Annotated in this window: 48 protein-coding genes, 1 tRNA gene and 2 pseudogenes; 26 read left to right on the top strand and 25 right to left on the bottom strand. The window is 72.6% G+C overall.

The window, feature by feature from the left end; all coding sequences use genetic code 11:
* Positions 1-475: 475 nt before the first annotated feature.
* Complete coding sequence (locus ABZ990_RS04745; protein WP_361225240.1) at positions 476-1,483, bottom strand: helix-turn-helix transcriptional regulator; 1,008 nt, start codon at positions 1,481-1,483, stop codon at positions 476-478.
* Positions 1,484-1,683: 200 nt separating this feature from the next.
* Here ABZ990_RS04745 and ABZ990_RS04740 point away from each other — a divergent pair, with 200 nt between their 5' ends.
* From ABZ990_RS04740 to ABZ990_RS04730, 3 genes are all read left to right on the top strand, one after another.
* Positions 1,684-1,881, top strand: a complete 198-nt coding sequence (locus tag ABZ990_RS04740; RefSeq protein ID WP_361225237.1) for a hypothetical protein — start codon at positions 1,684-1,686, stop codon at positions 1,879-1,881.
* Positions 1,882-2,093: 212 nt separating this feature from the next.
* The gene (locus ABZ990_RS04735) at positions 2,094-2,609 is read left to right on the top strand and encodes a hypothetical protein (protein ID WP_361225234.1); all 516 of its coding nucleotides are present in this window, start codon (positions 2,094-2,096) and stop codon (positions 2,607-2,609) included.
* Positions 2,610-2,757: 148 nt separating this feature from the next.
* Positions 2,758-2,982 (top strand): hypothetical protein, encoded by a 225-nt coding sequence (locus ABZ990_RS04730; RefSeq protein ID WP_361225231.1) that lies wholly within the window; start codon positions 2,758-2,760, stop codon positions 2,980-2,982.
* 24 nt (positions 2,983-3,006) lie between these two features.
* Here ABZ990_RS04730 and ABZ990_RS04725 read toward each other — a convergent pair whose 3' ends face one another.
* Both ABZ990_RS04725 and ABZ990_RS04720 read right to left on the bottom strand, forming a co-directional pair.
* On the bottom strand, positions 3,007-3,393 hold the full coding sequence (locus ABZ990_RS04725) for a hypothetical protein (protein WP_361225230.1): 387 nt from the start codon (positions 3,391-3,393) through the stop codon (positions 3,007-3,009).
* A 264-nt stretch (positions 3,394-3,657) separates the two neighbouring features.
* Entirely contained in the window at positions 3,658-4,320 is a 663-nt protein-coding gene (locus tag ABZ990_RS04720; RefSeq protein WP_361225227.1) for a class I SAM-dependent methyltransferase, read from the bottom strand.
* A gap of 758 nt (positions 4,321-5,078) precedes the next feature.
* Between ABZ990_RS04720 and ABZ990_RS04715 the strand changes: the two genes are divergently transcribed.
* The 3 genes from ABZ990_RS04715 to ABZ990_RS04705 all read left to right on the top strand — a co-directional run bounded on the left by ABZ990_RS04715 (position 5,079) and on the right by ABZ990_RS04705 (position 9,160).
* On the top strand, positions 5,079-6,491 hold the full coding sequence (locus ABZ990_RS04715) for a family 2B encapsulin nanocompartment shell protein (RefSeq protein ID WP_361225224.1): 1,413 nt from the start codon (positions 5,079-5,081) through the stop codon (positions 6,489-6,491).
* Positions 6,492-7,015: 524 nt separating this feature from the next.
* Complete coding sequence (locus ABZ990_RS04710) at positions 7,016-8,257, top strand: family 2 encapsulin nanocompartment cargo protein terpene cyclase (RefSeq protein WP_361225741.1); 1,242 nt, start codon at positions 7,016-7,018, stop codon at positions 8,255-8,257.
* An 18-nt stretch (positions 8,258-8,275) separates the two neighbouring features.
* Positions 8,276-9,160 (top strand): geranyl diphosphate 2-C-methyltransferase, encoded by an 885-nt coding sequence (locus tag ABZ990_RS04705; RefSeq protein WP_361225221.1) that lies wholly within the window; start codon positions 8,276-8,278, stop codon positions 9,158-9,160.
* 141 nt (positions 9,161-9,301) lie between these two features.
* On the opposite strand, the gene ABZ990_RS04700 is transcribed toward ABZ990_RS04705, so the two are convergent.
* A complete protein-coding gene (locus ABZ990_RS04700; protein ID WP_361225218.1) occupies positions 9,302-9,682 on the bottom strand; it encodes a hypothetical protein in 381 nt (126 codons plus the stop codon).
* A gap of 15 nt (positions 9,683-9,697) precedes the next feature.
* Positions 9,698-12,301, bottom strand: coding sequence for an ATP-dependent Clp protease ATP-binding subunit (locus ABZ990_RS04695; RefSeq protein WP_361225215.1), 2,604 nt, complete (start codon positions 12,299-12,301; stop codon positions 9,698-9,700).
* 356 nt (positions 12,302-12,657) lie between these two features.
* Here ABZ990_RS04695 and ABZ990_RS04690 point away from each other — a divergent pair, with 356 nt between their 5' ends.
* Complete coding sequence (locus ABZ990_RS04690; protein WP_361225212.1) at positions 12,658-13,503, top strand: inositol monophosphatase family protein; 846 nt, start codon at positions 12,658-12,660, stop codon at positions 13,501-13,503.
* Positions 13,504-13,646: 143 nt separating this feature from the next.
* Here the strand turns inward: ABZ990_RS04690 and ABZ990_RS04685 are convergent.
* The 3 genes and pseudogenes from ABZ990_RS04685 to ABZ990_RS04675 all read right to left on the bottom strand — a co-directional run.
* A pseudogene (locus tag ABZ990_RS04685) lies at positions 13,647-14,165 on the bottom strand (SRPBCC domain-containing protein); the annotation flags it as partial.
* Positions 14,166-14,273: 108 nt separating this feature from the next.
* A pseudogene (locus tag ABZ990_RS04680) lies at positions 14,274-15,155 on the bottom strand (NAD(P)-dependent oxidoreductase); the annotation flags it as partial.
* Positions 15,156-15,377: 222 nt separating this feature from the next.
* The gene (locus tag ABZ990_RS04675; RefSeq protein WP_361225210.1) at positions 15,378-16,007 is read right to left on the bottom strand and encodes a carboxymuconolactone decarboxylase family protein; all 630 of its coding nucleotides are present in this window, start codon (positions 16,005-16,007) and stop codon (positions 15,378-15,380) included.
* A gap of 109 nt (positions 16,008-16,116) precedes the next feature.
* Here ABZ990_RS04675 and ABZ990_RS04670 point away from each other — a divergent pair, with 109 nt between their 5' ends.
* Together ABZ990_RS04670 and ABZ990_RS04665 are read left to right on the top strand one after the other, a co-directional pair.
* Complete coding sequence (locus ABZ990_RS04670; protein WP_361225738.1) at positions 16,117-16,800, top strand: HAD-IA family hydrolase; 684 nt, start codon at positions 16,117-16,119, stop codon at positions 16,798-16,800.
* A 181-nt stretch (positions 16,801-16,981) separates the two neighbouring features.
* Positions 16,982-17,413 carry a hypothetical protein gene (locus ABZ990_RS04665; RefSeq protein ID WP_361225207.1) on the top strand — a complete coding sequence of 144 codons (432 nt, stop codon included), beginning with the start codon at positions 16,982-16,984 and terminating at the stop codon, positions 17,411-17,413.
* Between the two features lie 9 nt (positions 17,414-17,422).
* Here the strand turns inward: ABZ990_RS04665 and ABZ990_RS04660 are convergent, their stop codons facing one another.
* The 4 genes from ABZ990_RS04660 to ABZ990_RS04645 all read right to left on the bottom strand — a co-directional run bounded on the left by ABZ990_RS04660 (position 17,423) and on the right by ABZ990_RS04645 (position 24,299).
* Positions 17,423-18,568, bottom strand: a complete 1,146-nt coding sequence (locus tag ABZ990_RS04660; protein WP_361225203.1) for a serine protease — start codon at positions 18,566-18,568, stop codon at positions 17,423-17,425.
* A 242-nt stretch (positions 18,569-18,810) separates the two neighbouring features.
* A complete protein-coding gene (locus tag ABZ990_RS04655) occupies positions 18,811-22,032 on the bottom strand; it encodes a LuxR C-terminal-related transcriptional regulator (RefSeq protein ID WP_361225200.1) in 3,222 nt (1,073 codons plus the stop codon).
* 250 nt (positions 22,033-22,282) lie between these two features.
* A complete protein-coding gene (locus ABZ990_RS04650; protein ID WP_361225735.1) occupies positions 22,283-23,398 on the bottom strand; it encodes a DinB family protein in 1,116 nt (371 codons plus the stop codon).
* A gap of 46 nt (positions 23,399-23,444) precedes the next feature.
* Complete coding sequence (locus ABZ990_RS04645) at positions 23,445-24,299, bottom strand: GNAT family N-acetyltransferase (protein WP_361225198.1); 855 nt, start codon at positions 24,297-24,299, stop codon at positions 23,445-23,447.
* Between the two features lie 409 nt (positions 24,300-24,708).
* Between ABZ990_RS04645 and ABZ990_RS04640 the strand changes: the two genes are divergently transcribed.
* Positions 24,709-25,851: a serine hydrolase domain-containing protein gene (locus ABZ990_RS04640; RefSeq protein ID WP_361225195.1), complete on the top strand. Its 1,143-nt coding sequence runs from the start codon at positions 24,709-24,711 to the stop codon at positions 25,849-25,851.
* A 78-nt stretch (positions 25,852-25,929) separates the two neighbouring features.
* Here the strand turns inward: ABZ990_RS04640 and ABZ990_RS04635 are convergent, their stop codons facing one another.
* Positions 25,930-27,123 carry a DMT family transporter gene (locus tag ABZ990_RS04635; protein WP_361225192.1) on the bottom strand — a complete coding sequence of 398 codons (1,194 nt, stop codon included), beginning with the start codon at positions 27,121-27,123 and terminating at the stop codon, positions 25,930-25,932.
* On the bottom strand, positions 27,123-28,013 hold the full coding sequence (locus ABZ990_RS04630; RefSeq protein ID WP_361225189.1) for a phosphatase PAP2 family protein: 891 nt from the start codon (positions 28,011-28,013) through the stop codon (positions 27,123-27,125). The genes ABZ990_RS04635 and ABZ990_RS04630 overlap by 1 nt, the downstream gene beginning before the upstream one ends.
* A 248-nt stretch (positions 28,014-28,261) precedes the next feature.
* On the opposite strand from ABZ990_RS04630, the gene ABZ990_RS04625 reads away from it, so the two are divergent.
* The 3 genes from ABZ990_RS04625 to ABZ990_RS04615 all read left to right on the top strand — a co-directional run bounded on the left by ABZ990_RS04625 (position 28,262) and on the right by ABZ990_RS04615 (position 30,996).
* Entirely contained in the window at positions 28,262-28,987 is a 726-nt protein-coding gene (locus ABZ990_RS04625; protein ID WP_361225186.1) for a TetR/AcrR family transcriptional regulator C-terminal ligand-binding domain-containing protein, read from the top strand.
* 49 nt (positions 28,988-29,036) lie between these two features.
* On the top strand, positions 29,037-29,408 hold the full coding sequence (locus tag ABZ990_RS04620) for a DUF488 family protein (RefSeq protein WP_361225183.1): 372 nt from the start codon (positions 29,037-29,039) through the stop codon (positions 29,406-29,408).
* Between the two features lie 247 nt (positions 29,409-29,655).
* Entirely contained in the window at positions 29,656-30,996 is a 1,341-nt protein-coding gene (locus ABZ990_RS04615) for a cytochrome P450 (RefSeq protein WP_361225180.1), read from the top strand.
* A 51-nt stretch (positions 30,997-31,047) separates the two neighbouring features.
* Here the strand turns inward: ABZ990_RS04615 and ABZ990_RS04610 are convergent, their stop codons facing one another.
* Positions 31,048-31,542: a DUF309 domain-containing protein gene (locus ABZ990_RS04610; RefSeq protein ID WP_361225177.1), complete on the bottom strand. Its 495-nt coding sequence runs from the start codon at positions 31,540-31,542 to the stop codon at positions 31,048-31,050.
* Positions 31,543-31,658: 116 nt separating this feature from the next.
* Here ABZ990_RS04610 and ABZ990_RS04605 point away from each other — a divergent pair.
* Positions 31,659-31,732, top strand: a tRNA-Pro gene (locus ABZ990_RS04605).
* 161 nt (positions 31,733-31,893) lie between these two features.
* Here the strand turns inward: ABZ990_RS04605 and ABZ990_RS04600 are convergent.
* The 3 genes from ABZ990_RS04600 to ABZ990_RS04590 form a co-directional block, all read right to left on the bottom strand.
* On the bottom strand, positions 31,894-32,073 hold the full coding sequence (locus ABZ990_RS04600) for an NUDIX domain-containing protein (RefSeq protein WP_361225732.1): 180 nt from the start codon (positions 32,071-32,073) through the stop codon (positions 31,894-31,896).
* A gap of 129 nt (positions 32,074-32,202) precedes the next feature.
* On the bottom strand, positions 32,203-33,156 hold the full coding sequence (locus ABZ990_RS04595) for a helix-turn-helix domain-containing protein (RefSeq protein WP_361225174.1): 954 nt from the start codon (positions 33,154-33,156) through the stop codon (positions 32,203-32,205).
* A gap of 272 nt (positions 33,157-33,428) precedes the next feature.
* Positions 33,429-33,722: a helix-turn-helix domain-containing protein gene (locus tag ABZ990_RS04590; protein WP_361225171.1), complete on the bottom strand. Its 294-nt coding sequence runs from the start codon at positions 33,720-33,722 to the stop codon at positions 33,429-33,431.
* Between the two features lie 325 nt (positions 33,723-34,047).
* Here ABZ990_RS04590 and ABZ990_RS04585 point away from each other — a divergent pair, with 325 nt between their 5' ends.
* Positions 34,048-36,795, top strand: a complete 2,748-nt coding sequence (locus ABZ990_RS04585) for an AAA family ATPase (RefSeq protein ID WP_361225169.1) — start codon at positions 34,048-34,050, stop codon at positions 36,793-36,795.
* A 195-nt stretch (positions 36,796-36,990) separates the two neighbouring features.
* Positions 36,991-37,242 (top strand): hypothetical protein, encoded by a 252-nt coding sequence (locus ABZ990_RS04580; protein WP_361225166.1) that lies wholly within the window; start codon positions 36,991-36,993, stop codon positions 37,240-37,242.
* Between the two features lie 90 nt (positions 37,243-37,332).
* Here the strand turns inward: ABZ990_RS04580 and ABZ990_RS04575 are convergent, their stop codons facing one another.
* Entirely contained in the window at positions 37,333-38,367 is a 1,035-nt protein-coding gene (locus tag ABZ990_RS04575; protein ID WP_361225165.1) for a tetratricopeptide repeat protein, read from the bottom strand.
* Between the two features lie 411 nt (positions 38,368-38,778).
* Here ABZ990_RS04575 and ABZ990_RS04570 point away from each other — a divergent pair, with 411 nt between their 5' ends.
* From ABZ990_RS04570 to ABZ990_RS04550, 5 genes are all read left to right on the top strand, one after another.
* Positions 38,779-39,387 carry a hypothetical protein gene (locus ABZ990_RS04570; RefSeq protein WP_361225163.1) on the top strand — a complete coding sequence of 203 codons (609 nt, stop codon included), beginning with the start codon at positions 38,779-38,781 and terminating at the stop codon, positions 39,385-39,387.
* A 752-nt stretch (positions 39,388-40,139) separates the two neighbouring features.
* Entirely contained in the window at positions 40,140-41,186 is a 1,047-nt protein-coding gene (locus tag ABZ990_RS04565; protein ID WP_361225160.1) for a substrate-binding domain-containing protein, read from the top strand.
* A gap of 46 nt (positions 41,187-41,232) precedes the next feature.
* The gene (locus tag ABZ990_RS04560; protein ID WP_361225157.1) at positions 41,233-42,960 is read left to right on the top strand and encodes a sugar ABC transporter ATP-binding protein; all 1,728 of its coding nucleotides are present in this window, start codon (positions 41,233-41,235) and stop codon (positions 42,958-42,960) included.
* Positions 42,957-44,012, top strand: a complete 1,056-nt coding sequence (locus ABZ990_RS04555) for an ABC transporter permease (protein WP_361225154.1) — start codon at positions 42,957-42,959, stop codon at positions 44,010-44,012. The genes ABZ990_RS04560 and ABZ990_RS04555 overlap by 4 nt, the downstream gene beginning before the upstream one ends.
* Before the next feature lie 227 nt (positions 44,013-44,239).
* Entirely contained in the window at positions 44,240-44,854 is a 615-nt protein-coding gene (locus ABZ990_RS04550) for a hypothetical protein (protein ID WP_361225151.1), read from the top strand.
* Between the two features lie 254 nt (positions 44,855-45,108).
* Here ABZ990_RS04550 and ABZ990_RS04545 read toward each other — a convergent pair whose 3' ends face one another.
* The 4 genes from ABZ990_RS04545 to ABZ990_RS04530 all read right to left on the bottom strand — a co-directional run bounded on the left by ABZ990_RS04545 (position 45,109) and on the right by ABZ990_RS04530 (position 49,604).
* A complete protein-coding gene (locus tag ABZ990_RS04545) occupies positions 45,109-45,978 on the bottom strand; it encodes a LysR family transcriptional regulator (protein ID WP_361225148.1) in 870 nt (289 codons plus the stop codon).
* Between the two features lie 279 nt (positions 45,979-46,257).
* On the bottom strand, positions 46,258-47,499 hold the full coding sequence (locus ABZ990_RS04540) for an MFS transporter (protein WP_361225145.1): 1,242 nt from the start codon (positions 47,497-47,499) through the stop codon (positions 46,258-46,260).
* Positions 47,500-47,820: 321 nt separating this feature from the next.
* On the bottom strand, positions 47,821-48,504 hold the full coding sequence (locus ABZ990_RS04535; RefSeq protein ID WP_361225142.1) for a CE1759 family FMN reductase: 684 nt from the start codon (positions 48,502-48,504) through the stop codon (positions 47,821-47,823).
* Positions 48,501-49,604 (bottom strand): LLM class flavin-dependent oxidoreductase, encoded by a 1,104-nt coding sequence (locus ABZ990_RS04530; protein ID WP_361225139.1) that lies wholly within the window; start codon positions 49,602-49,604, stop codon positions 48,501-48,503. Before ABZ990_RS04530 ends, ABZ990_RS04535 begins: the two co-directional genes overlap by 4 nt.
* 511 nt (positions 49,605-50,115) lie before the next feature.
* Here ABZ990_RS04530 and rpmF point away from each other — a divergent pair.
* The 5 genes from rpmF to ABZ990_RS04505 all read left to right on the top strand — a co-directional run bounded on the left by rpmF (position 50,116) and on the right by ABZ990_RS04505 (position 53,431).
* Positions 50,116-50,289: a 50S ribosomal protein L32 gene (gene rpmF, locus ABZ990_RS04525; RefSeq protein ID WP_361225729.1), complete on the top strand. Its 174-nt coding sequence runs from the start codon at positions 50,116-50,118 to the stop codon at positions 50,287-50,289.
* Between the two features lie 142 nt (positions 50,290-50,431).
* Positions 50,432-50,980 (top strand): ABATE domain-containing protein, encoded by a 549-nt coding sequence (locus ABZ990_RS04520; RefSeq protein ID WP_361225136.1) that lies wholly within the window; start codon positions 50,432-50,434, stop codon positions 50,978-50,980.
* 260 nt (positions 50,981-51,240) lie between these two features.
* The gene (msrA, locus tag ABZ990_RS04515) at positions 51,241-51,753 is read left to right on the top strand and encodes a peptide-methionine (S)-S-oxide reductase MsrA (protein WP_361225133.1); all 513 of its coding nucleotides are present in this window, start codon (positions 51,241-51,243) and stop codon (positions 51,751-51,753) included.
* Positions 51,754-51,788: 35 nt separating this feature from the next.
* On the top strand, positions 51,789-52,337 hold the full coding sequence (locus tag ABZ990_RS04510) for an SsgA family sporulation/cell division regulator (protein ID WP_361225130.1): 549 nt from the start codon (positions 51,789-51,791) through the stop codon (positions 52,335-52,337).
* A gap of 293 nt (positions 52,338-52,630) precedes the next feature.
* Positions 52,631-53,431: a GNAT family N-acetyltransferase gene (locus ABZ990_RS04505; RefSeq protein WP_361225127.1), complete on the top strand. Its 801-nt coding sequence runs from the start codon at positions 52,631-52,633 to the stop codon at positions 53,429-53,431.
* 87 nt (positions 53,432-53,518) lie between these two features.
* Here the strand turns inward: ABZ990_RS04505 and ABZ990_RS04500 are convergent, their stop codons facing one another.
* Complete coding sequence (locus ABZ990_RS04500) at positions 53,519-54,730, bottom strand: cytochrome P450 (RefSeq protein ID WP_361225126.1); 1,212 nt, start codon at positions 54,728-54,730, stop codon at positions 53,519-53,521.
* Between the two features lie 226 nt (positions 54,731-54,956).
* The gene (locus ABZ990_RS04495) at positions 54,957-55,568 is read right to left on the bottom strand and encodes a GPP34 family phosphoprotein (protein WP_361225123.1); all 612 of its coding nucleotides are present in this window, start codon (positions 55,566-55,568) and stop codon (positions 54,957-54,959) included.
* Between the last annotated feature and the right edge of the window lie 335 nt (positions 55,569-55,903).

Genomic DNA, 55,903 nt, shown 5'->3' with positions numbered 1-55,903 from the left:
CGTCGAACCGTAAGCGGGTAACCTTCGGTAAGTCCCTGTCGGCGAAGCCGATCTTCCAGCTTGTCCGAGAAATGCCCAGGAATGGGAAGGTCCGGTTCTGGCTTCTTCCCGCCCGGAAGAAAAGCGGAATCTGGACCAGCGCGCTCGGCGCATACGGGAATGCGCCGACCGGCCCGGCGGACGCTTCACGATCGCATCCTCCCCTTGGGTGCGACGGCCCCGGAGCGGAATCAAAGGGCCCGGAATGAGGGGACGTTCCTCCGGAAGGTCCCCGCTGTCCGCACTCTGGATCACGGCCGGAAAGCGCCGGTGCGCGACCGACTTCTCCGCCCCTGCCCGGAAGGCGGCTGACCAGGGGCGCCCGTTCTCCGTACCAGGGGAAAGGGTTACCGAGGCGTACGTCTTCGGAGGGCCCGGCGGCCGGGGGCGCGGCGGCCGGGGCGCGGCGATGCGCCGGCCCGGCCGTGAACGTCCCTCAGATCCAGCCCCGCTCCCGCGCGCGGAGCGCGGCCTGGAAGCGGTTGTCGGCGTCGAGCCTGGTCAGAAGACGGGCCACGTACTTGCGATAGGTCCGCAGTGCCATGTTGAGCTGCCGGGCTCCGGTCTCGTCCTTGTCGACGCGATACAGGGTCCGGAGGATCTGCCGCTCGATCTCGGTGAGCGAGGGCAGGGTTTCCTCGGGAAGGTCCTGCGAGGCCGCCCACATCCGCTCGAAGAGCGAGACCACGGTGCTCACCAGGCCGGGCTCGCGAGTCAGGAGCGCCCCGCGGGCCGTGTTGTGGGGGTCGATCGGAGTGAGGGCCACGGCCCGGTCGCAGATGATCATGCGCTCGATGGGGTGCGGGGAGATACGGATCTCCGCGCCCCGGGCCACGAGTTCCCGCAGATACGCGAGGGTCGTCTCGTCCTGCAGACAGGCCGACGCCATCAGCGTCCGCATCCGCACCCCACGGCGCAGGATCCGCAGGTCGATCGGTCGCGAGATCTCGATCGACTCCGGGGTCAGCACCCCGACCGGGTTGGTGGTCAGATTCTCCGTGCGCGCGAAGAAGGTCACCTCGTCGATGGCGCTGCGTACGGCCTCCAGGCCCTCGATCTGCCGGACCGCCGGATCGCCCTGGTCGGGTGAACCGGGGGACTCGCTCGCCGCACTCAGTTGCTCGACCACCCCGGTGTGCAGGGCGGTCTCCTGAAGGTCGTCCTGGAACTCGCCCACCTGGCGCTCGATCAGCCGCTCGACCGTCCGCTTCGGCGAGAGCGGCCGCAGCCCGCCGGCCGGGGTGCGCACCACGATGCCCAGCTCCAGTACCCGCGCGAGCACGTCCGGATCGTGACCGTCGACGTCCTCGCGGTCTCTCAGGAGTGCCCGGTAGAGCTGCTCCTCCGGCTCCGCGACACCCAGGAACCCCAGCGCGGGGGAAGCCTCGCCCGCCCTCATCGCCACCACCCCGTACCGGTAGGGCGGATCGCGCGCGGGGGACACGCGCCGCCCCGCCCCCGCGACGGGGGTGTGCAGGAAAGTGCACGGGACGGGGGTCGTTTGTTGCACGCCCGAGGCCCGCCACAGGCATCCCCCGGCGGGCAACATTCTTCCTGTGAGGGCGGCCCGCCGGACGGAAAGCGGCGGGACGGCCCGAACGGCACACTCCCGCCCCGCGTCATCGCCAGCCCAGGAGGAAACCCGTGAACCGCATCGCGGCCCGCATCGCGTCCGGCACCATCACCGCACTCCTGGTCCTCGGCGGTGCGGCGACCGCCCAGGCCGTCACCGCCGGCCCGGACCAGGCCGGGCAGCCGGCCACCACCGCGGCGCGGGCCGCGGCCGACGACCACCGGCCCACCTCGGTCGTCGTCGACCCGCTGACCAACGACTGGGGATGAGCGGACCGAGGTGACGAGGGCCAGTACGGCCCCCACCTCCCGGACCGACCGCCTCACCCGGACCGACCGCCTCACCCGGACCGACCGTCTCACCCGGACGGACCGTCTCACCCGGTCCGTACGTCCCGACAGGTCTCCCCACACGTCCTGATCCACCCCTTCACCCACCCACGCCGGGCCTCGCCATGCCCAACACCCCGTCAAAGGAGCACATGATGCCGAAGAACCTGAAGCGCGCCGCCCTCACCGTCGTCGGCGCCGTCACCGCCGCCGGCCTGCTGCTGCCCGCCACCGCCCAGGCCGCCACGGCCCCGGCCCCGGTCTCCGGCACGGCCGGGCCCGCCGGCCAGCAGGCCGGCGTGATGGCCGACTGGCACCTCGACATCTTCATCGACGCCATGGGCTACATCGGTCCGATCATCGGGAACGTCCTGAACGACATCCGGATGGAGAAGGACCGGCCCGCCTTCGTCCACCGTCAGCTGGACGACACCATGAACGCGTACCCGGGCTACAACGTGATGATCATCAACGACAAGCTCGACTACTCCTTGAACCTCCAGGGTGTGGTCGCCAACGCCCGCGTCACCCAGGGCAGCGCCACCTACCGGGTCCTCGCCTTCAAGTCGGGCACGATCGTCAACCGCGGCGACGGCGGCTGGAGCAACTGGGGATTCGGCGGCTGGTGGGACCGCGACGGCGGCACGGTGGTCTTCTACGCCGTCTGAGCCCGACCGCGTCATCCGGCCTCCTGTATCCGCATCCCCGCTCGGTCTCACGCCCCGCACGCAGACGGGCCGGTCTCCTTCCGGAAGCCGGCCCCTGCCGCGTCCACACCAGGGCTCCAGGGCCCGCGATCCACAGGAGGAACCGACCATGGAACACCGGATCCGGCTCGCCGGGCCGGCCGAGGCCGCCCCCGAGCTGGCCTGTCTCCGCGTCATCGCCCGTCTCCCGTCCCACTGGTCCGTCGAGATCCTGGAATGCGGAACCGGATACGCGATCCTCGGTCTGCGGACGCGTGTCCCGGCCGAGGAGGCCGTCGCGCGGATCGACGAGGCGATCGCCGTACTGCCTCTGCTCGGATGGCGACGGGACTGACGCGCGGGAGCACCGGCGGGAGAATCAGGTGAACTGGACGGTCACGGTCTGGTCGTTCCAGCTGCCGAGCTGGGGCTCCCAGCCGACGAGCAGCTTGTTCCCGTACCGGTCCCGCAGCTGCATCTGGCAGCCGGCCGCCATGCTCTGCACGGAAGAGATGCTGTAGAGCCACTTGTCGGGAAGCGGGAACTGGTACTCCGGCACATCGTTCTTGTCGCTGTTGCAGGATTCCCCGCGGAACTCGATGCGCGAGCCGGAGTAGTTGTTGTCCACATAGGCGATTCCGAGGGTCTTGGTTCCCTGCCCCATCGTGATCAGGTCATAGCCGGACGTGGAAGCCGCCTGAGCCGGCGCGGCCGCACCGAACGACACCAGGGCCGCGGTGAGAAAACCCAGAACCTTCTTGTTCATGTACGGAACCACCCTTTGTGATCAAGTTCGACTGATGGCGGAAACTATCCGGTCGACTTGATCAGGGGGCAGACCGCTCCCCGGGAATGGCTCATTCCTCCCCGCACCTTGATCGAATCTGGCCGGATGACGCCAGCGAGGTACCGGTTCGGAATGTTTTCGGCCGGATGCCCGGGACGGGAGAACCTCACAGGGCCCGGGATCGGCGGATTCCCGGGCCCTGAGGGCGATTCAGACTTGAGGGTCTGTCTTTCGAATCAGGCTCTACGCGGCGGCCTTGCGCGCGTAACAGAACAGGTGCTCCTCCGGGGCGGCGGCGGGGTCGTCCGGCTGGAAGACCGACAGCTCGTGATGGTGGATCTCCAGACCGCAGTCCTCCCGCAGCTGCCGCACGTACTCCTCGGCGGAGACGCTGGAGACCCGCGCCCGCCGGCCCATCCAGACGATCTCGGCCTCCGCCACGTCCGCCGGCACCGTGGCGCTCACCAGCCAGCCGCCGGGCGCCAGACAGTCGGCCATGCGCCGCAGCGCCTCGGCCGCCTCCGGGCGGCTCATCATCAGCAGCGGGAAGAACGCGCACACGGCGTCGAAACCGCCCGCGGGCGGCTCGTATCCGAGGATGTCGCGCTGCTCGAAGCGCGCCCCCGGAACCTGCTCGCGGGCCAGGGCGACCATCGTCGCGGACACGTCGATGCCGGTGACCTCGCAGCCGGCCCCGGCGAGCAGCTCGGCGACCGGACGGCCGGTCCCGCTGCCGACGTCGAGGACCCGCGCCCCCGGCTCAAGGCGGGCGGTGAGCCATTCGACCGCGGCCCGCTGGGCCGGCAGCCGTCCGAACGCCTTCTCGTAGTCCAGCCCGAGCCCGTCGAACAGCTCCGCCGCCGACAGCACGTCCTGCCCGGCGCCGTCGTTCCGTTCTTCCCGCATCCTTCTGGCTCCCCTCCGGTGGATCATGATCATGGGCGCCTTACCCGCCGAACGGGTGTTTCAGTCGGTGGCGTTGCGACCGGCTTCGCGACACGCGGTCTACCGACCGTGACGAGTCGAGGGTGACATCCAGAGGTGCTGTGTTGACGCCGCATGACGACGGATTGACGGCGGACGGTCCTTCGGGCGGTCGAGGTGCGCCCCGGCCGGAAATATCTTCTCCCCGCGCGGTCCACTCGATCGGCCGTCGGCGCGTGCCCCTTCCCGCGCGACTGCCGTACGCGTCTCTCACCTGAGAGTTCGTCAATTCGCTGGTTCGTGCGCGGGGTTGCCGGAGGCGCGTGGCCTGGGACCGCGCGCTGGCGCGTGGGGCGCCAGGTGGCGCGAATGTGGTTGTCCGCCTTTTTAAACCTCCACCCCCGCAAGATCACTGCATTGGGGTAATGCTCCCGCTCTCGTCCCACAAGCAGGGGTCGCCGACGGTTACTGTTCCTCGGGATCTGGGGCGGATTTCCCAGAATTTGTCCCTGTATTTCCGTGTTTCGCAGTGCCCGCAGTGCCCGCAGTGCCCGCAGTGCCCGCAGTGCCCGCAGTGCCCGCAGTGCCCAGCAGTTCCCCTGCGGTTCCCCCTCGCAGTCGCAGTCGCAGTCGCAGCTCTCGCGGTTCCCACGGCCGGCAGCCCCCTCGGCTCCCGTACGCCCGCGGTGCCGCACCCCCGTACGTCCGCACGTCCTCTTCCCCCAAGGAGCGCACGCCCCATGACCGTTGAGACCGGCCCGGACACCGCAATCGAGCCGTCCCGGCCGCAGTCCAGCCTCAGCACCGCGGCAGCCCGCAATCTCGCCACCACCACCAAGTCCGCCCCGCAGATGCAGGAGATCACCTCCCGGTGGCTGCTGCGCACGATTCCCTGGGTGGAGACCAAGGGTGGCACCTACCGGGTGAACCGCCGCCTCAGCTACACCGTCGGCGACGGCGTCATCGAGTTCGTCCAGGACGGGTCCACCGTCCACGTCATCCCCCGCGAACTCGGCGAACTCGCCCTGCTGCGCGGCTTCGAGGACGAGGAGGTGCTCAACGAGCTCGCCCGTCGCTGCGTCCAGCGCGACTTCCGCGCCGGCGAGGTCCTGGTCGAGCGCGGCACCGCCGCCGACCAGATCCACCTGATCGCCCACGGCCGCATCAACCAGACCTCCTCCGGCAAGTACGGCGACGAGGTCGCCGTCGCCGTCCTCGCCGACGGCGACCGCTTCGGCGAGAACGCCCTGCTGGACGCCGACGCCCAGTGGGACTACACCGCCACGGCGGAGACGCCCGGCACCCTGCTCACCCTCTCCCGGGCCGACCTCGCCGCCGTGCGCGACGCCTCGCCCAGCCTCCGGGCGCACATCGAGGAGTTCAGCTCGCTGCCCCAGCAGCGGCAGAACCGCCACGGCGAGGCCGAGATCGCCATGTCCGCCGGCCACGTCGGCGAGGCCGCGCTCCCCGGCGCCTTCGTGGACTACGAGCTCAAGCCGCGCGAGTACGAGCTGTCGGTCGCGCAGACCGTCCTCAAGGTCCACAGCCGGGTCGCCGACCTCTACAACGGTCCGATGAACCAGACCGAGGAGCAGGTCCGGCTGACCATCCAGGCGCTGCGCGAGCGCCAGGAGCACGAGCTGGTCAACAACCCCGAGTTCGGTCTGCTGGCCAACGCCGACTTCAAGCAGCGGATCCAGACCCACTCCGGTCCGCCCACCCCGGACGACCTCGACGAGCTGCTCTGCCGCCGCCGCGGCACGAAGTTCTTCTTCGCCCACCCCCGGGCGATCGCCGCGATCGGCCGCGAGTTCAACTCCCGCGGGCTCTACCCGGACCACGTCGACCTCGGCGGCCAGCTGGTCCCGGCCTGGCGCGGGGTCCCGATCCTGCCCTGCAACAAGATCCCGATCAGCCAGGAGCAGACCAGCTCGATCATCGCCATGCGTACCGGCGAGGACAACCAGGGCGTCATCGGTCTGCACCAGACCGGTCTCCCGGAGGAGCTGGAGCCGGGCCTGTCCGTGCGCTTCATGGGCATCAACGAGCAGGCGATCATCTCCTACCTCGTCACCGCCTACTACTCGGCCGCGATCCTCGTGCCCGACGCGCTCGGTGTCCTGGAGAACGTCCAGATCGCCCGCAGGAACTGAGCCGGCGGGCGCCAGGGCCCCGCAAGGCCCGACTCCCCGGGCCCCGCGGGACTCCGGGCCCCCCAGGGGCTTGTCCGGCGGATCCCGGCCGGGGCCGTGACGCCCGGCACGGCACCCGGCCGCGCCGCCGAACCGCCTGAACAGCTCCGCTGTCAGGACACTCCGGCGCCTCGCCGTCCGTCCCCTGGGCCCTGGCGGGCCCGGGGAGACCCCCCGCACCAGACGCCCCGGCCTGTCCGGCCCTGATCCACCGGACAGCCCTCGGCACCCCGGGCCCGTCCGGAACGGAACCGTCCGAACGCCGCACCGGCCCGGACCGACCGGACCGGGCCCCCACCCACCCCAGCAAGGAGCCACGGATGCCCGACCCCGGGCTTGCCCACGGGCAGTCGCGCCTGCCCGACCCGCCCGCCCCACCCTTCCTGCCCGGCCCGCCGACCGTTCTGTTCCCGGCGGCCGGGGCCGGTTCCGGACCGGCCCCCGGCGCGGCGCCCGAGGCCGGTCCCGTACCCGCGACCGCCTCGGTGCCCCAGGCCGGACCGGTGCCGCTCGCCGGGCCGGAACCGCAGGCCGGAGCCGCGCTGCGGGCCGGGGCCGTACCGGAGGCCGGGCCCGCCGACGCCCCGGCACCGGCCGGCCTCGACCTGACCCGGATCCTGCGCGGACCGAGCGGTCTGGGCACCGCGAGCCTGTTCCTCGCACGGCGCCCGGAGCCGCTCGCGCCGCCGGTGTCGGTGGTCACCGAGATCCCGGCGGCCCCGCCCTCCCTGCCCGTCGACCCGGCGGACGGGACCCCGATCCCGGGCCTCTACTACCACCCCATCGCCGAACCCGACCCCGCGCGGGTCGAGGAGGTCAGCAGCCGGATCAAGCACTGGGCGGTCGACGAGGTCCAGGCGTACCCCCCGGAGTGGGAGGACCAGTTCGACGGCTTCTCCGTCGGGCGCTACATGGTCGCCTGCCACCCGGACGCCCCGACCGTCGACCACCTCATGGCCGCCACCCGGCTCATGGTCGCGGAGAACGCGGTGGACGACTGCTACTGCGAGGACCACGGCGGCTCGCCCGTCGGCCTCGGCAGCCGGCTGCTCCTCGCGCACACCGCGCTCGACCCGCTGCACACCACGCAGGAGTACCAGCCGGCCTGGGCGGACTCGCTGTACTCCGACGCGCCCCGGCGGGCCTACCGCTCCGCCATGGAGTACTTCACGGCACTGGCCACGCCCTCCCAGGCGGACCGGTTCCGGCACGACATGGCCCGGCTGCACATGGGGTACCTCGCCGAGGCCGCGTGGTCCGAGACCGACCACGTACCCGAGGTGTGGGAGTACCTGGCGATGCGCCAGTTCAACAACTTCCGCCCCTGCCCCACCATCACCGACAGCGTCGGCGGTTACGAACTGCCCGCCGACCTGCACGCCCAGCCCGCCATGCAGCGGGTGATCGCCCTGGCCGGGAACGCGACGACCATCGTCAACGACCTCTACTCCTACACCAAGGAGCAGAACAGTCCCGGCAAACACCTCAACCTGCCGGTGGTCATCGCCGACCGCGAGGGCAGCTCCGAGAAGGACGCCTACCTCAAGGCCGTCGAGGTCCACAACGACCTCATGCGCTCCTTCGAGACCGCGGCCGCCGAACTGGCCGCCGCCTGCCCCGTACCCACCGTGGCGCGCTTCCTCAAGGGCGTCGCCGCCTGGGTCGACGGCAACCACTACTGGCACCAGACCAACACCTACCGCTACAGCCTTCCCGACTTCTGGTAAGAAACGGAACCTACATCTGTGACCAGCACCGAGTTCACCACCGCCGAGGGCACCTCCACGTTCGTCCCGTCGCCGACGACCCCGTACCAGGGGGACATCGCCCGCTACTGGAACAACGAGGCCAGGCCCGTGAACCTGCGCCTCGGCGATGTCGACGGGCTCTACCACCACCACTACGGCGTCGGTGAGATCGACCGGGCGGCCCTCGGGGACCCCTCGGACAGCGCTTACGAGAAGAAGCTGATCGCCGAGCTGCACCGGCTGGAGTCGGCGCAGGCCGACGTCCTGTTCGACAGCCTCGGCGCCATCGGGTCCGACGACCTCCTCGTGGACGCGGGCTGCGGCCGCGGCGGCTCCATGGTCATGGCCCACCAGCGCTTCGGCTGCCAGGTCGAGGGTGTCACCCTCTCCGCCAAGCAGGCCGACTTCGCCAACGGACGCGCCAAGGAACTCGGCATCGAGGGCCACGTCCAGGCCCGGGTCTGCAACATGCTCGACACCCCGTTCGAGACCGGCCAGGCCGCCGGCTCGTGGAACAACGAGTCCAGCATGTACGTCGACCTGCACGACCTGTTCGCCGAGCACTCCCGCATCCTCGAGGTCGGCGGCCGTTACGTCACGATCACCGGCTGCTGGAACCCGAAGTACGGCCAGCCCTCCAAGTGGGTCTCGCAGATCAACGCCCACTTCGAGTGCAACATCCACTCCCGCCGCGAGTACCTGCGGGCCATGGCCGACAACCGGCTGGTGCCGAACACGATCATCGACCTGACCCCCGACACCCTGCCGTACTGGGAGCTGCGCGCCACGTCCTCGCTGGTCACCGGCATCGAGGAGGCGTTCATCGAGTCCTACAAGGACGGCTCCTTCCAGTACGTGCTGATCGCCGCCGACCGCGTCTGACGGCGCTTCGGACCAGGCCCCGGGCACGCGAGGCCCGGGGTCCCGGTCTCGCCCGGCGCTTCGCCCGCCCCGTACCGGCACTTCCGGTACGGGGCGGGCGTACGTATGACGGGGTGGACACACGTGTGAGGGCGGGGCCCGTCACACCGCCTCCCGGCGCTCGTACAGCCCTTTCGGCAGCAGACCGCGCAGCGTCCGCGCGGTGGTGTCGGGGGTGGGGTCCGAGACGGCCACCCGGCTGAAGGGTGCGCCGGGGGCCAGCTCGATCCAGAGCACCGGACCGCCGGACCGCACGGCCGTGAAGTCCGTACCGGAGGGGCCGTGCCGGACCCCCACGCACCGGCCCGGCAGCCACCGCCCGGGCCCGGCCTCACCCCGCAGGACCCGCCACCAGTCGGGTTCGACGCCGACCCGGCGCAGCGCCGAGGCGGGCAGCCGGACCGTACGGCGGCGGGCCGCCGGGATCTCGCCCGGACCGAGCCGGACCACGATCTCCTCGCCCTCCACCACCATCCGTGCCATCGAACTCCCCTTGCCTCAGGCGGTCTTGGCCTCGCCCGCCGACGAGCCCTTCTCCGAGGAGTCCTTCTCCGCCGAGTCCTTCTTCGGCGAGCTCTTCTCCGCCGGGTCCGTCGCTCCCGCCGGCGTTCCGGCCGTCGCCTCCGTCTTGCGGATCGAGCAGTGCAGCGAGTCGTCGACGACGTCCGCGACGATCGTGTCCCCGGGCCCGGCGCTCCCGCCGAGCAGCAGGGAGGCGACACGGTTGTCCAGTTCGGTCTGGATCGTGCGACGCAGCGGACGGGCCCCGAACTCCGGCTGGTAGCCATGCGCGACCAGCAGTTTCTTCGCCGCCTCTGTGACTTCGAGGGTCATGCCCTGTGCGTGGACCCGGTGCTTGCTGCGGTCGAGGAGATGCTCGACGATCCGCGAGAGGTCCGCCTCGGTGAGGCTGTGGAAGACGATGATGTCGTCGATCCGGTTGAGGAACTCCGGCAGGAAGCGGCCCCGCAGATCGTCCATCAGCTCGTCCTTCAGCTCCGCCGCGTCCCCCTGATGGGCGAGGATCCGGTGCGCGCCGATGTTCGACGTCATGATGACGACACAGTGCCGGAAGTCGACCGTACGGCCCTGCCCGTCGGTCAGCCGTCCGTCGTCGAGGATCTGCAGCAGGGTGTTGAAGACATCCGGGTGCGCCTTCTCCACCTCGTCGAACAGGACGACGCTGTACGGATGGCGGCGCACCTTCTCGGTGAGCTGGCCGGCCTCCTCGTACCCGACGTATCCGGGCGGCGCGCCCACCAGCCGGGCGACGGTGTGCTTCTCCTGGAACTCGCTCATGTCGAACCGGATCATCCGGTCCTCGTCGCCGAAGAGCAGCTCCGCCAGCGTCTTGGCCAGCTCCGTCTTGCCGACACCGGTCGGGCCGAGGAAGAGGAACGAGCCGACCGGGCGGTTCGGGTCGCCCATGCCCGCGCGATTGCGCCGTACCGCCTCGGAGACCGCCGTGACCGCCTCGTCCTGGCCCACGATCCGCTCGTGCATCTCCTCCTCCAGCCGGAGCAGCCGCTCCTTCTCGCTGGTGGTGAGCTGGGAGACCGGGATGCCGGTACGGCGGGACACGATGTCGGCGATGTCGCCGGCCGTGACCGAGACGACGCCCTCGCGCCGCTCCTCGATGCCGGCCAGCTCGCCCTCGACCTCGGCGATCCGCTTCTTCAGCGCCGACGCCTTCTCGAACTCCTCGCCCGCGACCGCCTGGTCCTTCTCCCGGCGCAGCTTCGCCAGTTCGTCCTCGCGGCTGACGACCTCGGTGGAACGGCTCGCGCTGCGCAACCGGACCCGGGCACCGGCCTGGTCCATCAGATCGATCGCCTTGTCGGGCAGGAACCGGTCGCTGATGTACCGGTCGGACAGCTGGGCCGCCGCCGCGAGCGCCCCGTCGGCGAACCGGACCTGGTGGTGCGCCTCGTACGCGTCGCGCAGCCCCTCCAGGATCTGCACGGTCTCCTCGACCGTCGGCTCGGGGACCAGGACCGGCTGGAAGCGGCGTTCGAGCGCGGCGTCCTTCTCGACGTGCTTGCGGTACTCGTCGATGGTCGTCGCGCCCACGACATGCAGTTCGCCCCGGGCGAGAGCGGGCTTGAGCATGTTGCCGGCGTCCATCGAGCCCTCGCCGGTGGCGCCCGCCCCGACGACGGTGTGCAGCTCGTCGATGAAGAGGATGATCTCGCCGCCGGCCTCCTGGACGTCCTCGATGACCTTCTTGAGGCGTTCCTCGAACTGGCCCCGGTACTGCGCCCCGGCGACCATCCCGGACAGGTCGAGGGAGACCACCCGCTTGTCCTTCAGGGTGTCGGGCACCTCCCCGGCCACGATCCGCTGCGCCAGACCCTCGACGATCGCGGTCTTGCCGACGCCCGGCTCGCCGATGAGCACGGGGTTGTTCTTGGAGCGCCGGGAGAGGATCTCCACGGTCTGCTCGATCTCCTCGGACCGGCCGACCACCGGATCCAGCTTGCCCGCCCTCGCCTCCTCGGTGAGGTCGCGGCCGTACTCGTCCAGGGTGGTGGCCGGCTGCCGGGGCGCGGCGGGCGCGCTCTCGGGGCGCGCGGACTGCTCCGTGAGCCCGCGCAGCTTCTGTACGTCGAAGTCCTCGGCCCGCAGAAAACGGGTGGCGCCGGAGTCGGGGTCCGACAGGAGCGCGCCGAGGATGTGCTCCGGACCGATGTACGACACCCCGGCGGCCTGCGCGTAGGCGTGCGCGGCGGCCAGGGTGCGTTTGGCGGCCGGGGTGAGACCCGGTTCGGACGACGGCTCGCCGGACTCGCGGGGCAGCACCCCGGCGATCCGTCCGGCGAGCCGCTCCGGGTCCACCCCGGCCCGCTCCAGGATCCGCCGGGACGGCTCGACCTGGGTGGCCGCCCACAGCAGATGTTCGGTGTCCAGGTCCGTGGTGCCGTCCTCGACCGCCCGGCGGGTGGCGAGCCCGAGCAGCTCGCGCGACGACTCGGTGAGCAGCCGTCCGATGGGGACGCGCTGGACGGCCGGGGGCGAGGACGCCGGTGACATCCCGAAGAACCGGTTCAGCAGATCGCCGAACGGATCGGAGGGACCGAAAGGGGAACCGAACGCCATCGACATCTGAAGCTCCTGGTGGGGAGGTGGCCGCCCACCACGGACCGCCGGGTTCGAGCGGGGCTGGGGCACTCCCACTCAAACCCGGCGGTCCGCACCCCGCAAGCGGGGGTCATACGGGGTGATGACGCGGACCGCCACTCGGCCGGTCCGTGCCTGCGGGCGGAGCGCCGCGAGCGGGCCCGCGGGCCGTGCGCGGGAGTGGGCCCCCGCGCGGGGAGCCCCGGGCGGGGTGGCGTACCCGTCGTTTCAAGGGATGGCAGGATGAGGCGAGTTGGGGGTTGCTCAGACAGGAGTTCAGGACGTCGTCGGTGGGAGTGCCGGGCGTATGCCCCGGGCCGGGCCGGCGCTAGCGTGGCGGCATGACGCATACCTCCACCCCCGCCGGGGACCTTCGTGACGCCTTCGACGCCCGCGATCTCTTGCTCGCCGCCGACGCCGAGGTGGCCATCGCCGCCGCCCGCGCCGGCTCCGAGGTCGTACGCGACCTCTACGGCCGCCGTCTCGACCGGATCGACAAGGGCGGCGGGGACTTCGCCACCACCGCCGACCTCGCCGCCGAGCGGGCGATCCTGGACGTGCTCCGCGCCGCCCGTCCCGACGACGGTGTGCTCGGCGAGGAGGGTGGCGAACAGGGCGTCGCCGGGGCCGGACGGCAGTGGTACGTCGACCCGCTGTGCGGCACCCTCAACTACGCCCACGGCACCATGGTCGTCGCCGTCAACGTGGCCCTCGGCGGGGGAGCCGCCGCCGTGGCCGACCCCTTCGCCGGCGAGGTCTTCTGGACCGACGGCCAGGTGGCCCGGGTGCGCCGCGACGGCGCCGACACCCCGCTCGCGCCGTCCGCCGCCGGTCGCCTGGTGGACGTCAACCTGGACGCGCCCTTCCCGAACGCGCCCGGCTTCCGCGCCGTGGACCTGCTCGCCCACCCCGGCTTCGCCGCCGGATTCCGTCCCCGGGTCGTCTCCTCCTCGCTGGCCGTCGCCTGGGTCGCGGCGGGCAGGCGCGCCGCGTACGTCACGGACGGCGGCGATCTCGCCGACACGGTCCACTTCGCCGCCGGCATCGCGCTGTGCCGGGCCGCCGGATGTGTCGTCACCGGCCTCGACGGGCAGCCGCTCGGGGAGCCGGGACGGCCGGGCCGGGGGCTCGTGGCCGCTGCCGACCAGCGGACCCACGACGAGCTGATGGCGCTCATCCGGGTCTGACGGGCTGACGCGGCCCGGAAGAGCGGCCCGGGGAAGCGGTTCGGGGGAGCGGCTCGGGACGTCCGGCCGGGGTGGGTCGGGTCGGGGCGGCGCGGGGTGACGGGGCCTGGACGTCGGGTCGGCGCCGCCCGGCCCGCGGGGTCCTACCGGGCGGGTTCGCCGGTGTAGAACGCGATCGTCGCCGCCGTCGTCGACTCCACCGTCCGGGCATCTGCTCCCGCCGCCGCGTACGCGGCTCCCCATGCCTCGCCCGCGTGGGTGAGGAAGGCGCGCCCCTCCGCGGAGGTCTCCCACGCCGTCGCCTCGGCCCGGCCGAGCGTGGCGCCCGTGAGGTGCCGGGCCAGGGCGCGCAGGACCATGTCCCAGCCGACACCCGAGGCCCCCGGTCCGTAGCGGGCCCGGAACTCGGGGGAGGCGACGGTCAGATGCTCCAGTTCGAGCACCGTACGGGTGGGGCCGGCCGGGGTGAGCCGGACGGTGACCTCGCTCAGTCCCGGGTCGGGGCCGAACAGCCAGGACAGGCGCAGCCGTTCGGGGGCGACGCACTCCAGGATCTCGCCGGCCGTGTTGCCTTCGAGCCGGTAGTGCCCGCCGGGCGCGAGGGTGCCGGTGACCGGCAGGAACCAGCGGCCGAGCCGCCCGGGCGTGGTGAGCGCGTCCCACAGGTCGGCGGCACCGGTCTCGTACGTACGGCGCAGCAGTACCGTGTCGGCGCTGCCGTCCGGCACCTCGCGGGTGCCGACCTCACGGTGTACGCGCCCGAGTTCGGCGTCCGCGTCGTAACCGGCGAAGTACGCGGCGGCCATGTCCTCGTCGCCGTGCCCCTGGGCGACGGCCCGGCCGAAGCGCGCCGCGCCGGCCTCGGCGACGTCGAGCCGCACCCCGTACCGGCGGCCGGCCTCGACGATCAGCCGCGCGTCCTTGGCGGCGGTCGTCACGGCGAAGCTCGCGGGAGTCAGCCGGTCCTCCAGGACCAGCGCGGTCTTCGCCCGCAGATAGCCCATGTCGAGCCCGCCGCCGTCGATGGTTTCGAAGAAGGCGCCCGGATCCACACCGAGTGCCCGGGCCAGGTTCAGCACCTCGCCGGCCGCGTTGGTGACGGCGAGGACCCAGCTGTTGGTGACCAGCTTGAGCCGGGTCGAGGAGCCGCTCGCGCCGTCCTCGCCGGTCCACACCGTACGGGCGCCGACGGCCTCGAAGACGGGGCCGATCGTCTCCCGGCCGGCCTCGGGCCCGGCGGCGAGGACGGTCAACTCCCCGGCCTCGGCCGGGGCCTTGGTGCCGAGCACGGGGGCGTCGTAGAAGACCAGGCCGTGGGCCTGGGCGAAGTCGGCGAGTTCGGCGAGGCCGTCGAGTCCCGCGGTGGTCGACTGCATCCACACCGTTCCGGCGCGCAGACCGGGTGCCGCCTGGCGCATCGTGTCGAGGGCGGCCGGCCCGTCGTACAGCATCGTCAGGACGACATCGGCGTCCGTGACGGCCTCGGCCGGAGTGTCGGCGATGTGCGCCCCGTCCTTCGCCAGCGGCTCGGCGCGCTCTCGGGTCCGGTTCCAGGCCCGTACGGCGTGCCCGGCCCCGGCCAGGTTCCGGGCCATGGCGGCTCCCATGATCCCCGTGCCGAGGACGGCGACGGTGAGAGGGCGAGAAGGCATGGACGCTCCGATGGTCGGCGGGCCGTGCGGGTCCGCCCATCGAATCACGGGCGGGCCCGGGCGGCAGGGGATTCCTGGACCGGACGGCGTACGGGGCGGGGTGGGCGGGACCTTCGGGAGCCGGGGCCGGGCCGGACCGTCCCGCTTCTCGCGTACGGTCTCCCGTCTCCCGCCTCCCGTGCCCCGCTTCCTGTCTTCCTCGCCCTGCTTCCGCGTGCCGTTCTACGCCTCGTCGTCGTCCGCGGGCTGGATCCCGGCCAGCAGGTTGAACGCGCCCGTGAGCATGTTGAGGGTCACCACCGACACCACCTCGGCGATGATCCGGTCGCTCCAGCCGTGTTCCCGCAGCTCCGCCACGTCCTGGTCGCCCAGCGCGCTCGGCTCCACGAGGACCTTCAGGGCGACGGCGATCAGCGCGGCCTCGCGGGCGTCGGTGGAGGTGCCCTGGCGGGCCAGTTCGATGTCGCTGTCGTGCAGACCGGCGGCCCGGGCGGCGTCGACATGGGCCTGGCGGCAGGTCCCGCAGCCGATCCACTCCTGGACCGCGAGGGAGATCTTCTCGCTCAGGGCCCGGGGGATCTTCACCCGCTTCGTGGCGCGGGACAGGCTGAGATAGCCCTCCAGGACCGCGGGGGAGTGGGCCATCGTCGACACCATCTCGCCCGCCGATCCGTGCCGTTCGACGATGTCGGCGAGCAGTTCGCGGGCCTTCCCGGTGGCCTGCTCCGGCCGGAGTGCCGCCAGCCGCCGCGGCGGCGCGCCGCCGTCCGACACGCCCCGCTCCTCGCGCGCCGCGCCGTCCTGTGTCGTGGTCCCCTGCACCGTCGCCTCCTCGCCGTGGGCTTGCGCCACGTCTGCTTCGATATACCCGTGGGGGGTATAACGCGGAAAGGTTTCCCGTAGTTCCCGTCCCGGTGTCGTCGGTTTCGCGTTCTACGATCGGAGGGTGATCAAAGGCGTCATGTTCGACTTCTCCGGCACGCTGCTGCGTGTCGAGTCCATCGCGCACTGGCTGGACGCGGGGCTCGCCGCGACCGGCGCGCGGCTCTCCGGCGACGCGTTCGCCCATATCGTGGAGCGCCTCACCCACCACGGCGCGCTGCCCGGCGGCCCTGCGCCGCAGGAGGTGCCCGCCCGGCTGGAGCGGCTGTGGGAGGAGCGCGACCTGGACGCCGAACGGCACCGCGCCGCGTACACCGGGCTGATCCACGCCTCCGGGGTGACGGACCCGGAGCTGACCGACGCGCTCTACGAGCGCCACAAGACGCCCGAGGCATGGCACCCGTATCCCGACACCGCCCGCACCCTCGCCGAACTGAGCCGCGCCGGTGTCTCCGTCGCCGTCGTCAGCAACATCGCCTGGGACCTGCGACCGGTGTTCCGCTTCCACGGACTCGACCAGTGGATCGACGTGTTCGCCCTCTCCTTCGAGGTCGGCGTGCAGAAGCCGGACCCGGCCATCTTCCGCTACGCCTGCCGGGAACTCGGTCTCGACCCGGCCGAGACGCTGATGGTCGGCGACGACCGCAAGGCCGACGGCGGGGCCGTCGCGCTCGGCGCCCGTGTGCACTTCGTGGACCCGATTCCGGTCGACCGCCGCCCGCACGGCCTGCGCCCCGTCTTCGGCCTGCTGTCCGACGCCTGACGTCTGACGCCCGACGTCCGCTATCCGACCTCTGACCTCTGGCCTCTGGCCCCTGACGTCCGACACGGCATCGGCTGCCTCCCGCGCGGAAGACGTCGGCGGGATGTCGGTGATCCGTCGGTGCCACCCGGCACGGTGGAGCCCGTCACCCACTCCATCCCGCCGAGAGGACACCGTCACCATGCACCTGGACACCGAACAGGCCCTGGAACAGCGGTTGATCGCCCGTATGCGCACCTATCTGGAGGCCGGGCTCGTCCTCGACACCGAGCTCCTCGACGCCCTGTACGACTCCGAGTTCGAGAACGTGCGGGTCGACCAGGAGGGCCGTACAGCCGTATTGACGAAGCGTCATTTCATGGACAGATTCCGGATGTTGAAGCAGAGCGGGCAGAACATCGGCGACTCCGTGGACGACGTGACCTTCCCGTCCGCCGGGCTCTCGGGCGACCTGGGCTCCGTCGTGATGCGCCGGGTCAAGGACGGCGAGCCCGTGCTCTACCACTTCCTCTGGCGGCTCGACGCGTCCGGCGCGCCCACCACCCTGCTGCGCGAGTACACCTTCGAGCGGGACCTCTCGCGGCTCCTCGCGATGATGGCCGCCGCCCGATGAGGGCGCCGCTCACACCCAGTTGACCTCCGCGCGGGCGAGCAGCGGATCGTCCACCAGCTCCCACAGGGGCACGGCGACATTGCCGACCCGGTAGCGCCCGCCGGTGTGCAGCCCGAGCACCCGGTGGTCGGCGAGGTCGACGACCGGGGCGCCACCGTTGTCGCCGAGCGTCGAGCAGTCGTGCCACAACTCCAGGGAGCCCGGCGAGAAGCCGGTGGCCCGGCCCGGCTGGAGCCGCTTCAGGTCGTAGGCGTCCATGAAGATACGGCGCATCGTCTCCGGTTCGTCGCGGCGCCCGTCCCCGGCCGGATAGCCGATCACGTACACCGCCCGGCCGGGCAGGTCCGCCGGCGCGTCCGCCGCGATCGCGAGCGGTTCCGGGCGCGGCTCACCGGCGGGCGGGGCGAGCCGCAGCAGCGCGAGGTCGGCGTCCGGGTGCACCCCGATCACCCCGGTGATCTCGTACGGGAGTTGCTCGGCCGCCGCCACGGGGCCGGGCGCCGGATGCGCGGGCAGCTCCTCGCCGGGAGCGAGCCGCGCCGTCATCCCGGGCCGGAACGCCCAGCCCGCGCCGTCGGCACGGCAGAACTCCGCGGCCACGCGCCGGGTCGTCAGCACCACCTCCGGCCCCGCCAGGAAAGCCGTGCCGATCCAGTCCAGACTCGGATGCCCGTCGACCACCACCCGGCCGACCGCGGCGAGCGACGCGCCGATCTCCGCCCGTTCGCCGTCGAGCACCGCCCAGGTCTCCGGCGGCGAGACGAAGTCCCGTCCGCGCACCGGGATCGCGGGCCGGCCCTCCAGGAGGACGATCGCCGCCACACCCACGTACTCGTCCTCGTCGATCGCGTCAGCCCGTCCGGCCGCCAGCTTCTCCAAGCCACTCACCCCGGCCTCCAGCACCCGGGCCCGCTCCTCCCGGGCGAACCGGGCCACCTCCACCGCCGGCGCGATGCGGGGCGGCGGCTCCCCGTCCGCTCCGGTGGCCTCGCCGAAGCCCGCCACCTCCGGGAACTCCGGGGACTCCAGCTCCTCCTCCAGCCGGGCCCGCACCCGCGCGGCCACCGCGCCCGGATCGCCGAAGAGGTCCTCGGGGCGGGTCGCGACCGGCGAGCCGCCGAGCGTGCCACCGCGTGAGCCGGATCCGTACCGCATCGTGCGTCACCTCCGCGCGGGCCGGACGGGCCCGGCGGCCCACCGGGCCGCGCTGTGCCGCGGCCCGCTCCGGCCGGGGGCCTCGTCCCCGGTTGTCATCGTCCCGCCGGGCCGGAATGCCCGCAATCGCTGCCCGGGACGGGGCCGGGGCCGGAGTCGGGGTGCCCGGCGGTGTGACCAGGGGCCGGTCGGTGGGTCCGGTGGGCGGGTCCGGTGGGGTCCGTGGCGGCCGGGTACGGGACTCAGGGCCGCAGCGCCGTCGCGAGCTGGGCGCGCGAGCGGACGTCCAGCTTCTGGTAGATGCGGGTCAGCCGTGCCTCGACCGTCTTCACGCTCAGATACAGCTTGGCCGCCGCCTCCTGATTGCTCGCGCCCTGGCCCACCAGCCGCGCGAGCCGCAGTTCCGCCTCCGTGAGCGCGGACAGCGCGGGCAGGCTCTCCTCGTGGGCCGGAACCTCGGACGCCGTAACGCCGCCGTGCGGCTCCACGGCCAGCGCCGTCCACGGCGCCGCCCCGGCCCGCTCGAACACCGCCGCCGCCGACTGGAGCGCCGTCTGCGCCGCCGAACGCCGTCGCCGTCGCCGCTCCACCCGGGCGAGCGCCATCAGCGCCCGCCCCTGCTCCAGCGGCAGCTCCGCGTCCGCGAACCGGCTCGCCGTGCCCGCGAGCAGTTCCGCCGCCTCGTCCGTACGGCCCTCGGCGGCCAGACAGAGCGCGTACGCCCGGTCGCAGCCGAGCAGCACCCGGGCCCGGCCCAGCCGCTCGCCGACCGGCCGCACCTCCGCGAGCACCGCCCGGGCGGCGGCCACGTCGTCATGCGCGAGCAGCGACTCGGCGAGCTCCTCGTGCCAGCGCAGCATCGACGGGTCCACGGTGGACTGGGCACGCTCGTTCGCCTCGACCCGGCGCAGGGTCTCCAGAGCCGCGGTCACGTCCCCGTTGACGAGCTGGACGCGGCCGAGCGCGTACAGGCTGCGCGACAGGAAGACCCGGTCGCCCTCCTCCTCCGACGCCTGCACACTGCGCCGGGCGTAGCTGGCCGCGCGGGCGAAACTGCCGCCCGCCGTCTCGGCGAGCGCCAGCGCGTACCAGGCGGGCCCCGGGGACAGGCCCGCCTCCAGGGTCAGCGCGAGGGACTGCCCGGCGTGCGTCAGGGCGGCCGCGCACGGTCCGATCCGCGACTCGATCTCCGCGAGGGTGATGAGCAGTTCGATCGCGTCCTCGACCGGGCCGCGCCGCTGGACGAGGGGCAGCAGGGCGCCCAGTTGGGACCGGGCCTCCACCAGCCGCCCGTCGAACACCGCATGACGGATCGTCAGGATCTGTGCGGCGTTGTGGACTCCGGCCGGCCGCTCGGCCGCCTCCAGTTCGCGTGCCCGCGCCAGCACCGTCTCCGCGCCCGGCGAACCGAGCGCGCGCTCCATCCGGGCCTGGAGAGTCAGGGCCTCGGCGGTCGTACGGCTGTCGCCGATCGACCCCGCCAGTTCGGCCGCGGCCATCGCGGCCAGCCGGGAACGGGCCGGATCGCCGTCCGCCACCACGTACTTGACGGCAAGTCGAAGTTGTACGGCGGCCCGCAGCGCGGTGTCGCCCTCGGAGTCCTCCAGCGCGTGGACGTACATCTCGTCGAGCCCTGCCAGACCCTGGCCCGCCGTGTCGAGGACGGCGAGCCGGGCGCGCACCCGGTCGGCGGGCGACGCGTCCCGGGCGAGCAGGTCCGCCGCGGCACGCATCGCGAGATCGGCGCGGCCGGCCCGGGCGGCCTCCTCGGTGGCGTCGGCCAGCCGGCCGATCCGCTGCTTGGCGTCCATGCCCGGCGTCGACTCGGCGGCCAGCAGGGCGAGTTCGGCCGCCAGCGGACTGTTGCCGCGCCGCCGTGCGACGGTGGCCGCCTCCGCGAGTTCGGCCGCCAGTTCTTCCTGCGGCGCGTCGGTGGCCAGCGCCTGGTGGCGTATCGCCTCCACCGCGTCGTCGACGACCCCGGAAAGCGCCGCGTGTCCCGCGCTGCGCCGGGCCCAGGAGGCGTCGTGGACGAGGGTCGACGGCAGCAGTCCGGCCGTGAACGCGACCGTGCCGTCCTCGGCGAGCGAGACGAGCCCGGCCCGTTCGGCCGCCGCCAGGTCCGCCTCCGCGTCGGGCCGCCCGGCCCGTCGTATCAGCGTGGCGGTGGGCCGCAGCGCGAGCGCCGCCAGGAGCAGGGTCTCGCGCACCCCGTCCGGCGCGGCCCCGAGCAACTGCCGTGCCAGGTCCCGGGCCCGCCCCGACAGGGTCAGCGCCTCGGCGTGATGCACCGGGGTCCGGGCGTCGGCCAGCGAGCGGCCGACCGCGAGCGCGAGCCGCGGATTGCCGCCGCTGGCCTTGTGGACGCGGCCGGCCATCCGGGACGGCAGCCGGTGATGGATGAGGAGTTCGGCGATCTCGTCGGCCTGGAGCGGCGGGACCAGCAGCACGTCCGCCTCGGACGGCACCCACAGCCGGGTGTCGTGCGGATGGTCCGGGCCACCGGAGGGCCGTCCGGCGGCTCCGGGGGCGCCGGTGCCGTACGCCTCGGGGGTCTCGACGGCGATCACCCGCAGCGCGGGAGGCGCCAAGTGGAGGGCGAAGCGGAGCAGATCGGCACTGTCCGGATCGATGCTCTGGACGCCGTCGACGACGAGCAGCGCGGGGCCCCGCGCGGTCAGCGTCCGCAGGATCCCGGCGATGCCGAGGCGCAGCGCGATCGGGTCCCGGCCCCCGTCCTGGGGCGGGGCCTCACGGCACAGCACGGCGACGGCGGCCCGCTGCGGCCCGGGGAGCCCTTCGAGGATTCCCGAGGCGGTCACTCCGAGCGGGACGGCCGAGGAAGCGGAGGAGCGGAGCCGGCCGCGGGGCGTCACGGCACCGGCGGAAGTGGAAGCGGGAGCGGGAGCCGGGGCGGAACCCGGAACGGAGCGAGATCCGGAACCGGGAGGTGAGCCGTAAACGGAACCTGAAACGGAATCTGAAACGGAGCCCGGAGCGGAGCCCGCGCCGGACCCGGGGTCAAGCCCGGGCTCGGAGCCGTTCCCGGAAGGGGAGGCCGGGCCCGGTCCTGTCGCGGCATCCAGGGCCGCGGGCTCGAGGTGGGGCGGGCGCGAGCGGGGTGTCGGCACCCTCCGTGTCCCGCCCTGCGGGTCGGCGGTCACCACCCGCCGGCGTCCGCCGTTGGTGACCGGCGCCTGCCCGGCGAGGGTGGTGGCGACCGAGGCGACCAGGGCCGCCGCGGCCGCCCCGGATATCTCGCGGTCGGCCGGCAGCGTGGACAGCCAGAGCACGGTCTCGCCCCGCGCCTCCGCGCGGGCGGCCATGGCGAGGGCGACCTCGGTCTTGCCGACGCCGGCGGGACCGGTGAGCAGCGCCTGGCCCCGATGACGCAGGACGTGGTCCAAGCGGGCGAGGAGTTCCTCCCGGCCCACCGGCGCAGGCCGCAGCTGCGCTGTCGTCACGTGTCCACCACCCTCCGGCGCTCGGGCCCCTCCCATGAGCCCCGTTGCGCAGAGGATACGGAGCCCGGCGCCGCAGTCCAGGCCCCGTGTCCGGGATACGGACGAGGTGCCCATGGTGAAGGGCATGTGAATGGGCCACATCCGGCAGGCGCGCGTTTTCGTGGTGTAGTCCGCCGACCTCGCGCTGACCTGCGACGACGGGGCGAGGGGCGACGGTGTGTACGCAGGGGGGCACGGTGACCGGGGCACTTCACCGGTCACGTTCGGCGTATATACGCCAACGGGCCCGCGAGGCCGTGTCGCGCGGGCCCGGCCCGCGTGCGAGGGAGACGGCGGAAGAGGGCAGGGAGGCCGGAAGGCGACGAAAGGGACGGCCGGTTTTTGTGAGGGCGTCCCGGGCGGGTCTCCCGCGCGGATCTGTCGGGCGGATCCGCCGGGCGGGGCGAAGGAAAGGGGGGGAGAGGGAGCTGGGCGGCGGCGCGGGAACGAAGGGGGCGAAGTGGGGTCGCGTCCCGCCGTTCCCCGGGAGTGGGGTCCCTCGCGCCGCCACCGGCGCGACGGCCCGGGTCAAGGCCGCCCCCGGCAAACCCGCCGCCATTCCCCTGCGCCGGGCAGGAGGGTGGCGGGGGGTGGGATCTGCCGATGGGCCAGACAGTAGGGAACGCCGGGGTGTGCCCGATACGGGGAAAACCCTTGTCCCCCTCGGCGGGTGGCGGGGGAAGGGCGGGGGAGCCCCGGCCGAACACCGGGAAAGGGCCGGGCATCCGCCGGGAGACTGCCCGGAACCGCCCGGGGGAAATCCCGCCGCGAGCACCGTGATCCCGGCCCCTCCCACGCTTCCGGCCCCCTGTCGCGTTCCCGGCTCTTCCCGCACTCCGCCGGACACTGCCCCGCGCAGTAGGGCGATCTGCCCCAAGTGGGCGAAGGAATCCGCGAGAAGACCCCGCAACCGCTCCTCGACGGTGTGGGTGTTGCCCAGGGTCGGGCTGATGACGAGCCGTCCGAGGTCGTCGGCCGGTGCCGACGCGCAGTACCGCTCCGTCCGTTCGTGGACGGCGCGGTGGTACGAGAGGAGCAGGTGACCCCCCGGGCTGCGGAAGGCGGCGGCCTCGGCCGGTGAGTGACCGAAGCCGGTGTCCGACGGATCCGCCGGACGTCCGCACCGCGCCGCCCAGCCGTCCGCCACCCACAACTGGGGCGCGCCCATCAGCTCGGACACGTTCCGGTCCTGTCCACGGGCCACATGCCAGGCGAGCCACCCGGGACTGCTGAGGCCCGGGGCGGGACGTTCGTCCAGCGCGGCGTCCGCGAGCCCCTCCAGTGCGTCGGCGAGTTCACGCCGTACCCGCCCGAACAGCCCCGACACCAACCGCTGCCAGTCCCCGTCACCGCCCACCGCGCGGCTCCCTACCTCAGCCCAGTTCGAGAGTCGTCACGCCGTAGACCCGCTCCCACGCGACCGGACGGATCGGACCCGTGTACATGCGGGCCGTCTCGAACGTGGGCGTGAGCCCGCGCTCCTCGGCGATCCGGGCCGCCGCCGGGTTCACCTCCGGCATGTCGACGGCGATCCGGGACGCGCCGAAGGCCCGGGCCTCGGCGGCGAGCGCGTCGAGGAGCGCGGCGGCGTCGGCCGGGGTGTCGGCGAACAGCGGGCCGATCCGCGCCTCCCGCTCGGCGGGCCGGACGACGCCGTATCCGGTGGGGCGGCCGTCCACGACCCGGGCCAGTGCCCGGTGCCCCGGCGTGCCGAGCCAGGACGCGAGGAACCTCGGCCGGTCGGCCGGGTGGCAGGCGCTGTCGTACGCGGCGAGCGCGGCCGGATCGACCCGCTCGGCCGCCACCACCCCGGCCGCGGGCCGCTTCGGCCGCGGCACTTCCCCGACGTAGCGAGCGGACCGGTAGGCCAGGACGAACCCCGACCGACGGTAGTTGTCCTGCTGCGCCGGCACCCCGTCGAGCCCGACCGTCCGCCCGCCCGCGTGCGCGAGCGCGGCCCGCCAGATCGCCAGGCCGTGGCCGTGTCCGCGCAGGTCGGGACGGACGAGGTAGAACCCCAGGAAGGCGTAGTCGGCGTCGTAGTTGACGACGGAGATCGCCGACACCGGCTCTCCGCCGAGCCGTCCCAGGAAGAAGCCGCCGGGGTCCTGGGCGAAGAACGTGCGGGTGTCCGCGAGCCCCGGGTTCCAGCCCTCGGCCGCGGCCCAGTCGCGGACCGTCGACCAGTCCTGGAGGGAGGCGGGGGAGATGGTCGGAGTCTCGGCCATGGAGGTCCCTTCGGCGGCGCGGGAGAGCGGGGCGGGCGGAGGGAGAACGAGCGGACGGCCGCCCGGGGCACGCGGGAGCGGCCCGGGCAAGGCGCGGGTGGGAGCGGCGGGACACACGAGAGGGGCGGGGGTGGGCGCGGGGCCGGTGCCCACCGAGCGTAGTGCCGCCGGTCCGCCGGCCCGCCCGCCCTCGTCGGTTTCCGGCCGTACGCCCGGGGCGTGCGTGGGGCTGTGTGTCGGGTCGTACGGCCGGGGCGTACATCCGAGTCGTAGGTTCGGGTGTATGTCCGGCTCGTGTTCGTGCGGGGCGTGGAGGGTGACGTGAGGAGGCCGGGAACCCTGGCGGGCGCGGGGGAGTTGGAAGCGGTGGGGACCCGGGAAGCGGGCCCACGGGGGAGGGACACGGCCGATGGGGACGAGGACGGCGGGGCTGGACAACGCGGCACAACGGCGCGTCGAGGACATCCTGGCGGAGGTGACCGCCTCCGGCGCGGAGTGCGGGGTGCAGGTGGCCGCCTGGTTCGACGGCGAGCCGGTGGTGGACGCCTGGGCGGGGTCCGTCGACGCGGCCGGCGAGCGGCCGATGGGGCCGGACACGATCATTCCGGCCTGGTCGATGGGGAAGGGCGTGGCGGCGGCGCTGGTCGCCGTACTGGTGGACCGGGGAGCGCTGGCGTACGACACGCCCGTGGCGCGCCATTGGCCCGAATTCGGTGCGGCCGGCAAGGAAGGGATCACGCTGGGGCAGGTGCTCGGCCACGCCGCCGGGCTGCCCCATCTGCCACCGGACGTCACCGTGGAGCAGTTGCTCGACCTGCCGGCCATGACCGACTGGCTGGCCGCGCAGCCGCCGCGCTGGGAGCCGGGCAGCGCGTTCGGCTACCACGCCTGGACCTACGGCATCCTCGTGGCGGAGATCCTGCGCCGCGCCACCGGCCGAAGCTGCGACGAGCTGCTGCGCGAGGAGCTGGCCGAGCCGCTCGGGATCGGCGACGACCTGCTCTTCCACATCCCCGAGCACCTCGCGTCACGGGTGGCGGACTGCGACGACGGCGGCTGGGGGGCGCTGCTGGACCGGATGCCGCCCGGCGCGCCGTTCTTCGTCGCCGCTCCGCCCGGCGTCCTGCCCCTCGCGGAGCTGGCCAACCGCGCCGACTTCCGGAGCGCGGTGCTGCCGTCGAACGGGTACCTGACCGCCCGTGCGGCCGCCCGGATGTACGCGGCGCTGGCCTGCGGCGGCGAGCTCGACGGGGTGCGGCTGCTGTCCGGAGCCACGCTGAAGACCGCGGCCACCCCGCAGTTCAGCGGGGTGGACCGGACGATGGGCGGGCCGGGCGCGATGGGATACGGCTTCATGGTCGGCGACAGCCGTCCGTCGCCGGTGCGCCCGGCGGGCGCCTTCGGCCACAGCGGGTCGGGCGGCACCACGGGCTTCGCCGATCCGGCGAACCGGTTCTCCTTCGCGGTGGTCAAGAACCGGATGACCGTGCCGGGCCTGGACGCGCGACTGGCCGCCGGGATACGCGAGGCCCTGGGCATCGCGTCCGGCTGAGAAACGAACCGGCGGCCCGCGAGATGTCAGCGGACCGCCGGGTGGTGCCGGTGTCGCCCGGCCGGTGGGTGTTCCGGCTCAGCGGGCGGGCTCGGGCATGGGCACGGGGTTCGACGCGGTGCGGGGACGCGGTACGTCCCCGGGCTCCCGTCCGTCCCACGCATCCCGTACGGGAAGCGTTTCCACGGGAAGTATCTCCACGGGGAAAGGTCCGGGTGCGGTCGCAGGAGCATGGCCGCCGCTCGCTCCGGCCCCGGCCGGAACCGTCTCCGTGACCGGGTCTCCGGCCAGGTTCGGCTTCTCGCCTGTAGCCGGGGCCGGGGCCGGGGCCGGGGGCTGGAGCGGGACCGGCGCCAGGACCGTTTCCGCCCCGGATTTCACCCCGGATTCCGCCCCGGCTCCCGTCTCGGGTTCGAGGCCGGCTGTCAGCAGCAGGACGCCCCGGCCCGCCATCAGCGCGGCGAGCGCGGCGACGAGCCAGCCCCAGGAGCCCGCGCGGAACGTCTCGCCGAGGAGCGCCACGCCGATGACGGCGGCGGCGGTCGGGTTGGCGATGTTGACCACCGCGAGCGGGGCGGCAAGCCCGCCCTGGTAGGCGGCCTGCGCGAGCACCAGCCCGCCCGCCGCGAACGCGGCGATCAAAAGCGCGAGCACCGTCGTCTCCCACCACGCCGTCGGCCCGCCGGGCAGGTCCTGGGCGAACGCGACGGTGAGCGTCTGGGTGAGCGCCGAGCCGACGGCGCCCGCGACACCGGAGGCCATCGCGTGCCCGAGGCCCCGCCCCCGTGAGCCCGTACCCATCCGGGCCCGCGACCGGCCGGCGAGGACGGCGATGACCAGCAGCGTCACTCCCGTGACGATCAGCGTCTCGCGCATGTCCAGGATCTCGCCGGGCGCCACCGGGCCCGTCACGGCGATCAGCCCGACCAGGCCGGCCAGCGTCCAGGCCGCGCCGCGCCACTCCGTCCGGCCGACCCGGCGCCCCGCCCCGTACGCCCCGATCGGCAGCGCCACCACGAGGGTCAGCGCGCCGAGCGGCTGGACGAGGGTGAGCGGCCCGTACCGCAGGGCGGCGACATGGGCGAGCGCGCCGGCGGCGTTCAGGCCGACCGACCACCACCACTGCGGGCGGCCGAGCAGCCGCCGCAGCGACCCCTGCCCGGCCGGGTTGGCGGACGCGAGCCGCGACTGGGCGACGGCGGCGAACGCGTACCCGGCGGCGGAGACGAGCGAGAGGAGGACCGCGAGCAGGGTCCCGAGGGCCGTACTCATCACAGGGCCCCCGCCGTGGCCCCGGCGGTGGCGGGGGTCAGCGGAGCTCTGGGCCGGACGTCGTCCTCGCCCTCGTCCTCACCGAGCGTGCGGCCCGGCGCGGGCACCGCGTACAGCGCGATGCCGAGCAGCACCGTGGCGGCCAGCGCGTCGAACCAGTAGTGGTTGGCGGTCCCGACGATCACGAGCAGGGTGAGCAGAGGGTGCAGCAGCCAGAGCAGGCGCCAGCGCGAGCGGGTGGCGGCGATCAGCCCGATCGCGACCATCAGCGCCCAGCCGAAGTGGAGGGAGGGCATCGCCGCGAACTGGTTCGCCATCGTGTCGGTCTCGGGCGACGCGCCGTACACCGACGGTCCGTAGATCCGTCCGGTGTCGATCAGGCCGCTCGCGGCGAGCATCCGGGGCGGCGCCAGCGGCATCAGCAGATGCAGCGCGAGCGCGGCGGCGGTGACGAGGGCAAGGGTCCGGCGGGCCCAGACGTAATGGCCGGGGCGGCGCCAGTAGAGCCACACGAGGAAGGCGATCGTGGCCGGGAAGTGCACGGCCGCGTAGTACGTGTTGGCGGCCCGGACCAGCCCCTCGCCGTGCAGCAGGAGCTGCTGGATCGTTTCCTCGCCGGGCAGGTGGACCGCGCGCTCGGCGTTCCAGACGCGGTCGGCGTTGTGGAAGGCGCGGGTCTCGTGGCCGTTGGCGAAGAGCCTGCCGAGCTTGTAGACGAGGAACAGCACCGTGACGAGCAGCAGCTCGCGGACGAGCGGGGGCCGGCCGGCCGGTGGCCGGGCGAACAGTGATCTTTCCCGCTTCGAGTCTTCGGGCGGTGGTACGGGGGTAGCCGCCGCCCCCGGTGCGGCAGGACGTACTCCGCGTATCCCGCGTATCCCGGTAGCCATGGCACGGCCCCTTTTTCCACCAAAATCGACAACAAACGGAGGAACTCTAGAGGCCAATTCATCGAGACGCAACCGTCTCGATACGTTTGCGTCTCGATTGAGCGCGTCCTACTCTCGGATGGGCGCGAAGCAGTGCGCGGAGCAGTGCGCGGAGCAGTGCGCGGAGCGAGCCGCGGACGGCCGCCCGGGCAGAGGCGAGCGAGGCCGGACGGTACGGGATGATGTCCGGTGTGTCCGGGAGGAAATCGATGTCCACGAAGGCCGCCACCGCCGCAGCCCGGCGCAGCAAGCTCACCCCAGAGCGGGAGGCCGAGCTGTACGAGGCCGTCATCGGCATGCTGCGCGAAGGCGGCTACGACTCCGTCACCATGGAGGGCGTCGCCGCCCGCACCAAGTGCGGCAAGGCCACCCTCTACCGCCAGTGGGGCACCAAGCCGCGCCTGGTCACCGCCGCCCTCGACAAACGCCGGGTCACCGTCTTCACCGGGATCGACACCGGCTCCCTCGCCGGTGATCTGCGCGAGGCGGCCCGTGTCGCCTCCTGTCGCCGCGACCGCGACGCCGAACTGATGGAGGCCGTCAGCCAGGCGTACATCCAGCACCCCGATCTGCGCGCCGCGCTGCGCGAGACGGTCATCGAGCCCGAGGTCGCCGCGCTCGACGCGATGCTGGCACGGGGCGTCGAGCGGGGCGAGATCGCCGCCGACAACCCGGCGATCGGGTTCGTCGCCCCCAGCTTCCTGGGCATGCTGCGCGTCGAGCGCCTGTTCGAGGAGCGCTTCGAGGACGTGGACACGATGCCGGTGTTCGTGGACGCGGTGCTGCTTCCGGCGCTCGGCGTGAGTGGTGCCCCGGGCTCGGCTTCGGATCCGTCCCCCGGTCCGGGCGGGGGTACGGCCCCCGGCGCGGTCCCGGGTCCGGCCGCGCTCGACCGGAAGGCCGCGCCCCGGCCGGAGGACGCGCCCGAGGGGTGAGCCTCCGGCCCGAGGTGTGAGGCCCCCGCCGCTCCGGCACCCTGAGGGCATGGCTCACACCTCGCACCCCAGGGTCCGCGTGCGGCGGATCTACGACCCGCCCGGACCCGACGACGGGCTGCGGGTGCTCGTCGACCGCCTCTGGCCGCGCGGCCTCGCCAAGGCGGACGCGCACATCGACGTGTGGCCCAAGGATCTGACCCCGTCCACCGGGCTGCGCCGCTGGTACCACGGTCCGGAGGGGGAGTACGGCGAGTTCCGCCGCCGGTACGAGCGGGAACTCGCCGAACCGGACGCCGCCGAGGCCCTCTCGGACCTGCGCGCACGGGCGGCCGAAGGTCCGGTGACCCTGCTGACCGCCGCCAAGGACCCCGAACACAGCCACACCGAGGTCCTGCTCCACGCGCTGAACGCCGCCTGACCCGCACCGACCCGTTCCGCACCGTCCCGTTTCGCGCCGACCGGCCCGACCCCGCACCCGACCCGGCCGGAGCGGTGGACCGGTGCGCCCGGTCCCCGGCCTCGCAGGGGGCGCGACTCGGCCGTGAACGGCCCCTCGTACGTCCCTTTCACGCCACCCGTCCCCGCGCCCCTGGTCACCCGGCAGGGCGCCCCCGCACCATGGGGCGCGGCGCACCACACCCACCCCCTGCGTGCGGAGGAACCGCGTGGATCAGGACAAGGCCATGGGCCGGGCCGAGGGCACGGATCAGGACACGGAGCAGGACACGGGGCAGGACCCGGCGGCGGCCGGGGCCGGGCAGGACCACCAGGCGCGCCTCGACGCGTTCCAGCGCGATCCGTACCCCCTGTACGCCCGCGCCCGCCGTACCCCCGGCCTCACGTTCGTGCCGCTCCTCGACGCCTGGCTCGTCTCACGCGACGCCGACGTCCGCGAAGTCCTGCTCCGGTCCGAGGACTTCTCCTCCGTCCACGCCCTGCGCCCCGACATTCAGCCCGGTCCCGCCGCGCTCGCGGTCCTCGCCACCGGCTTCGCGCCCCGGCCCACCGTCGTCTCCAGCGACGGCTCCGCCCACCACCGCCACCGGGCGCCCTTGAACAGCGGCCTGTCCGCCGCCCGGATCGCCCTGCTCACCCCGTACGTCACCGAGCAGGCCCGCCTCCTCGCCCGCGACTTCGCCGACGCGATCGCCGCGCACGGCAGCGCCGATCTCATGGCCCGCTACGCCCGCCGGCTCCCCGCCGCCGTGATCGGCCGGCTCCTCGGCCTGGATGCGGCCGACGTACCGGCCGCCGTGCACGGCTCGTACAGTGCCGAACGCCTGCTCTTCCGGCCTCTCCCGGAGGACGAGCAGGTCGCCGCCGCCCACGAGGTCGTCGCGCTCCAGCGGCTGCTCGACCACTACGCCCGCGCCCGCCGTGCCCACCCCCGCGACGACCTGATCACGGCCCTCGTCGCCGCGTTCGCTCCCGAAGGAGCAGCGGGCCCGGGGGCGGACGATCTCACCGACGACCAGCGCTGCGAACTCGTCGCCACCCTCCAGAACCTGCTCATCGCCGGGCACCTCACCACCACGGCGCTCATCGGCACCACGGTGCTCCACCTGCTGTCCCACCGCGCGCAGTGGGACCTGCTGTGCGCGGACCCCGCGCTCGTCCCGGACGCCGTCGAGGAGGCCGCCCGTTACGACACCGCCGTCCAGGGCTTTCGCCGTACCACCACCCGGCCCGTCACCCTCGCGGGCACCGAACTGCCCGCCGGAGCGACCGTCTTCGTCGCGTACGGTTCCGCCAACCGGGACCCGGAACGCCACCCGGACCCCGATGTCCTCGACCTCAGCCGGCCCCGGCCGCACCCCCGCCACCTCGCCTTCGGCCACGGCCCGCACGGCTGCCCGGGGTCCCAGCTGGCCCGCGTCCAGCTACGGGCCACGCTCCAGGAGCTCATACGGCTGCTGCCCGGACTGCGACCGGCCGACGACCGCCCGGTATCGATGCTCCCCACCCTCATCCACCGCGCACCCGCGGAACTCTTCCTCACTGCCTGACGCCCAGTGTCTGACGCCCGGTGCCCGACGCTCGGGGCCCGGCTCTCAGGGTCAGGCCCGCAGCAGCCGAGGGGCCTCGGCCGCTGCGTCGGGCACCCCCGCACTACCGGCCTCCACCCGCCCGGCGAGCCCGCGCGCCCAGCCGGCCAGCCCCGTGCAGTCGATCCCGTACGCCTCGGCGGCCTCGGGGCCCCGCGCCGCGTACCCCTCGATCCGCCCGGCCCCGCGCCGCAGCAGTCGCGCCCCGCCCGCCGCGTTCCCGCGAGCCGCGTGCGTCAGCCCCACGGCCAGCTGCGCGAGCCCCTGCCACAGATCCCGCTCGGCCCCGGGCCCCGACTTCCACGCGTCCTCGAACACCTCGTGCGCGTGGAACGGCATCCCGGCGTCCAGCAGCCGCTGTGCCTCCCGCACCGTCTCCGCCGGCTCCCGCGCGACTCCCTCGGGCTGCCGCGCCACCCCCGCCGCCCCGTACGGCAGCGGCCGCCCCAGCCCGTCCCGCGGCCGCGCACTGCGGGCCCGGCCCTCCTGATCGCGATCCCTGTCCACCCCGTCATTGTCCCGCCCGGACCGCGGTGACGCGGGGTGTGCTGATCCACCCCGTGAAGTGAGGTAATGTTCTCTTGCACGCCGCCGCGGAACTCGAAGCCGGGGCGGACGGGCACCGGGACGTGGCGCAGCTTGGTAGCGCACTTGACTGGGGGTCAAGGGGTCGCAGGTTCAAATCCTGTCGTCCCGACTCGAAAGAGTCGTAGATCGAGGGGCCGTTTCAGAGCAATCTGGAACGGCCCCTCGATCGTTTTCGGGGACCACTTGGGGACCACCCCCGTCCTGACCGCGTCGGCGAGCGGCCGGCGGCGATCGGACGGACGTTGGGGTGCAGGTAGCGCTGGGTGGTGGTCAGGCACCAGCCGTCGAAGACGAATCCGGCGGGCGCCGGCGGCCAGGACGTTCCGGGCGACCTGAAGACGGCCGCCAGTAGGCGCGGAGTCCCGATGCCACTAGGCCGGTTTCCTCCTCGGTCTCGCGCATCGCGGTCTCCCATGGCCGCTCGCCTGCCTCTGTCGTTCCTTCGGGCAGTTGCCACGGATGATCGGTGTTGTAGACCGCGTGGAGCCGCCCTCAGCCCTCGCGGCCGGGCGAACGGTGTGACGGCTCCGGGGGAGCGATCGCCGAGGCCGGTTGCTTTCCGTGGCGTCCACGGGGCGTTCACGCCCCCTTGCCACCGACCTGCCACTCCCTCGGCGACATGCCGTAAGCGGCGCGGAAGGCACGGCTGAAGTGGCTGGAGTTGGCGAAACCCCACCGCCGGGCGATCCCCGCCACCCCCACCTCCCCGGCCATCGGCCGCAGGAGGTCCCGGCTGCAGCGTTCGAGCCGCTGTGTCCGGATCCACCCTGCCACCGTGGCACCCTCGAGTTGGAAGAGCTTGTGGAGGAAGCGGACCGACATGAAGTTCGCCTCCGCGATCGTGGACGGTGACAGGTCCGGGTCGCGGAGATTGCGCAGGATGTGGTCCTTGACCCGTTCCAGCGACGCCCCGGTTCGCGAACTCTGCGGCCGGGCGCGCATGCCCCGGTCGTCGATGAGCATCGCCAGCAGATCGAGTGCCGTGGCCGCGGCCCGGCGCCCGACGACTTCGTCCAGTGCCTCGGCCTCGTGCGCCATCCGTGCCAGGTAGGACGCCACGAGTGCGGTGCTGCCCTCGGTGCCGCTGAACGTCGTCGCGGTGAGTGCCCGCAGGTCCCTCTCGGGCACGTTCAGTTCCGCGCGGGGAAAGTGGAAGGACGTGAAGACGAACTCCTCCTCGACCTTCTTCCGGAAGACCCGGGAGGTGTCGGTCAGGGAGAACTCGCCGGGACGGATGAGCGTTTCCCTCCCATCCTGCTCTTTGAGCGCGGTGCCGCGCTGCTGCAGACTGACGATGAGCGAGGGCGAGTCGCTTTCGGCGATCAGGCGCCTGTCGCGGGTCACCACCTGTGGCCCCGCCTGGACCCTCGATATCCACACGGAACCCAGCCGGCGGCCGACGACGCTCCCGGGTGACGGGACCTCCTCCAGGAGGTTCACCGTCATGGGTACGAAGGCGTGGGACACCGTTTCGCGCCAGCTCTCCGCCCGGTCGGAGGCGGACAGCATCGCTGTGGAGAAAGACGCGGGCATCGGGTTCCTCTCGGGTCGATCAGCCCTCAGGGCCAGGGCCAGGGCCAGGGCGCAGGGCGCAGGGAAGGGAACAAGGGAAGGGACAGGGGAAGGGGAAGAGGCACGCCAACCGGGCGGGCGGATTCTGCCGAGGTTCACGCGGTTCACGCGGGTTACGCGGGTTACGAGGATGACGGGGAACACGACCTGAGGGAGAGGTACGCATCGGGCTCGGGACGTCGATGAGCCGCCTGGGCGGCGAGGCCCGTGACCCCGTGTCCCCTGGCGTCGTGTCAGCCGGACTGCTCGGTGCCGCCGTGCGTGTCACGCCACCGGCTCGGGGGAGTCCCGTATGCGGCATGAAAGAGCCGGCTGAAGTGGGCCGTTCCGGCGAAGCCTCCTCGCCGGGCCACACCGGAGATCGTGTGGTCGCCATCGCCATCGCCATCGCCACCGTCCTCGCGGGTGAGGTCCCCGGCGCTCTCCCGGAGCCGGCTGCCCTGGATCAGACGGCTGGCGCTGATCCCCTCCCCTCCGAAGAGCTTGTGGAGGGAACGGACGGAGATGCCGTGTGCTGCCGCGAGCATGCGCGGTCCGAGCCCCGGCTCCCTCCGCGAGCCGTGATCCCGCCCTCCGGGAATCCGGCCGCGTCGGTCACGGATGTACGGATGTCATGGGGCCTCTCCCTCCGGTCGTGTGCCCGAACCGGCCGACGTGCGGACCGTCGGCCTCGTTCCGCGTCCAGCATGGAACACCGGATGACTTACGTCGGCGGGAAGATGACTGCGAAGCGACTGCGGGTGATGTGCCGCCGGACACATGACTCTCGGCGCATCCCGACCGTGCGATTCGTGCTCGTAGAATTCCAACGATCCAGGTCAGAGCACTGGCACACACGCAAGGGAACGTCGGATGTCAGGCACCACACTGTTCGGCCGGGACGAGGAGCTGGCGGCCGTCGGCCGCCTGGTCGACGGACTGCCCGAGCACGGTGGCGCGCTGCTCGTCCAAGGAGCCCCCGGGAGCGGCAAGTCCTCCCTCCTGGACCACGCCGCCGCCCGGGCCCGCGGCTCCGGCTGCACCGTCCTGCGGGCCTCGGGCGTTCAGGCCGAGACCCACCTGCCGTTCGCGGGGCTGCACCAGCTGACCCACACCCTGACGGATCGCGTTCAGCGCCTCCCCCCTGCTCAGGCGAAGGCGCTGCTGGGCGCCTTCGGCATGGAGGAGCCATCACCCGGCGCGTCCGCGCTCCGGTCCTTCACGATCGCCCTGGCCGTCCTCGGCCTGCTCGGCGAGGTGGCCGCCGAAGCCCCCGTGCTGCTGGTCGTGGACGACGCCCAGTGGGTCGACGCACCGACGCTGGACGTTCTCGGTTTCATCGCCCGCCGCGTCGGTGCCGAGCCCCTCGGCCTGCTTCTCGCCGTCCGCGAGGGCCGTACGGAGTGGTCGGGTGCCCCCGACATCCACGAACTGCACCTCAAGCCCCTGACGCGGGCCTCGGCCGACGCCCTGCTGGACGCCCGCCACCCCGCTCTCGCCCCGGGGACACGCCGCCTGGTGGCGGAGCTGTCCGTCGGCAACCCCCTCGCGCTGACCGAACTCCCTCTCACCCTGGGCGCGGACGCGCCCCACGCGGAGTCCGTGGTGCCGCCGGCGCTCCCTCTCACCGCCCGGCTCCGGCGCGCCTTCTCTTTGCCGCCGGCCGGCCTTCCGGCCGACACACACCACGCGCTGCTGGTCGCGGCCACCGCCGACGACGGTGCGCTGACCGAGGTGCTCACCGCGGCTTCGGCCCTGACCGGCACCGAGCTGTCCGTACGGTCACTGGAGCCCGCCATGGCCACGGGGCTGGTGCGCGTCGACGGGTTCCGGATCGACTTCACGCACCCGCTGGTGCGCTCCGCCGTGCTGGCCTCGGCCCCGCTCGCGGACCGGCTCGCCGCTCATGGCGCGCTCGCCCGCACCCTTCAGGGGCAGTCCGACCGGCAGGCGTGGCACCGGGCGATGGCCGGCGGCCGTCCCGACGAAGCGGTGGCCCGGCAACTGGACCGGACGGCGCTCGGCGCGCGGGAGCGTGGTGCCGCCGCGGTGGCCCTGACCGCGCTGGAACGCGCCATCGCGCTGAGCGAGGACCCGGCGGGAAGCCGGGCCCGCCTCCTCACCGCCGCGGAACTGCGCTTCGAACTCGGCCAGACGGATCGGGTGTCAGCCCTGGTGCAACAGGCCGAATCGCTGGGCCTGGACGTGCTGGAGCGGGCCCGCGTGGTCCTGCTGCGTGACGGGCTCGAGTCGGAGTCGGACACGAGCATCTCCCGGCTCGACCTGCTGATCGACACGGCGGAGCAGGCCGCCGGGGCCGGCGATCCCGAACTCGCGCTGCGGCTGCTGCGCGCGGCCGCACGGCGCTGCTGGTGGGCGGACCCGGGCCGGGAACTGAGGGAGCGCGTCGTGACGGCCGCCGAGCGGCTGCCGGTCCCGGAACTCCACCCGGACCTGGTGTGTACGTTGGCCGGGGGCGCCCCGGTGGAGGCGTCCGCGACGGTGCTCGACCGGCTGCGGCGCCTCGAACGCGAGGGCGGGTACGACGTCCTGACCGCCGCCGCCCTGGGCAACGCGGCCATCATGCTGAACGCGTACGACCAGGTCACCGGATTCGCCCGCCACGCGGCGGAGGGCCTGCGCCGGCAAGGGCGTCTCGGCCTGCTGGCCCAGAGTCTGGTGTTCCTCGCCCTCGCCACCGTGCACACCGTCGACTGGGAGACCGGCCTCCCGGCCGCCGCCGAGGCGGCACGACTGGCCGAGGAGAACGCGCAACCGCGCTGGCTGACCGGAGCGCGGGTGGCGAAGGCGCAGTTCGCCGCTCTGCGTGGAGACCTGGACACCGCGCTGGTCGCGATCGGCGAGGCGGAGGGCCAGGGGCTGACCGTGGTCGACCCCTCCAAGCTCGCGTACATCCAGATCACGCGTGGTCTCATCGGCCTCGCCGCGGGCCACCACGCCGAGGCGTTCTCCTGCGTCTGGCGGGTCTTCGACCCGGCCGACCCCTCCTACCACCCGTTCATGCAGACCGTGGCCATCACGGAGCTGGCCGAGGCCGCCACCGGCGACGACCAGCGCGCCATGGCGAAGAGCGCGCTGCGGCAGCTCCTCACGTACGCCAAGGCGAGCGAGGTCCAGATGATCCGGGTGAATCTGGGATTCGCCCAGGCGCTGCTCGCCGACGACGAGCATGCCGAAGAGCGGTTCCGGGCGGCGTTCGATCTGGACATGTCCCGCGCGCCCTTCGTGCGTGCCCGGCTCATGCTCGCCCACGGCACCTGGCTCCGGCGCCGCCGCCGGGTGATGGAGGCCCGCACCCCGCTGCGGATCGCCCGGGATTCCTTCGCCGCCCTCGGGGTGGAGCCCTGGCGCGAACGCGCGTCCCAGGAACTCCGCTCGGCAGGGGAGAGCAGCAGGAGTCCAAGCCGCACCGAACGGGACCTGCTCACGCCCCAGGAGGCTCAGATCGCCCAGCTGGCGGCGCGGGGACTGTCCAACAAAGAGATAGGCCGACGGCTGCATCTGTCGCCCCGAACGATCGGCGCACACCTGTACCGCATCTTCCCGAAGCTCGGGATCACTTCGCGCAGCCAGCTGAGCGACAAACTCGGCATCGACTGAGCCCGTCGTCCCCTCCCCTCCGACCTTGGCCGGCGGTCCGGCTGCGGAGGCGGGGGGTGTGCACGGAGCGGGCATCGGGGACGGGCCGGTCACCCTGGCCCACCCGGGCAGGACGCCGGCGATCATCAGCGTCGACTGCGACTGCGACTGCGACCAGACGGGCGGACTGCCAGACCCACCCGGCATGGTGCGCCCGTGATCGACCACACGAACGGCTCGACCTCGGTCCAAGTCGTCGCCTGCCTCGACCGCATGGGCCGGTCCGCGCTGCCCGCCGCACCCCGGGTCCAGGCGGCACTCGCCAGGACCGACCGCCGCGGCGACGGAGGTTCCTGGGGAAGAGGAGCGGCCCGGGACGAAGAACTCCTGCGCACCGGCCGAGCCGTCCTGGCCCGCTTCCCCGACCTCACCGGCCCCGCTCCCGCCCCGCCCCCTCAGGGGCGGTGACGGCTCGGGCACTCGGGCACGGCTCGGGCGCTCGGGCACCGGAACAGACCGACCGCGGTGGGTCGCCCACCCAGGTGGGCGACCCGGCGCTCACGCGTCGGCGGGCTGTCCTCCGTCGGCCAGCACCCGAAGTTGCGCGAGGTCCTCCGGGTCGAGGCCGAGCGCCGTCGCCGGGGCGAGCAGCGCACCGATCTCCGCGGTCCGGTCCTGCTGGGCGAGGAAGTCCGCGTACGGCAGGAAGGCCTCCTCGTCCTCGTGCTCGATGGCGTCCCGGTAGCGCAGGTCGGCCTGCTCCTGCTGCCCGAGGTCCTCGTGCAGCAGCGCCAGGTTGAGGTACGCGTTCGTCTCCCCGTCCTGGTCGAGGGCGGCCTCGTAGTGGTGCACGGCCTCCTGAAGGGCACCGGCGTCGGCCAGGTGCAGGGCGTAGGCGAAATGCGCGCCGGGCAGCTCCTCGTCGAGGGCCTCCCGCAGGTGCAGTCCGGCCGCCTCGCTCTCGTCCGTGTCGTTCTCGGCCACGCCGAGCGGGACCAGGACGGAGCGGTGCCCGGCCTCCAGGGCCTGGCGCAGCCAGCCGATGGCCTCCGCGGGCTTGTCCTGGTCGAGCAGGAGCCGGCCGAGGTTGCCGGCCGCCATGGTGTCGCCCTGCTCCACCGCCTGGCGCAGCAGGTCCGCGGCCTCGTCCAGCCGCTCCCCGCCGTCGTGCAGGAAGGCGCCGTAGTCGTTGAGCGCGTCCGGGTGGTTCTCGGCCAGCGCGCGCCGGTAGTACTCCTCGGCGCGGTCGCGGTCCTCGATCTCGTCCGCCAGGATCCCCGCGATCCACAGGATCACGTCGCGGCCCTGCCGGTCCGCCTCCTGGAGGGCCGACACCGCCTCCTCGGGCCGTTCGAGCTGGACCAGCAGATCGGCCAGCGCCTCGTGGGCCCGGGCGTCGCCCGAGGCCGCGAGGGCGGAGAGGACCTCCAGTGCGGCGTCGGTGTCTCCCCAGTCCTCGATCAGATCCAGTATCCGGTCCGCGACCTCGTCGTCCGGGCCGGCCCAGGCTTCCACGTAGAGGGAGAGTGCGGCGGCGTGATGCCCCGCCTCCCACTGTCGCTCCGCCAGGGCCTCGGCGTTGTCCTCCGGCATGAAGGTGTCCTTTCCTGCTGCTGATGCAGTGCTGCTCGGTCTCGTGTCCGCGTTATTGCTTTTGTCGGACTATCCATCTGTTTCTGCTGCGCTCTTCGGGATACGTGACGAATGGATCGCCCCGCCTTCCCGTCGCCTTCCCGAAGGGGATATGGGCGATATCTGACGTAAGCTCTTCTTTGCTCCTCTGTGCTGCTCAACGCACCGTAATGTAACCGTCAGTTGATCCCCGACACCGTGGCGGGGGACACTGCCTGGCGGATGCGCGATCCCGACCGAGTGGCACTCGCTTCGGTGTCCTCCCGCGCAGGTCATCGAGGGTCATTTAGGCAAAGATTACTGGGCAGTTGACCTCGGTTTTTCGTGATAGCGTCCTCGTTCAGAGGGACAGTGCAACCTGAAAGGGAAATCGTGAACACGGAGAAGATCGCCGCTCGCCGCCTCTCGCTGGAAGAGGTGACGAAGCTCGGCGTGAACGACAGGATCTTCGTTTCCGCAGACATGGAAGAACTCAAGCTTCCCGACTGCTATGTCCCTGCTTTTCTGGCCAAGCCCGGTGAGGAATTCGAGGGCGGCTCGATCACGGCGAGGACCGTATTCCAGGAAGAGATCTCCTGCCTTCCCGACGACGAGAATGAAGCCGGAATCTATGTGGCCGACGAGGAAGGATCGGTGACCATCGAGGTCCTCCAGTCCGCCGGTGTCGTCCTGGACCTGGCGCTTTTCGTCCCCGGTGGGGACAAGGGGGCCCTCACGGCCCTTTACGCCGCGGTCCGGCAGGCGTTCGGTGCCGACGTTGTGCAGATCTGGCGTCAGGGCCTCAAGGAGGTTCCCGACGTGAAGGTCGACATCTTCGAGGAGCAGATTCCCCGGGGACGCAAGGCGACCGAAAGCCCCAAGCGCGATCGCCGTGCGATCGACACCTACCCCACTCGCGCGGACTTCATCGAGGTCTCCGCGGGATGGAAGCCGATCATCGAGGTTCACAAGCCGGTCGTCGACGACACCCCGACCATCTGAGACAGCGTCATTTCGCGTTCTCGGTCTGAGAAAACACCGAGAACGCATATGCCGGACCCGGTCGATCCCTGAACTGCCCGGGGAGCCGTCGGAATGCGACTCGCGAACGCCGGAGTGTCGTTCCACTCGATGATCTTGCGAGACAGCCCGTCTGTCCAAGGGGCGAAGCCGGACGAAGTCCGAAGTCATTCTGTGACGGACCTCAGGGCTTCTGTGCGGTCGAGTGTCGTCCCGGCCGCATGGACACGCAGGTCGAAGGCCGCCTTCTCGCCATGAGGAGGCGGCCTTTCGCGTACCCCTGGGTGCGGTGACCATACCCGCGAGTGATCGCACCGAGCGGGGGAGGCGCCTGCGGAGAACCCGCGTCGCGCGGTGCCGGGCCGGACGCGGGCTCGGAGGTACGAAGGTTCGCGAGCGGCCCCGGTCGCCGTACCTCCGTACCTCCGTACCTCCGTACCTCCGGGCATCGGGCCGGACCGGCGGGAGGCCGTGGTCCTGCAAGACCAGTGGCGTCGTACTTCGAACAGAATCTCCCACCCGGGTGCTCCGGCGGGCTGTCGCTCCCGATCCCCGGGAAGCGCTGCACGGTTCCCTCAACCACCCTTGTTATGCGGGTACATGACCCATTCGAGCGCGGGCTATTGACGGTTGCATGATCGCGGCGTTTCCTGTGATCGCAACGTTCGATCGCGCGTAATTCTGATTGGTTGTGTCGCACTCGCTGGTCACTTCCCGCCCCCAGGAGCCCTCGAATGCCTACCCTGCGCGCCCGCCTGGTCCCCGTCGCGGCGACGGTTCTCGCCACCGTCCTCGGCCTCTCCGCGTGTTCGAGCGGCCAGGCGCCGTCCGGCTCGTCCCACGACGTACGCGCGGTGGACGGCAAGATCTCCCTGACGTACCTGCAGAAGCAGGGCGACCAGGAGTACTTCATCGGCGAGGCCGCCGGCGCGAAGGCGAAGGCGGCCGAACTCGGGGTCGGCCTGAAGGTGGTCAACCTGGGCAACGACGCCAACAAGACCGTCAGCGAGGTCCAGTCCGCGATCGCGCAGAAGAGCAACGGACTCATCGTCGTCGTCCCCGACCCCGCGGTCGGCCCGCAGGTCGTCCAGGCCGCCCGGGACGCCAAGGTCGCCCTGCTCACCTCCGACGACCAGATCTGCACCACCGGCCCGGCCCCCGCGTCCTGCGCGAAGACCGATCTGGTGCCGAGGATCGGCTTCAGCGGCGAGCAGATGGGCGGCGAGGTCGGCAAGCGGGCCGCCGAGGAGTACACCAAGGCGGGCTGGAGCGCGGCCGACACCCGGACGATCTCCGCCTGGAAGCAGGACGTCACCGTCTGCGGCGACCGGGTCGCGGCCGCGAAGGTGGCGTTCACCGCGGGCGCCGGCGCCACCGTAAGGAACATCGACGTGGCCACCGACAACACCCCGACCGGAGCCCAGGACAAGGTCGCGGCCACGATCACCGCCAACCCGGGGGTCCGGCACTGGGTCGTCTGGGGCTGCAACGACGAGAACGTCCAGGGCGCCGTCACCGCCCTGCAGAACGCCGGTGTCGGCCCGGCCGACATCGTCGGCGTCGGTCTCGGCGCCTACCTCGCCTGCAAGGACTGGCAGTCCGGCAAGCCGTCCGGGATGAAGGCGGCCCTGTTCATCAACGGCAAGGACGTCGGCGCCCTCGCCGTCCAGACCATGTACGACCGCCTCAAGAACGGCAAGGACTTCCCCGCGGAGGCGTTCGCCCCGACCCGGATGGTCGACGCCGGCACCTGGCGGGCCGCCGGAGTCTCCTGCGGCTGACGCGCCCTCGTACCCGTCCCGCCCCTCCTCGCACCGGTGAGGCCCCATGACCCCCAGCCCAGCCGCCGGCCTGTCCGCCGAGAACGTCTCCCAGCGGTTCGGCGCCGTCCACGCGCTCCAGGACGTCACCCTGCACTTCCCTCCCGGCCAGGTCACCGCCCTGATGGGGGAGAACGGCGCCGGCAAGTCCACCCTCCTGCGCATCCTGACGGGCGACCACCGGCCGTCCCGGGGACAGGTCCTGCTGGACGGGACGCCGCTCACCCTCGCCTCGCCGCTCGACGCGCACCGGGCCGGGATCCGGATCATCCCGCAGGAACCGGAGATCATCCCGCACGTCTCGGTCGCCGAGAACGTGTACGCCGGCGCGCTGCCCCGCCGTGCCGGGCGCCGCCTCGACCGGGCCGAGCTGCGCCGCCGGATCACCGCCGATCTGGCACGGCTCGGCTTCGCCAAGGTCCTCGACCCCGACCTGCCCGGCTCCCGGCTGACCGCCGCCCAGCGCCAGCTGGTGGAGATCCTGCGGGCCTTCACCGGTGACACCCCGCCCCGGGCGATCGCCTTCGACGAGCCGACCTCCTCCCTCTCCGAGCACGAGACCGAGGCCCTGTTCGCCCTCATCGGGCGGCTGCGCGACCAGGGCGTCGCCGTCGTCTACGTCTCGCACCGGATGAAGGAGATCTTCCGCCTCGCCGACCGCATCGCCGTCCTGCGCGACGGCCGGGTGGCCGACGTCGTCGACGCCTCCGCCACCACCGAGGCGGAGGTCGTCCGGCTGATGGTCGGCCGCGATCTGGCCGGCCTGTTCACCCGGCAGGAAGTCGCCACCGACCGCGTGGTGCTCGACGTCCAGGACCTCACCACCGACGACGTCCGCGCCGTCACCTTCCAGGTCCGGGCCGGGGAGGTGGTCGCCCTCGCCGGACTCGTCGGCGCGGGCCGCTCCGAACTCGCGCTCGCCCTCGCCGGCGACACCCCGATCCGCTCCGGCACCGTCACCCTCGACGGCAGGCGTCTCGATCTGCGCGGCCCGCGCGACGCCCTCACCGCCGGCATCGGTCTGGCCCCGGAGGAACGCAAGGCCCAGGCCCTGTTCCTGCACCGGACCATCCGCGACAACACCGCGCTGGCCAGCTACCGCCGACTGCGCCGCCGGCGCTTCGTCAGCAAGGCCAAGGAGCGCGCCCTCGCGCAGGAGTTCGCCGACCGCCTGCGGGTGCGCGCGCCCTCCGTCGAGACCGAGGTCAGCGCCCTGTCCGGCGGCAACCAGCAGAAGGTCGTACTGGCCCGCTGGCTGGCCCGCCGGCCCGCGCTGCTGATCCTCGATGAGCCCACCCGCGGCATCGACATCGGCGCCAAGGCGGAGATCTACCAGATCATCGCCGACCTGGCCCGCGAAGGCGTGGCCGTCCTGGTGATCTCCTCCGAACTGCCCGAGGTCCTCGGCCTGGCCGACCGCGTCCTCGTGCTGCAGAACGGCCGTGTCACAGGCGAACTCGGCCGTACCGAGGCCACCGAGGAGGCGATCCTCGCCCTCGCCATGGCCGACGACCTCGCCGCCGCTCCTCAGGACGGCACCGGTGGGACCCGGGACGGCACCGGTACGGCCCAGGGCGGTACCGGCACGGTCCAGGGCGGCGCCGGTACGACTCAGGGTGCCGCCGCTCCTCAGGACGACGGCGCCGGTATGCCCCAGGGCAGCATCGGTACGCCCCAAGGCGACGCCGGCCCCGGCCCCGACACCCCGACCACCGCGACCGGAGCCGCCCGATGAGCGCCACCACCGCCCCGAGCACCCAGCGCCCGCCGAACGGGAACGGGGACGGCCTCGGCCCGCGCCCGCGCGGCCCGCGCACCCTCCTCGCCTCGATCGGCGGACAGAACATCGGCCTCATCGGCGCGCTCGTCGTCGTGATCGCCGTGTTCGGCTCCCTCGACCCCAACTTCCTCGGCTGGGACAACATCCGGGTGATCGGGGAGGCGGCCACCATCGCGGGGCTGCTCGCCGTGGTGCAGACCGTCGTCATCATCTGCGGCGGCCTCGACATCTCCGTCGGCTCCCAGGCCGGCCTCGCCTCCGTCGTCAGCGCGATGGTCTTCACCGCCACCGGCTCCAGTGCCCCGCTCGGCATCGGCGCCGCCCTGCTCACCGGCGCCGCCGTCGGCCTGGTCAACGGCCTCGTGATCATCCACGGCCGCGTCAACCCCACGATCGCCACGCTGGCCGGCCTCGCCGCGTACAAGGGACTCGCCCAACTCCTCTCCGACGGACGGGCGCAGGGCTACGTCCTCGGCGACCCCGTGTTCGTCTTCCTCAGCCGGGGGAGGATCGCCGGGCTGCCGACCATGGTCTGGATCCTGGCGGTGGTCGCGGCCGCGGTGCACGTCCTGCTCACGTACACCGACATCGGCCGCAACATCTACGCGCTCGGCGGCAACGACACCGCCGCCCGACTGGCCGGCATCAACCTCAACAAATACCTGATCTCGGCGTACGCGCTGACCGGCATGGTCGCCGCCCTCGCCGGTGTGCTGCTCACCGCGCGCACCGGATCCGGGCAGCCGGTCTCCGGCAGCGAGGGCCTGGAACTCCAGTCGATCACCGCGGCCGCGCTCGGCGGCTGCGCGCTCAAGGGTGGCAAGGGCACCATCGGCGGCACCTTGTTCGCGGTCGCCCTGCTCGGCGCCCTGCAGAACGGCCTCACCGTCCAGGGCATCAACACCTTCTGGCAGAACGTCGCCCAAGGACTGCTGCTGGTGGCCGCCGTCGTCATCCAGCAGCGCCGCAACCGAGGCCGAGGTCGCGCCGTCGGCCTGCCCGCGTAGGGCCCCGCCCGGCTTCGCCCCGGCCCGTTGCTCCAGCCGGCCGCCACGGCCGGGTTCCCGGTGGTACGCGGCCCCGTGAGCCATAGTGAGGAGGAGGGGGTCCGGGCCGGCGCTCACCGGCCGGCGTACGACGAGGACAAAGGCCAGGCCCCGTGAGCCGACACCATGCTCCCCCGCACCCCGGGACCGCACCGGGCGCGGCACCCCTCGGGGAGCCGCGCTGGCCGATGGCCACGGCCGTCGCGGTCGCCATGGTGCTGACCCTGCTGCTCCCCGACGACCTGCGGCTGGCGTCGGCCTGGGTCCTGCCGACCGTGGAGGGGCTGCTCCTGCTGACGCTCATCGCGGGCGACCCGGGCAGGATCGACCGGCGTTCCGGCGCGCTGCGCGCCGCGGCGATCGCCCTGGTCTGCGCCCTCTCGCTCGGCGCCGTCTGGTCGACCGTGAAACTGGTCGACGACATCGTGCACAACGGGAAGGAGACGGCGTCCGCGACGAGCCTGCTCCAGAGCGGAGGCACCGTCTGGGCCGGCACCGTCCTCGCCTTCTCCCTGCTGTACTTCGAGCTCGACGGCGGCGGCGCGGCGGCGCGTCTGCACCGGACGCCCGCCCATCCGGCCCTCGCCTTCCCCCAGCACCTCAGCCCCGGGCTCGCCCCCGCGGGCTGGCGGCCCCGATACGTCGACTACTTCTACCTCGGGCTGACCAACGCCACTGCCTTCAGCCCCACGGACGTGATGCCGCTGGCCCCCTGGGCCAAGATCACCATGGCGGTCCAGTCGCTGGTCTCCCTGCTCATCCTGGGTCTGGTGATCGCCCGGGCCGTCAACGTCCTGACCTGAGCGTCACGGGCGCGAGGCCGCTGACGGCCGGCCGACGGGGACCCACGCACCGACCGGCGGGCCGGCGGAACCTCTTCCGGGCCGGCCCGTGATCCCGTTCAAGGGCAGCCGAGTCGCGCGGGTGGGGCTTCGGGGAAGGGAGCGGATGGCGGAGGATCCGGCACCCGGAGGCGCGTCGCGAGCAGCCGGGCGGGTGGTGCCCGGAGGCGCCCGGAGAGTGTCCGGGGGAGTCCGCCGGGGCACCCGTGCCGCGTTCAGACGATGTGGCGCAGCAGCGCGGCGACCGCCGGGGGCGCTTCCCCGGGCGGCCGTACCACCATGACCTTCCAGCTCGGTGCGTGCCGGTCGAAGCGGTACTGCGGGAGATCGGGAAAACGGTCCGCGATCGACCGGGGCATGACGCAGACACCCAGGTCGTTACGGACCAGTTCGGCCGCCGCGACGATGTCGTTCACCTCGAACGTCGTACCGCGATCGACCCCGGCGGCCCGGAAGGATCGGTCGACCGCGTGGCGGATCGCCCAGCCGGGGGTGAAGTCCACCAGGGGCAGCGCGGCGACGTCGGCGAGTCGCACCTCGCCGTCGACAGTCGTCCCGGCGAGCACCCGTCGGGGCGACGTCACCAGCACCATGTCCTCGCGGGACAGCAACCGGGTGGTCAGACCGCGCTGTTGCTGACGGTCGAGGGCCACCACGGCCAGGTCGACCGTGCCCTCGCGCAGGGCCTGCCGGATGTCGGCGACGGCGGCCTGGCGTAAGTGGACGACCACACCCGGATGTTCCGCGCGCAGGGCGGCCAGGGCGTGGTGGAGGCCGGCCCAGACTCCCTGCATGATGCCGACGGTGACCCGCCCGCGCAGGTGGCCGCGGGCGGAGTCGACCGCCTCCCGGGCCAGTTCGGCGGCCCGCAGCGTCGCCCGCGCGGCGGGCACGAACGCCTCGCCCGCCGGGGTCAGCGCGACGCGGTGCGTCGTACGGTCGAACAGCGGGGTGCCCAGCTCGCGTTCGAGGGCGCGGACCGTACCGGACACGGAGGACTGGACCACGTGCAGTCGCCGTGCCGCCGCCGTGAAGCCGCCCGCGTCCGCCACGGCGACCACGACCTCCATCTGCCGTAGATCCATAGTCACTTCCGGTAGAGCCGCATGCCGTCCGGGTGGGGGAGAGCGCGGTGGGGGCGGGTTTCGGTCATCGTCGTCATCGTAGGCGGACGGTCGTGAACAGCCTTGGATCGTGTGTGCGTAGACGTGTGCGGTTGGTGGGAGAACAAGCGGGCGTACGGTGAACAGCCCGGCACCGGCGAGGAGATGAGCCGCCCGCCACGCGCGGCCTCTTACGGAGCGGGTCGAGGGGGGCGTACGACCGTACACACCCGGACGTACGCCCCCCGCACCGGCCGGGGGTCACGCGGCTGCCGTACCGGCCTCCGCCTCCGCCCCCGGCCGACGCTCGGTGAGCCAGTAGAGGAAGGCGAGCAGCGGGAGGGCGGACCCGAACGCGGTGAGGGCGGACCAGCCCCACGCGTGGTAGACGACGGAGCCGAGCTGGGATCCGGCGGCCCCGCCCGCGAAGAACATGGCGATGAAGGCGCTGTTGAGGCGGGCCCGGGCGGCGGGGTCGAGCTGGTAGACCGTGTGCTGGCCGAGGATCAGCGTCGCCTGGACCGCCATGTCGACGAGGATGGCGGCGACGGCGAGCAGGACGACGCTGTGCCCGCCGAACCCGGCGAGCGCGAACGACATGGCGGCGACCACGAAGGCGATCCCGGTCAGAGGGCGGACGAGCCCTCGGTCGGCCCAGTGCCCGGCGAACGGGGCGATGGCGGCCCCGGCCGCGCCGACGAGGGCGAACACCCCGACCCCGACCGCCGAGTAGCGGAAGACGGGACCGGTGAGGACGAAGGAGACCGTGGTCCAGAAGGCGCTGAACGCGCCGAACATCGCCGCCTGGTAGAGGCCGCGGCGCAGCAGCGCCGGGTGGGTGTGCACCAGCCGCGCGGTGGAGCGCAGCACGTGGTGGTACGGGATGGTGGTGGTCGGCGCGTGCCGCGGCAGGGCCGCGCGCAGGGCCACGGCGAGTACGGCCATCAGGACGGCGGAACCGAGGAACACGGTGCGCCAGCCGGCGAGGTCGGAGACCAGGCTGCTCAGTGTGCGGGAGAGCAGGATGCCGGTGAGCAGACCGCTCATCACCCGGCCGACTATGCGGCCTCGGGCGTGGTCGGGAGCGAGGCTCGCGGCGAACGGCACCAGGATCTGGGCGACGACCGAGGTGGCCCCGCTGACGAGCGAGGCGATCAGCAGCATGGGGAAGCTGGTGGCGAGTCCCGCCACGAGGAGGGCGAGCGTGGTGACCGTCAGCAGGGCGGTGACCAGATTGCGCTTCTCCAGCCGGTCGCCGAGCGGGACCAGGAACAGCATGCCGATCACATAGCCCACCTGGGTGAGGGTGATCAGGGCCCCGGTGGTGGCGGTGCCGGTGTGGAAGACGCCGCTCAGCGTGGAGAGCAGTGGCTGGGCGTAGTACAGGTTGGCGACCGTCATGCCGGAGGCGACGGCCAGCAGGGCGATCAGCCAGCCGGGTACGCCGTGCGGGGCCTCGGCGGCGGACCGGTGCGGGGTCTGGAGATCGGACGAGGTGGACATGGGCACCTTCTCGGGAAGGGGTGGGCCGGGGTTCCGGCCGGGGTGGGCGTAAGGCGGGTGACCGGCGGCTTCCTCGCCGCCGTCACCCAGGACAAGTGCCGGTCCGCCCTCGGTGCTTCCTTGTCGGAGACGATGCTTCGGGATGTCAGTCATCTCGATCGGAGATGGGCGGGAGCGAGGTCCGGGCGAGGGGACGGGTGAAGGGGCGCGAGGGGAAGGGCGCGGGGGGAGAAGAACCGGCGGCGCCGCCCCCGGCGAGGCCGGGGGCGGCACTGGAGGTGTGGTGAGGGCACGCCGGGGGGCGTCGCCCGGGGCCGGCCCTCAGTCGAAGCGCAGGTCGGACAGCTGCCGTTCGAGCGCGGTGACGTCGTCGTCCTCGGGCGTCACGTCGGCCGGGCGGGCGGCCATGAGGGCGGTCAGTTCGCCGGCCGCCCGCCGGATGCGCGCCGGCAGACCCTCCGTATGGTCGTCACCGGCCGAGCCCCAGTCCTCGGACGCCGCGTAGACGGCGGTGGGAACGACGGTGGCGCGCAGATAGGCGAAGAGCGGACGCAGGGCGTGCTCCAGGACCAGGGAGTGGCGGGCCGTGCCGCCGGTCGCCGCGATGAGGACCGGTTTCCCGGTGAGCGCGGCGGGGTCGATCAGGTCGAAGAAGGACTTGAACAGCCCGCTGTAGGAGGCGGTGAAGACCGGCGTCACGGCGATCAGGCCGTGGGCACCCGTCACCGCGTCGAGGGCGGAGGCCAGCGGAGGCGACGGGAAACCGGTCACCAGGTTGTGGGCGATGGCACCGGCCAGTTCCCGCAGCTCGACGACCTCGACCTCGACCTCGACCTGGATCTCGGTCTCGGCCCCGATTCCAGCCTCGGTTCCGGCCCCGAATTCGGCCTGCGCGTCGTGGCTTCGAGCGGTGAACTCCTCGCGCACCGCCTCGGTGAGACGGTCGGCGAGCAGACGGGTGGAGGACGGGGTGCTCAGCCCCGCGGACACGGCGACGAGCCTCATGCGGCGGAACCTTCCCGGCCGTCCTGGCCTTCCCCGGCGGACCGGAGCGACTGATGGGTGGGCGCGTCCGGTACGTTCGCCGGGCGGCCGATCGCGAACTCCTCGCGGAGCACCGGGACGACCTCCTCGCCGAGGATGTCGAGCTGCTCCAGGACCGTCTTCAGCGGCAGTCCGGCGTGGTCCATGAGGAACAGCTGGCGCTGGTAGTCGCCGACGTAGTCACGGAAGGACAGGGTCCGTTCGATGACCTCCTGCGGCGAGCCCACCGTGAGGGGCGTCTGCTCGGTGAAGTCCTCCAGCGACGGACCGTGCCCGTAGACGGGCGCGTTGTCGAAGTAGGGGCGGAACTCCCGTACCGCGTCCTGGGAGTTCTTGCGCATGAACACCTGGCCACCGAGGCCGACGATGGCCTGCTCGGGAGTGCCGTGGCCGTGGTGGGCGAAGCGGCGGCGATAGAGCTGGACCATCCGCCGGGTGTGCTCGGCGGGCCAGAAGATGTTGTTGTGGAAGAAGCCGTCACCGTAGAAGGCGGCCTGCTCGGCGATCTCGGGCGAGCGGATCGAGCCGTGCCACACGAACGGCGGTACGCCGTCCAGCGGGCGGGGCGTCGACGTGAACCCCTGAAGAGGCGTACGGAACTTCCCCTCCCAGTCCACCACGTCCTCGCGCCACAGCCGGCGCAGCAACGCGTAGTTCTCCTTGGCCAGTTCGATGCCCTGCCGGATGTCCTGGCCGAACCACGGGTACACCGGGCCGGTGTTGCCGCGGCCCATCATCAGGTCGACGCGGCCGTCGGCCACGTGCTGGAGCATCGCGTAGTCCTCGGCGATCTTCACCGGGTCGTTGGTGGTGATCAGAGTGGTGGCGGTGGAGAGGATCAGCTTCTCGGTCCGGGCGGCGACGTAACCGAGCATCGTCGTGGGCGACGAGGGCACGAAGGGCGGGTTGTGGTGCTCGCCCATCGCGAAGACGTCGAGCCCGACCTCCTCCGCCTTCTGCGCGATGGCGAGGATCGCCTTGATGCGCTCGCCCTCCGACGGGGTACGTCCGTTGGTCGGATCGGGAGTGACGTCCCCGACCGAGAAAATTCCGAACTGCATGAGGCCTCTTCGTTCAGGCGACTGTGTGGATGCCGGAAAGGTAGGCATCGGCCGGAGGGCCGTCGTGTCCGTGCGCGCAGAGCCGGTTGCCCCCGGGCGCCTTTCTCCGACGTCCGCGACTCTCGCGGCGGCTCCGAGGCCCGCTGTGCCCGGCTCGCGATAAATGCTTTGCGGTCCCCGCCCGGCGGTTGTTAGCGTCCGCGGCGTGCTGATCGAAGTCGACAGAGCCTAGCCTGAGCCCACCGTCCATCGGTGCCGGTCCAGGCGTCTCCGAGTCTTTTCACCGAACGCCCCAGGATTCCGGCGTGGCGGGCGCGTGTGCTTTCCGCCCCCTGCCCAAGAGCTCCGACTCTCGCGGCCTGTCCTCCGACGATCGCGCCCACCACCGCCGCGACAGGATTCCCCTGTCCGCCTGAACGCGCCGTGGTGGATGGCTACTTGCCCCTGCGTCCGTCGGGCCGGGCCTGTCCTCGTGGCCGGAGCGATGTCCAACGGAAACGGAATCATCGCCATGATGCACAAGAAGTCCCGCGCGCGGACGCGCCACCGCCGAGCCCACTGGAAGGCGGCCGTCCCGACTCTGGTGACCTGCGCCAACGAGGCATGTGGTCTGCGGACCCCGCCACATGCCGCCTGCCGCCACTGCGGCATGTACCGAGGCCGCCAGGTGTTGCCGCCGGCCTGACGGCCTGACGCTTCCGAGTGCGCATCGTGACGCCGGGGCCCGTCGTCGCCCGCTTCCCGGCGGCGGCGACGGGACCCGGCCGTATGTGCCGGCATATGTCCGACGCCTTGCTTCCCTCACCATCACCGGTCAATATGGTGACGTGAATCACGCCTTTCCCTGTGGGACGCTCTGTCTGGATTTCGTCGGTACGTTGCGGGCGCGTCGTAACGAAGCACCGTTGGAGAAGCTGGCGACGCCCGGTCTGGTGGACGACTGGTTCGTGGAGTCGGGGATGCTCGATCTGGCTCCGGGGGCGAGCGAGTCGGATGTGACGCTGGCGGTGCAGTTGCGTGAGTCCGTGTACGAGCTGGTCGCGGCGCGGTTGGACGGGCGGGTGCTGCCGGTGGAGGCGGTGGACGAGGTGAATCTGCATGCGGCGGGTCTGCCGGTGACGTTGCGGCTGGGGCCGGATGGTGTGATGCGTTCGGGTTCGGTGGCGCAGGGGCTGGCGGAGCTGGCCCGTGAGACGGTGCGGCTGGTGGGCGGTGACGAGGCGGCGCTGTTGCGGGAGTGTGCGCGGCCGGAGTGCACGCAGGTGTATCTGGATCGTTCGCGGGGGCATCGCCGGGAGTGGTGTGCGATGCGGACCTGTGGCAATCGGGTCAAGGCGGCGAACTATCGGGCGCGGCAGAGCGCGGCCCAGGCCTGACCGTAACCGGCCGATCGCATTCAACCCGCCGTTCTTCGGCGGCACTTCGGCCTGCCCTCTCCTTCTCTCTCCTGCTTCTGTGGCGTCCCCGGTGTGACACCCGCACGACATGCGTCACCAGTTTGACAGGTGACGCATGTCGTGCCAGCCTGAGGCCGTGCCACCGCACCCCCCCGGAGGTGGCACACATCAGGCCGCCGTCCGGCCTCGCGAGGCCGGACGGCGGTGAAACGGCAGGGGGACGAGGAGGGTGACGGGCGATGACCGGCAGCGAGAAGAAGGCCGTACTGGCGGGCGGCTGCTTCTGGGGCATGCAGGAACTCATCCGCGAACAGCCGGGAGTCCTGGCCACGCGGGTGGGATACAGCGGTGGTGAGACGACCCACCCGACGTATCGCCATCACCAGGGGCACGCCGAGGCCGTCGAGATCGTCTTCGACGCGACGGTGACCGACTACCGGACGCTTCTGGAGTTCTTCTTCCAGATCCACGACCCGAGCACGCGCGACCGCCAGGGCAACGACATCGGCGACAGCTATCGCTCGGCCGTGTTCTACCTGGACGACGAACAGCGACGCGTCGCCGAGGACACCATCGCCGACGTGGACGCGTCGGGTCTGTGGCCCGGCCCGGTGGTCACCGAGGTCACCCCGGCCGGCCCGTTCTGGGAGGCGGAGCCCGAGCACCAGGACTACCTGCGGCGCTACCCGGATGGCTACACCTGCCACTTCCCGCGCCCGGGCTGGCGACTGCCCCGGCGGGGCGAGTCCTGAACCGGGCCGGGTGACGGAGACCGGGGGAGGAACCGATGCCGAAGCGCCGGGGCGACGAGCCCGTGCCACGTGAACGCGAACAACCCGGAACGCGGGCGGACCGGACGGGCCGGGCGGACGGGGCGCACCGGGCCGGCCGGACGGGCGGGGCGGAGGAAGGGAAGTCGCCGACTCTTCGGCTCGGCATCCGCCGGGTCCTCGGCGGCGTGCCCGCCCAGCCCGTCCTGGCGGAGTTCCGGTTCGATCCGGCGTCGCCGATGGTGGTGTCGGCGACGTTCGCACCGGACCACGGGCAGGCCGTGACCTGGCGGATCGGCCGCGAACTGCTGTACCGGGGGCTGTACGGGGAGAGCGGCGAGGGTGCCGTACGGGTCTGGCCTGTACGGGGCGGGGCGATCCAGGCGGTGTGGCTGCTGCTGACCTCACCGCGGAGCAGCGCCGTGTTCGAGATGTCCGCCCCGGAGATCGAGGCGTGGCTGGACGCCACGTATCGGCTCGTTCCGGAGGAGGCGGAGTCGGACACCCTGGACTGGGACGCCTTTCTCGGCGGTCTGCTCGACGCCCCCGAACGGCCGGGCGACTGACCGCACCGGCCCCGGAGGCCCAGCGCCCACCGCCCGGCAGCCCGCAGTCTCATCGCCCCCGCTCGCCCCCCTGCTTGCCCCCTGCTCGGTCTCCGGCCAGGCGGGCGGGCGTCCTCCCGTTCGGATCGGTCGCGGCGCGTACCGGGCGGAGTCGCACGACTCGCCGAGGCGAAGGGAGTGCACCGCGAGGACGGTGTGAACCGTGTGGTGCCGGGTACCGGTGGACAACGTGGCTCATCGCAGGGCCTCGCGCGCTTCTCGACGCGCTCCCCTCGACGAAGTGAGGAATTCCCGTGGCGGTTCTCGCGGATGCGGTCGAATCGATGGAACAACTGTCCGTGGGATGGCGGACCTTGGTGCTCGACCGCGACGCCGACGCGGACGTCCGTGACCTTCCCGGGGTCGCCGTCCGCTGGGCCGACTCCCGGTTCGCCTTCTGGAACTGCGTGACCCTGACCGACCCGGACACCGGCGCCGCACAGCTGGAACAGCGCCTGAGCCAGGCGGCGGAGATCATGCGCACGAAGAAACACCCCGGATTCCTCTGGGTCTTCGAGGACCTGATCGCCGACGGGGCACGCGGAAGCCTGACCGCCGCGGCCGAACAGGCGGGCCTCGCACACGCCTTCCCCGGCACCGGCATGGCCGGCGACCTGCTGCCCCTGCCGGAACCCGGCCACCCGGACCTGACGTTCGTCCGGGTGTCGACCGACGAGCAGCTCCAGGCGTACGCGGACATCAACTCCCGCGCGTACGGCTTCCCGCTGGAGGACGGCCGGGACGGCCTGGTCGGCTCCGCGCTGTGGAAGAACGGGGTGTACGCCTATCTGGGCCTGCGCGACGGCGTCCCGGTGACCTGCGCCGCGACGGTGGAGGCACAGGGCCGGCTCTTCGTGGTGCTCGTCGCCACGGACCCGGCATGGGAGCGCCACGGCTACGGCGAGGCGGTGACCCGTAAGGCGCTGTACGAGGGAGGCCGGGCGACCGGGCTGACCCGCGCGACCCTGCACGCGACCGAGGCCGGCGCGCCCGTCTACCCGCGTATCGGATTCCAGCCGAACTCGCCGATCCACTTCTTCTCGTTGAAGGAATGACCGGCCGGACACACCCGGAAGGCCGCCCTCGCATGGAGGGCGGCCTTCACTTTGTCCCGGGTCCGCCGGTCGGCCTCGCCGGTCCCGTCACGCCTCCCAGGCCACGGGCAGTTCGATCGGGAAGCGGCGGATCGTCTCCGTGTCCCAGCGCACTTCCTCCGGCGGTACGGCCAGCCGCAGCCCGGGGAAGCGTTCGAGCAACCGGCCGATGGCCACTTCGAGTTCCGCCATGGCCAGCGGCACGGCGATGCAGCGGTGTCCGCCCCAGCCGAAGGTCATGTGCGGCTCGGAGGGCCGGTCCGGGTCGATGGCGTCCGGCTCCGGGTAGCGCTCCGGATCACGGTTCGCCGTGAGGTAGGAGACATGGACGAAGTCGCCCGCCCGGATCCGCGCCCCGTCCATCTCCACGTCCTCCTTCGCGACCCGGGGGATCCCGACGCCCTTGCGGAAGGGGATGTAACGGAGCAGTTCGTTCAGGATCTGCGGAAGGCTCTCGGGCCGGCGCCTGGCGTGGGCCATCAACTCGGGCCGGGTCAGCAGGAGATAGGCGATGTTGCTGATCTGGCAGGTGGCCGTGTCCTGACCGCTGAGCGTCAGCGTCAGCGCCATGACCGCCAACTCCTGGTCGTCGAACGCGTCGTCGCCCACCTTGGCGGCGGCCAGCGCGCTGATCAGGTCCTGCCCGGGAGCGCGCCGCCGCTGCTCGACCAGGCCGGCGAAGTACTCCCGCAGCTTCGCCTTGGCGTTCTCGGCGGCGCGGCGGGTGTCCGGGCCCGTGGCGAGCAGCTGGTGCACGTACTCCTGCATCCGGGGCCAGTCGTCCTCGGGGATGCTGAGCAGATGGAAGATGGTCTGCCGGGGGAACGGGTCGGACAAGTGCCGTACCAGATCCGCCGGCTGCCCTCCCTCGGCCATCTCGTCGAGCAGGGTGTCCGCGAGCCGGGCGATGGTCGGCCGCACCCGCTCCACGGTCTTGGGGGTGAAGGCCTGCGACGCCAGATGCCTCAGCCGGCTGCTGTGCGGAGGGTCCATCACATTGATCGACTCCGGGGAGACGATGGGCTCCGGCGTCAGCCGCGGATAGTCGGACCCGATGATCCCCGCCCGGCTGAACCGCTGGTCGGTGGTCACCTGCCGCACCCCGTCGAAGTCGGTGACCAGCCAGGCGTCCGCGTCGCCGTACGGCAGACGGATCCGGGTGAGGGAGTCGTGGGTCATGAGCTCCGCGAGCGACGGATCGAAGTCCAGCGCCTCGCTGTAGTCGAACGGGCACCGGATCGCTTCGTTGCCAGAGGTCATCGGGCGGTTCTCCTCTTCCATCCGTCGTCACGGCACCATGCCCAGCCCCCCGGCGAGACATGTAAGCACGTCGCCCGACGGCGCCGCCCCAGGCTGCGGCCAGGTGGGCTAGTGGGGGAGTGGGATCGGGTGAGAGGGGAGTGGCCGGTGCCGGGGCGAGGAGCGCGTGCTCGGCCCGCTCGGCGGGGCGCCCGGGCCCTTCGCGGCGGCCCCGGCGGTCGCGGGGTCAGTCGGAGCCACGCCACACATTGTCGAAGGCGGCGCGTTCGACGGCACGCCGTTGCCGTTCGCCCTCCAGTTCCAGCAGCGCGTCGCCGACGGCGGCCAGGACCAGGCTCTCCGGGTCGCCGAGTGCCTCGGTGGGGTCCGGCACCGGCTCATTGCGCGGCCCCAGCTCCCGTACCAGGGTCGTGAGGACCGGGTCGCCGGATGCCAGCCGCTCGGCGGCCCGGCGGGCATCCGGCGAGCCCTCCGCGACCACCGGGACACCACCGGCGAAGGGGCGCCCGCGCCGCCGCCTGCGGGTGAGCGAACCCTCCGCCACCAGCGCCGCGACATACGCCTCCGTCAGCCCCTCGCCCCTGCGCCACAGCCAGTCGCCGACCGGCTCGTACGGCTCGGCCCCGCGCAGCGCGGCGAACGCCCGCGCCAGGAGGATGTCGGCCGGGCCGGCCCCGGTGCCGGGGACGATGCGGTCCTCGCGCAGGGTGACGGCACCGGAGTCGAGCAGATCGACGAGTTCCGCCCCGGCCAGCGCGAGCGACAGATCGCCTGAATGCACGGCCTGGCCGCGCGCCTCGTCGAGGGCGGCCGCGAGAAGGGTGCGTGCGGTGCTCATGAGGGGCCTCACCTCCTCCTGCGCCGGCCTGGCCGGACCTGGAGCGAACTCATACGTGTCCCGGATTCCCAGGGTACGGCCTTCCGCCCCCGGCCGGTGGTCGCCCGGAGGGGCGGCCCGCCCGGCAGCGGGGCTCCCCGCCCGGCGGCGGGGCTCCCCGGTCGGTCCGGGACGTGCGCGGTGGTGTGCCGGGTGTGTGGGTGGTGTCAGGTGAGGGTGTACATCACCGAGCGGTCGTGTTTGTGGCGTTGGATGCGGCCCTTGGCGACGAGTGATTCGAGGGTGTTGCGGACGACCTGGGGGGTGGGGGTGCGGTCGGGGTGGTGGGTCATGAG

Source organism: Streptomyces sp. NPDC046203, from assembly GCF_040646255.1.
In the GTDB taxonomy this organism is placed as follows: domain Bacteria; phylum Actinomycetota; class Actinomycetes; order Streptomycetales; family Streptomycetaceae; genus Streptomyces.
Note: the sequence above shows the minus strand (reverse complement) of the source record. Positions and strands in the feature narration are given on the sequence as shown.

What these genes read in the sequence shown, in the direction of transcription:
- ABZ990_RS04575 (WP_361225165.1), bottom strand. Translation starts at nt 38,367, where the DNA reads ATGCCGGAGGACAACGCCGAGGCCCTGGCGGAGCGACAGTGGGAGGCG.
- ABZ990_RS04665 (WP_361225207.1), top strand. Translation starts at nt 16,982, where the DNA reads ATGCACCTGGACACCGAACAGGCCCTGGAACAGCGGTTGATCGCCCGT.
- ABZ990_RS04670 (WP_361225738.1), top strand. Translation starts at nt 16,117, where the DNA reads ATGTTCGACTTCTCCGGCACGCTGCTGCGTGTCGAGTCCATCGCGCAC.
- ABZ990_RS04510 (WP_361225130.1), top strand. Translation starts at nt 51,789, where the DNA reads ATGCCGAAGCGCCGGGGCGACGAGCCCGTGCCACGTGAACGCGAACAA.
- ABZ990_RS04720 (WP_361225227.1), bottom strand. Translation starts at nt 4,320, where the DNA reads ATGCGGGAAGAACGGAACGACGGCGCCGGGCAGGACGTGCTGTCGGCG.
- ABZ990_RS04715 (WP_361225224.1), top strand. Translation starts at nt 5,079, where the DNA reads ATGACCGTTGAGACCGGCCCGGACACCGCAATCGAGCCGTCCCGGCCG.
- ABZ990_RS04620 (WP_361225183.1), top strand. Translation starts at nt 29,037, where the DNA reads ATGGCTCACACCTCGCACCCCAGGGTCCGCGTGCGGCGGATCTACGAC.
- ABZ990_RS04555 (WP_361225154.1), top strand. Translation starts at nt 42,957, where the DNA reads ATGAGCGCCACCACCGCCCCGAGCACCCAGCGCCCGCCGAACGGGAAC.
- ABZ990_RS04550 (WP_361225151.1), top strand. Translation starts at nt 44,240, where the DNA reads ATGGCCACGGCCGTCGCGGTCGCCATGGTGCTGACCCTGCTGCTCCCC.
- ABZ990_RS04660 (WP_361225203.1), bottom strand. Translation starts at nt 18,568, where the DNA reads ATGCGGTACGGATCCGGCTCACGCGGTGGCACGCTCGGCGGCTCGCCG.
- ABZ990_RS04690 (WP_361225212.1), top strand. Translation starts at nt 12,658, where the DNA reads ATGACGCATACCTCCACCCCCGCCGGGGACCTTCGTGACGCCTTCGAC.
- ABZ990_RS04495 (WP_361225123.1), bottom strand. Translation starts at nt 55,568, where the DNA reads ATGAGCACCGCACGCACCCTTCTCGCGGCCGCCCTCGACGAGGCGCGC.
- ABZ990_RS04590 (WP_361225171.1), bottom strand. Translation starts at nt 33,722, where the DNA reads ATGCTCGCGGCAGCACACGGCATCTCCGTCCGTTCCCTCCACAAGCTC.
- ABZ990_RS04585 (WP_361225169.1), top strand. Translation starts at nt 34,048, where the DNA reads ATGTCAGGCACCACACTGTTCGGCCGGGACGAGGAGCTGGCGGCCGTC.
- ABZ990_RS04500 (WP_361225126.1), bottom strand. Translation starts at nt 54,730, where the DNA reads ATGACCTCTGGCAACGAAGCGATCCGGTGCCCGTTCGACTACAGCGAG.
- msrA (WP_361225133.1), top strand. Translation starts at nt 51,241, where the DNA reads ATGACCGGCAGCGAGAAGAAGGCCGTACTGGCGGGCGGCTGCTTCTGG.
- ABZ990_RS04625 (WP_361225186.1), top strand. Translation starts at nt 28,262, where the DNA reads ATGTCCACGAAGGCCGCCACCGCCGCAGCCCGGCGCAGCAAGCTCACC.
- ABZ990_RS04630 (WP_361225189.1), bottom strand. Translation starts at nt 28,013, where the DNA reads ATGGCTACCGGGATACGCGGGATACGCGGAGTACGTCCTGCCGCACCG.
- ABZ990_RS04640 (WP_361225195.1), top strand. Translation starts at nt 24,709, where the DNA reads ATGGGGACGAGGACGGCGGGGCTGGACAACGCGGCACAACGGCGCGTC.
- rpmF (WP_361225729.1), top strand. Translation starts at nt 50,116, where the DNA reads ATGATGCACAAGAAGTCCCGCGCGCGGACGCGCCACCGCCGAGCCCAC.
- ABZ990_RS04530 (WP_361225139.1), bottom strand. Translation starts at nt 49,604, where the DNA reads ATGCAGTTCGGAATTTTCTCGGTCGGGGACGTCACTCCCGATCCGACC.
- ABZ990_RS04545 (WP_361225148.1), bottom strand. Translation starts at nt 45,978, where the DNA reads ATGGATCTACGGCAGATGGAGGTCGTGGTCGCCGTGGCGGACGCGGGC.
- ABZ990_RS04535 (WP_361225142.1), bottom strand. Translation starts at nt 48,504, where the DNA reads ATGAGGCTCGTCGCCGTGTCCGCGGGGCTGAGCACCCCGTCCTCCACC.
- ABZ990_RS04595 (WP_361225174.1), bottom strand. Translation starts at nt 33,156, where the DNA reads ATGCCCGCGTCTTTCTCCACAGCGATGCTGTCCGCCTCCGACCGGGCG.
- ABZ990_RS04645 (WP_361225198.1), bottom strand. Translation starts at nt 24,299, where the DNA reads ATGGCCGAGACTCCGACCATCTCCCCCGCCTCCCTCCAGGACTGGTCG.
- ABZ990_RS04560 (WP_361225157.1), top strand. Translation starts at nt 41,233, where the DNA reads ATGACCCCCAGCCCAGCCGCCGGCCTGTCCGCCGAGAACGTCTCCCAG.
- ABZ990_RS04695 (WP_361225215.1), bottom strand. Translation starts at nt 12,301, where the DNA reads ATGTCGATGGCGTTCGGTTCCCCTTTCGGTCCCTCCGATCCGTTCGGC.
- ABZ990_RS04635 (WP_361225192.1), bottom strand. Translation starts at nt 27,123, where the DNA reads ATGAGTACGGCCCTCGGGACCCTGCTCGCGGTCCTCCTCTCGCTCGTC.
- ABZ990_RS04700 (WP_361225218.1), bottom strand. Translation starts at nt 9,682, where the DNA reads ATGGCACGGATGGTGGTGGAGGGCGAGGAGATCGTGGTCCGGCTCGGT.
- ABZ990_RS04735 (WP_361225234.1), top strand. Translation starts at nt 2,094, where the DNA reads ATGATGCCGAAGAACCTGAAGCGCGCCGCCCTCACCGTCGTCGGCGCC.
- ABZ990_RS04725 (WP_361225230.1), bottom strand. Translation starts at nt 3,393, where the DNA reads ATGAACAAGAAGGTTCTGGGTTTTCTCACCGCGGCCCTGGTGTCGTTC.
- ABZ990_RS04540 (WP_361225145.1), bottom strand. Translation starts at nt 47,499, where the DNA reads ATGTCCACCTCGTCCGATCTCCAGACCCCGCACCGGTCCGCCGCCGAG.
- ABZ990_RS04730 (WP_361225231.1), top strand. Translation starts at nt 2,758, where the DNA reads ATGGAACACCGGATCCGGCTCGCCGGGCCGGCCGAGGCCGCCCCCGAG.
- ABZ990_RS04565 (WP_361225160.1), top strand. Translation starts at nt 40,140, where the DNA reads ATGCCTACCCTGCGCGCCCGCCTGGTCCCCGTCGCGGCGACGGTTCTC.